This window comes from Pseudoalteromonas sp. K222D (assembly GCF_017653575.1).
Classification (GTDB): domain Bacteria; phylum Pseudomonadota; class Gammaproteobacteria; order Enterobacterales; family Alteromonadaceae; genus Pseudoalteromonas; species Pseudoalteromonas nigrifaciens.
Genome location: NZ_JAGGDL010000006.1, coordinates 1 through 57671, shown reverse-complemented (window position 1 = coordinate 57671; position 57671 = coordinate 1). Strand labels below are relative to the sequence as shown.

Below are 57671 nucleotides of genomic sequence, written 5' to 3'. Positions count from 1 at the left end.
TATTTTATTTAGCTCGGCGCTAGGAGAGGAGCAAACAACGCAAGCCTTATTACTTTTTTTTGGTTATCGCGACCGAGTAGAGGATGTGGTTAATAATTGGCGTCAATCTCGAAACCAAGCCGACTACGATTATGCACTTAGTATGGCCGATAGGTTGTATCGTTATGCCAATATGATTGGCTACAGTTATGTAAAAAATAATAAAAATGGCAATCAAGGAAAACCCTATTTTAGCTCACGCCAAGCAGCGCTGAGTAATGTTATGGCAAACTACCTGGCGTTAAATGCAACACAAAAAGCCAAGTCAGTACTGGCCGATATATTTGCTTTATATGGGGTTGTTAATATAGACGTAGATTATCCGCGTACAGCTAATCAATATGCAAACGTAACCAGCATGGAATACCCGTATGGCTTAATTAACACCGCAGCATACTTTGTGCAGCTTTATCCGGCACTTGATGTTGAAAGCAAGTTTTTAAGCGCCTTTGAAAAAGACAGTAGTCATTACCAGTTAGCTAAAAATAAGGCAGCAGATGCACAACTGCTAGCACACGTACGTAATTCGGCCGATATAGATAGTAGCTTACAATTAATTTTAGCAACACGTGATGCTAATAATTTACGCCCACTGTTTACTCAGCTAGTTGCATTTAATGCGAGTAAACTAGGTGCCTCGGGAATTTATATTGAGTTAGGGAATTATGACGCGGCAGCTAAGTTTATTGCCACAGGCATTGAGTTACTTAGCTCTGAAGCATATTTAGCACAGAATATTAAAAACCACGTATTTGTTACTGGTGCTACAGGGTGTCAGCTTGCGTTAGAGCAACTACTCACCATTATAAATATTACACATGACGAAAAGTACCAAACTCAAGCGGCTAACACACTACAAACATGCCGCGAAATAGCATTAACAAAATACAGCCAAGTAGATGGTATTAACGTATTTAAAGAGGATGTTGTTGATGCCAATATCGATCTTATTCCTTATCACCAAGCTTTAGGTCAAACCGCCGAAGCCGCGCCATTAGTTAATAAAGTGCAGCAGTATATTGCAACTTACACTGAGCAAGCGCTAATACAAAAAATTACGGATATTGGTAAGTTGGGCAGTGCGCTTGGCTTAAATGGTCAGTTTGCTTTAGCAAACCAGTATTATGCGCAATATATACAGCTGGTAATACAGGGTGAAGAAAAGGTCGCTCTCGCTGAGCGTTTTGCTCTTAGTGAGAAATTTTTTGATGGCTCTAGCAAATCAAAAATTAACTTTAAGCAGTACTTAAATCAGCTGTTGTATGTAGCGGGCACAAAAGCAGAATATGCCTCATTAATTACTGCAGCTAAAAGTATGTGGGCAGAGCTTATTGATTGGAATTTGGCGCGCTTAGAAAATGCTTCATTGCAGTTACAAGTGCGTTATTTGCCTGTGTTTGCAGATCAATACGCCCAGCTTACTATGTTTAAAAGTGCTTATAAATTAACAGAAAAAGAAGTTTTAGGTGTAGTAGAAAAAGACGCTATAGCAACAAATGTTATAGGCAGTTTGAGCCGTTTTGACGCCTTTATAGGCTCAGAGGTTGCCAGTGTTGACACTGATAACGATGGCAAGGCGAACTTTTTTACCGCCCATGCAAGCGCACAAATGATTGCTAATTCAGGGGTAGAATTAGACTTAGATAGCGACAACGACGGTGTCAACGATGACAGTGATGCGTTTCCATTAAATCCGAATCGATATTAAATGCAATATTTAACATTTATAGCGCTAGCTTGTACTTCGCTCACGCATGTTGCAGCTGCAGCGCAAAGCACAGTGCTAGATGAGGCAAGTGCAGCAGAGAGAACACCGGCTAAAGTAATTGCTATAAGTCACTATCAACAATGTAAAAAAAATACTGATACTTGCAGCGAAAATATCGAAATTATAGAGGTAACAGGGCAGCGGCCAAACCCTATTTCGGTAAGTAGCCAAGGGGTGTATACCCTTGACAGAAAAATGCTGCGAGACTATCGCTTTGGTAATGGTAACTTAAACGATGTTTTAGGTGTTTTACCTGGTGTGCAGTATGGTGAAACTGCTTATGCTGCGGATCAGGTTAGTAATATTAAGCCATCGGAAGTGTCGCTTGCAGGTACACAAGGTAATGCTACAGGGTATTTAATTGATGGATTATCTAATAACTCAAACCTTAATAATGACAGCGCCAATTTTGACAAAAACTTAGCGCAAGATGTAAGTGGCCACACTCAAGCTGTTTTTTTAAATTTAGATTTAATTGACCATTTAGAAGTATACGACAGTAACATACCAGCAAAATACGGTAATTTTACTGGTGGACTAGTTAAAGCCGAAACCCGAAAAGCGGGCGATAAACTGCAATTTGGCATTAATTATCGGCAAACGAGTGACGATTGGGTTGAGTATCATAAGCTTTATGCCCCCGACTTCAGTGGCGATAACGAACTTAACAGTGCTATTTTTAATAAGCGTGATTTAAGTACCTACATTGCTACCCCACTAACCGATAAGCTGGGGTTTATTGGCCAGTTTCAATATACGCAATCACAAGAGAGCCTACAGCAATTAGGGCAAACACGACTACAGCAGCAAACCAATTATAACGGTTTAGTAAAACTAGATTATGCAGCAACCGCTAACGATGACTTCTCATTTAGCTTTTTATTTGCTCCTTATAAAGGTGATTACTTTGATGTAAATGCTAAAAACAGTGATTACAACATTGAAGGGGGAGGCAATAACGCATCACTTACTTGGCAAGCAGATAGGAGTTGGGCTTATATTAAAACCCAGCTTGGTTATAGCGATAGTCGCAACAGTAAAAACACCAGTTCGATACGTTATGCTTGGCTAAATATACCGGGTAAAGATTGGGGTAATATTGATGGCTCTATTACCAGTTTAGAAGGCGGCTTTGGCGATATAGAAAAGCGACAACAAACGGTCAGTTTAAAACAAGATTTCGAGCTTGCCAGTAAAACATGGCTGGGCGCTTATAGTAATTTATCGTTTGGTTATGAGTTAGCTCAGCAAAACTCAGTATTTGACCGCCTAGAAGATGCAATTGTATATAATGGCGCTATTGTGTCGCCGCAAATAGATTGTGCAGGTTATGCACTTGACTGTATTGAAACGCGTTTATATCAATCAGTGGCAGATATAGAAGCAAAACTTGGACACGCACTTGATTTATCAAATCCCGATGATTTTTTAATTTATCAAAATAACTTCGCTACAACAGGGCAGTATTTTCAATATCGCCAAATTACACCTAAATCAACAGCTAGTGTAAAGCTTAATCAATTGTCGGCTTATGTAGAAAATGAATTTGAATGGCAAAATTACAGTTTAAATTTAGGAGTGCGTTACGATTATAACGATTTTCTTAAAAACCATAATTTTGCCCCACGACTACGTGGCAGCGTATCGGTATTTAATGATCAAGGTAAAATAGTGCTCGGTGCTAATCGGTATTATGCAGACGACTCAATTAGTTATAAGCTAAACCAAGCCATGCAGCCTAGCTATACCGAAGTGCGGGCTATTTATCAGCAACAGCCACAGCAATGGCAAGCGCAGTTAAGCAACCGCGGCTATCGTTATGTTTACTCTGATTTAAAAACGCCGTTTAGTGATGAGCTGTCGGCTGCTTATCGTCATCAATTACTAGGCGGAACGCTGGAGTTAAAATGGCTGTATCGAGAGCAGCAAGATGCGGTTAACCGTGTAAAAGGCACTAACGATGTAGGCGAAGCCACTTTATTTGGTGCTAACTCGGGCAGTAGCCGGTATCAGCGTTATACCTTGTCTTGGATGGCAACTTACAATAATCAACATGTTGAATTTAATGTATCGCATGCAACTAATACCACCAGTCGCGAGCAATTTGATGGTGAACCGCGCTCTTTTAATGGCGATGGGGATGCTTTTTTAGATTTTTCGTATGATGATAATGAGTTGGTTTTTTTACGCTCTGATCATTACGATATTGCCGGAAGTACTAATAAAGCTAATTATTATTTAGTAACTCGACATGATATGGAGTTAGAAAAACAAGACTTTAACCGCCCTGTTATTGCCAATTTAAGTTGGGGTGGGCAGTGGGATAATTGGACGCTATCGGCCTACGCGCGTTACAACGGTGGGCAAGATGCTATTTACGCCACGGGCAAAACGCAATCTATTAAAGAAGCCAGTAATATTTGTGATGGATGTGCGCCAAATCGCCGTGAGTACCCTGTGTACCGTATTGAAAAACGCCCTGCATTTTGGCTGTTAAATACCAGTGTTAAATACACTGTGGCGGTAGCTAATAACTACCAAATAACTTTGAGCTTTGAGGCGGAAAACATCTTAAATAAACGTACCTATCAAATTAGCCCGTATAATACAGGCATTGAGTTAGGACGTCGGTTTTGGCTAGGGGCCAATATTAATTACTAACAGATTGAACTGTAAAGTATTTTTATTTCTCTAGTCAGGTGCAATTAACGGTGAAAGTAGCTACTAGAGATAGACTTATTATCCAGAGATCTGGTTATTTACTGTTATAGCTGTGGTTTAGCCCCGTAACTTGACACACATTTACTTAAAACACGATAAAAACTTATGCGCTTATTATTTATTAATATCTTATTTTTTGTTGCTACTTGGTTTAACTTAGCCAATGCAGATTCAATCGATTTTACTCAGTTACGTGAGCAATATTTAAAGCCGCAAGAACAGTGGCCTAAGCCCAATTTAGATGCAGATATTACCCATGCTGAAATTACACTTTTACCAGAGGTAACATTTCCTAAAAACAATCCATTTAGTGCCGCAAAAATGCGTTTAGGCGAGCAGTTATTTAACGACCCTAAACTATCTCGCTCTGGGCAAGTGGCTTGTGCGAGTTGTCACGATCGAGATTTAGGTTGGGCTGATGGCCGCAAACTTTCTTTTGGACACGATAGGTTAAATGGCAAGCGTAACGCACCAAGTATAGAAAATGCAGCATTTTGGCAGTCTTTATTTTGGGATGGACGCGCGCAAACTTTAGAGCAGCAGTCGTTAATGCCCGTTGAAGATCCCGTTGAAATGAACTTTACTATTGCAGAGCTAGAAGCGCGGATCAATCAAGATCAAGCTTATCAAAAAAAGTTTAACCAGGTATTTGGGCAAAGCGAAATAACCGCTACACGCATTGCCCAAGCTCTTGCTACCTACCAACGCACTATAGTGTCGCGCAATTCGGCCTTTGATTACTTTGTAAAGGCTGGTGAAACTCAAGATAAAAAATTAAAGCAACAGCTACAACAAAAACTCAGTGATCAAGCGTTGTGGGGGCTGCACTTATTTAGAACTAAAGCACGGTGTATTAATTGCCATTCTGGAGCGCTTTTTTCAGACAATAAATTTCATAATTTGGGGTTAACTTACTATAAACGAAAGCGTGAAGATCTTGGTCGTTATAATGTGACCAAAAACCCTGACGATATAGGCAAATTTAAAACTCCCAGCTTAAGAAATGTGATGAATAGTAAGCCGTGGATGCATAATGGTGTGTTTCCTTCTATTGCGGGTGTTTTAAATATTTATAATGCTGGTGGCTTTGTTTTTAATAAAGATCCTAACGATCCTTTGTCACCACAAACATCTAAAATACTGCAGCCTTTATCGTTAACGAGCAAAGAAAAAAAAGCTCTTGAGGCATTTTTACACTCTATTACTAGCGCTCCGGCTGCGGGTCCGCACAAAACGTTTATAGTACAAGAGCTAAATGAGGTATAACGTTTTAAGTTATTTAGAGAAGTTTATAAACATTATTTCTTAGCTATAAATGCAATACTAAACTTTTACTATTACCTTGTGCTTCTTGGGATCTTAGACAACACTTTAGCTAGTAATTTAACTAGCGAGTGCGTTATGCAAAAGGGTAAGCTTAAGTTTATTAACCGCTTTAAGGCTCATCTTGTTGTGTTGCTAAATTTAATTATATTAGCGGCAACTCGCTGGGTTGCTCATTTAGCAACCCGAGTAGCGTCATTGAAATCAAAGTTTAATGTAAAGCATAAAGTAGAGGCAGAAACAGCGCCTACTAATACTTTAGGTAATGATCGCCTTTTAAGTGAGAGTAGTACGGCAGCAGCTTATAATATATTTGCCCTGATCGAGTGTCATTGTCATTTTGATCCCAGTACTGATCTAGAAGCTAGTTTTAAAATTCTACTTGCAAAAAACTTACCTGCGTTAAACTATATTTCAGTTAAATTATTAAGTGCGGGTAACTTAGCGGTAACCATAAAGCATATTCCAATCATTAAGTTAGAGCTGTACATTGAGTGCTTAAATTTTTGTGCACTAACAATATGTAAAAAGCATCAAAAACACTTAACGGCAAAAAATGTAAAAATAGGCCTGTGTAATTACAGAGCAAGTGCTAATCAAACACTGGTTTATCAACAAGCAAAATCTGCGTTAACTTTATCGCAGCAAAGCCCATTACAGCATTGTCATCGCTTGGGAATAAGCCATAGCCGAGTAAATATATTTTCGAATAACCAAATAATAAAAAGCATTAAAAAAAATAAGTTTGTAATTTATTTTCAGCCTTTATTTGAGCTCGATAGTGGGCGTATTTTGCAACATGAAGTGTTGATTAGAGTACGCGGTGGCGCTAATGAGTTGCTGCTAGCTAATGCTGGCATTAATCAGCTAGATAATGATCAAGACGCATTTTTATTTGATCAAGCAATTATCATCAAAGTTAAAAAGCTATTACTAGCAGATACTTCAGCCGCAATTATTAGCATTAGCTTACATCCTAAAAATTGGTTTAACAAAGCGTTTTGGCAATGGCTAATAACGCAAGTAAGCGATTTTAAAATAGAGCATAAACTACAATTTGAAATAAATGCAGCAGACTTTTTTAAATATCAAATACGTTTACAAGGCGTATTAAAAATAATAACTAAGCTAAATTATCAGATTATTATTGATGGTATTAAAAGTAGTGACCATATTATTCAACTGGTTAATTATCCACAAGTTTTAGGAGTTAAATTAGCCTACGATTTAGTGCACTCAATAGAGGCAAGCACGCATCAACAAAGTTGTGTAAAAAACATTGTAAATGCGTGCCAGTTATTAAATATAGCGGTATTTGCTAGTGACGTAGAAACCAAACAAGAGCTACAAATGCTTACTATTTTAGGGGTAGATGCCGCGCAGGGGTTTTATTTTACGCAGTTGTTGCCTGATTTTACACAAACCGTATTTCATTAATTTTAAATAAGTCCTCTGTATTTTAAACCATCTAATCCTTGTAACCCACCCGTATGAACCGCAATAATTTTACTGCCTGGCGCAAAGTAGTCCTGCGCAATTAATTGCCACAAAGCATGCATCATTTTACCAGTATAAATAGGCTCCAATGGCAGTTGGTGCTCAGTTTTCATGTATTGGCAAAACTGCCAAAGTTCGGCAGAAAACTTACCATAACCACCACCATGAAAATCACATAATAATTGCCAATTAGTTTGTGAAGCGGCTTTAGGGCTAAGCGCTTTAATTTCATCGCGTAAATAGTCAGCTTGTTTTAGTACCGCAATTCCCAGTACCGTTGTATTAACTGAACTGCCTTCAATAAGCCCCGCTAAGGTGCCACCGCTTCCTGTGGGGCAAACTAAGTAGTCGTGCTTAGGTAAGCTCAGGGCAAGCTCTTTACAACCCTCAAGCGCCAGTTTATTTGTCCCACCTTCAGGTAAAATATAGGCATTAGGGAAACGCGATTGTAACTGCGCTAAATAATCGCTTTGGTTACGTTGTTTGTACTCTATACGTGTGATTGGGTGTAGCTGCATACCACATTGCTGTGCGAACAAAAGTGTAGGATTGTTAGGGTCTAGTTCTGGGCCGCGAATAATCCCGTGCGTTTTTATATTAAAAAACTTGCCAGCCGCCGCACACGCATGAATATGATTAGAAAAAGCACCACCAAAAGTGAGTAATTCAGTTTTTTTAAGCGCCTGCATCTGGGCTAAATTGTATTTAAGCTTTCGCCATTTATTTCCACTTATGAGGGGGTGGAGTAGATCATCGCGCTTAACGCCTAAAAATATATTTTTGCGCTTTAATAAATCACTATCTATTTGTTGTATTTGGTTGTTTTCATTTATTTTAAGTTTATTTAACATTATTTGTGATAATCACTTGGCAAAGTAATGAAAATGTACGACAGTTAGTACATCGACTAATAATAATAGTAGCTATATGAAAAGAAAACTGTTTTCACTGTTTTCCTTGTTCAAGCGTAGTTTAGATAAAAATACAGTTGTGGGTGTAGCAACATATGCTAATACCGTTAATGCAGTCTGTTTAAAAAAACAGTATGGACACTGGAAAATACACAAATATCACAGTGTAGAGATCACTGAAAAACATGACTATACTGCTGCAATTACGCTATGTACGCAACAGGTTAGTAGTGATGTGTGCGCAGTGAACTTAGTTATTCCTCATTCTCTTTATCAAATTGTACAAATAGAAAAACCCGCACTAAGTGATGAAGAGATCATTCAATCGCTACCGTGGACAACGAAAGATCTAGTCGATATTGATCCTGAAAATATTGTTGCTGATTTTATTGATTATCCAATTACATTGCCGATGCAAAGTAAAAAAATGAACGTGTTTATTACCAGTAAGCTGCAGTTATTGCCGTTTATAGATAGTTTTAAGCAGGTAAAGCCTCTTTTACGCACTATGACATCAGAGGAAATGACTCTTGTAACTCTACTCGGCACGAGTAAAGACGCCCACATGCTCATTGTGCAGCATGCCAGCTTTGAGCCACGTATTTTAATTATTCGCGATGGGCAGCTATTACTTACTCGGCGTTTAAATGGCTTACTGGGTATGTCAGATAAAGATCAAAGCCAAGAGTTGGTAGAGGCATTTGGACTTGAAATTCAGCGTTCTATGGACTTTTTTGAGAGCCAGTTGAAGCAGCCACCTATTCGCAGTATTCAGCTACAGTGTGACGATTTGACGTCACTAACACTTAGAGCAGAGTTGGCTGAGTTTTTACAAGTTAAAGTGATTGATTTTAAACCAACCCTAGACCTAGCACAGCAATTAGAAACGCAATATTACTACGCATTGGGTGCGGCTTATCAATTAACTGAGCCGGAGTCTGTGATATGAAAACCCGGATTAACTTTTATCAAAAGTCCTTACGTGTAAGGCGTGATCCAGTATTACTGCAAAATATGCTAATACTGTGGGGTGGCGCGTTAATTATTATTGCTATTGTGTGGTCACTTTATGCCTACAAAGAACATGCAAACCATATACTTTTACAGCAAAGTAAAGTGCAGCTTAAGCAAGCTAAAACTCAGCTAGAAGTGGTAAAACAGCAACTTGCCGATAAACAAAATAAAACATTATTAATAAGTGAATTAAAAACACTACAGCAAGAAATACAGCATAAACAACAAGTGTTTAGCTACTTAGCGCAAACATCAGCACAATCTAAAACCGATTATGCCGAAGTAATGCGAGATTTAGCGCAATATCATGAATCGAATATTTGGCTTACCGAAATTCAGTTTATAGGCCAAAAAGTTACTTTGCATGGGCAAACCTTACAGTCTAAGTATTTACCCATTTGGTTTAGTAATTTAAAGCAATCCACTTTTTTTGCTGATAAAGAGTTCTCAGTGCTGGAGCTAGCTACTGAAGATGGGGTTAGCGAGTTTAACGTTGCCACCGACCTGAGCGGTAAGGGAGTTAAGCCATGAGCCAAAATAAAGAGAGCAAAAAAACAAGTTGGCCTACTTGGGTTAAGTATCAAGCGCAGTTTGCGGCATTGCAAAAACGTGAGAAGTACTTAACGCAGTTTGTTGGTTTGTTAATCATTATTTACTTAGGTTTGTTATTTTTTATTTTTCCACAGCAAGATGCAGTTAGTCGAATTGAGTCGCAGCAGCATTCAATATTGCAAGAGTTACAGCAAGCAAACGACCAACTTTCTATGTTAGAGCAGGCGCTTAGCCATAACTATACCCAAGTTTTACAACAGCAAATAGCGCAAGCAAAACAACAGCAGCAGCTCATTAATAAACAGCTTAATACCTTTAGCCAAGGGTTTATTGCTGCTAAAAAAGTGCCCGCGGTATTAAAAGACTTATTAATTAACAGCACCGAAGTGCAAGTTGTGAGTTTTAAAGTAAAGCCAGCTAAAGCAATTGATGTAGAAAAACTAGGGGAAAATGATACACAAACGCTATTTTTTGAACATCAAATGGTGCTTACCTTACACGGTAGTTACTTTAATTTAATGCAATATTTAGCTGCGTTAAAAAGTAATCAAAACAAATTATTAATTCAAGAGTTTAGCTATAAGGTACAGACGTATCCGCAAGCTGAGTTAACTTTGCAAATTGCTACGGTGAGCGCGAATGAAAAATTTATTGCGTTATAGTTTTTATATTTTAATGGTGTGCCTTGTCACACCTAGTGCCGCAGCGCAGCTACTGGATCCAACTAAGCCCGCAATGTTTATCAGTAATGGCGTAGTGGTTGCACAAAAAACGGAGTTTAAGCTGCAATCTATTATTAAAAATAGTACGGCATATAAAGCGATTATTTCAGGGCATCTATATAAAGCAGGCGATGCTATAGAGGGGTTTCGAGTGCTAAGTATCAACTCAAAACATGTTGTGTTAGCTAATGATGATAAGCAAATAAAATTAGAATTATATGACTATAAAATTAAAAAATAATTTATCTAGCCCATGGTTGGTGCTTTTATTATTACCGACGTTTTTAACTGCTTGCCATAGCTTTAAGCCGGGTAAAGAGCTTAAATCGCATATTGGACAAGAGTTTGCGGCCGATTCAGCTCAAGCTAAAACTATTGCGCCACTAGAGATGCCCAATGAATTAGCACAAAGCTTATTATCATCAATTAATAACGAGCAAAGTCTGAGTGATGACTTGGCTATAAAGCGTTTTGATGTGGCCGCTAATGACGTTGAGATGGGAGCATTTTTTGCAGGGCTAACCGACGGTACGCCTTTTAGCGTAGCAGTTCATCCTCAAGTAAGTGGCACTATTAGCCTTAATTTAAAAGGGGTTACATTTGATGAGGTGATTGCGGTTATTAAACGCATGTACCCGTTAGATATTGTAAACGAAGGGCGCATTGTGCAAGTGCTGCCCGCGATCATGCGCACCGAAACTATTCCTGTTAACTATTTAATGATGCAGCGCCATGGGCAGTCAACCGTGAGTGTCGTGGCCGGTGGTGTGAGCCAATTAGCACAAAATAGCGGTAGCTCCAGTGGTGGTTCAAGTAACAGTGGGCAACAAAATAATGAGTTTGGTGGTGGCAGTCAAAATTTAGATTTAAACGGTTCACGTATTCAAACAATTAATAAAAACGATTTTTGGCAAGAGCTAGAAGTAGCGCTTAAGTCGCTCATTGGTGCTAACGATGGCCGCTATGTTATCACCAGTCCTCAAGCCAGTTTAGTTACCGTAAATGCTTTGCCAAGTGAAATTAGCCAGCTAAAAGAATTTTTACGCCAAAGCCAAGAAAACCTGCAACGCCAAGTAATTCTTGAGGCAAAAATTATAGAAATAACGCTAAAAGATGAGTACCAGCAAGGGGTTAACTGGGAGCGTATATCAAGCGGTTTAGGCAGCAGTATATCCTTTGCAACTACTGCAGGTAATTTTGGTAATAACCTTTCAGCATCGCTTGGCGGGGTATCGTCGTTAACTATTGAACGCGGCGATTTTAACGGCGTGATTAATTTATTGGAAACCCAAGGCGACGTACAAATGTTGTCAAATCCTAGGGTTACAGCCACTAATAATCAAAAAGCAGTGATAAAAGTAGGTCAGGACGAGTATTTTGTTACTAATGTGTCGAGCACCACAGTAACCGGAACCTCAACCACCACTTCGCCTGAAATTGACTTAACGCCGTTTTTTTCGGGGATTGCTTTAGATGTTACGCCACAAATAGATAAGTATGGCTCGGTTATTTTGCATGTCCATCCGTCGGTAACCGAAACCCAAGAGCAGCTAAAGGTAATTACCTTAGATGACCAACGCTTTGAGTTGCCGCTTGCGCAAAGCAATATTAGAGAGTCAGACACTGTTATTCGCGCTCAAAGCGGTGAAATAGTGGTTATTGGTGGCTTAATGCAAACCTCAACGCAGGACGAAGAAACCAAAACACCTATTCTTGGCGATATTCCCATATTTGGTAATTTATTTAAAAACATACGTAAACGCCAAGAGAAAAAAGAACTTATTATTTTGATCCGCCCAACAGTGGTTATGCCCGACACTTGGAAAAAGCAGCAAGCCGAAAGCCGTCAGCTTTTAGACACTTGGTATAAGAACTAATTATGTATTTAAGCTTTTTTAACCTAAGTGAAATGCCTTTCACCTTAACCCCTAACACCGAGTTCTTTTGTGCGCTTGCGCCGCATCATGAGGCAATGCAAGTGCTTACAACTGCAATAGCAATGGGTGAGGGGTTTATTAAAGTGACCGGTGAGGTTGGTACAGGTAAAACCTTACTGTGTAGGAAGTTACTTAATCATATTGAGCATGACTACACAGTTGCTTATTTACCTAACTCATATTTAAGCCCAGAAGAGTTACGCTGGGCGCTGGCTATAGAGCTGGGAATGGACGTAGACAAAGCGTTAGATCAGCAAGCGCTAAGCCAGCTTATAAACCATCACTTATTGAGCTTACAAAGCGACAACAAGCGGGTGGTTTTACTAATAGACGAAGCGCAATGTTTGAGCTGGGAGACCTTAGAAGCGTTACGACTATTTACCAATTTAGAAACCGAAAGTGAAAAATTGATTCAGGTGGTGCTTTTTGGACAACCCGAGCTTGATGAAAAACTAGCCAATAATAAGGTAAGGCAATTACGCCAACGAATTAGCTTTTCGTATGCGTTAAGACCAATGACAGCAGCAGAGGTTATTTATTATATAAACCACCGGCTACAAGTGGCGGGTTTTAATCAGCCCCCTTTATTTAATAATCGGATGGGGTTAAAAATTGCACGTGCGAGTAGAGGCATTCCACGTTTGGTTAATATTTTATGCCACAAAGCGTTATTGCAAGCTTATGGAGAGGGCTTAAATGCAATAACTACGCGCCATATTCAGCTGGCAATAAAAGATACCGAAGATTGTGCTAAATACAGAGTGGGTTATTACTGGAGCTATAGTGCTATTACGATAAGTGTTATCGCTATTGCTGCAATTTGGGTATGGAGGCAGTGGCTATGAGCGTTATTAATAATATGCTAAAAAATATTGAACAGCGCGAGGCCAAGCAAGTTACCCAGCAGCACGCGGTTGGTGTAAATGTTACCCCAGTGTACGACCTACAAAATTTAGTATTTAAAGCGCTGGTGATTGCCACTGTAATAAGCATAGTTATTGCTGCTTATTTACTTTTACCGGCAGCGGCGAGCAATAAGCCAGCACAGGATGAATTATCGGTTACGCTAACCTCGGCATTACCACCAGAAGAAGTAAAAGCAGGGGCAACGGCTAAAAAAAGTGTAGCTAACACGATTATTGTGACTGACGAAATAGCAAAAAATAGTAATGTGCAGCCAGAAATTGCGACTGTTTTAAATACCCAACCTGGCGTTAAAGTAGCGAATGTTGTTGGCAAAGCAGCCCCGCAAAATATTGATGAGGCTGAGCAGTTATTAGTAAATAAATTAATAAATGATGCCGCCGCTGTTAATAACTCTCAGCCACAAGCGTTAAGTGAAAGTAAGGACGTAACTGCAGCTAATAAAAATGTACCCGCTGTGGCGGCTGTTGTGAGTAGTTTGCCAAATATTGAGCCAAGCCTTGAGCCAAACCTTAAAGTATCTAAAGCTAAGCCAGCTAACGTAATGATTAAAAGCTCATCTAAAACTAAATCTCAGCAAGTATTAATTGCTGAGCAATTGCTTGCGGCTAAGCAAGCAATACAGTTTGGTTTGTATAGTGAAGCAATAAGCGACCTGAATAATATTTTAGCGCAATCAAAGCAGCATATAGAAGCGAGAAACTTACTCGCGGCAACTTATTTTAAGCAGCAAGATATAAGCTCAGCGCAACAGGTTTTACAAGCGGGTATAAGTCAAAATCCTGATGTATTGCAATGGCGTATTATGCTTAGCAAAATTCTAATCATGCAGCAGCAGTACGACGATGTATTAAAACTACTCAGTGATGATTTTGAAACACAAGCAAACTTTGAATTTTGGGTGCTACAAGGTACGGCTGCACAAAGTGCCAACCAGCATAATAAAGCCCTTAATAGCTTTAAGCAGTTAACTAAATTACAGCCCAGTCAAGCTAAGTGGTGGCTAGCGTTAGCAACCTCTAAAGATGCATTAGGCGAGTACCCCGATGCTAAGCATTTATATAAAGTAGCACTTGATTTAGGGGGGTTAAATACAGCCATGACCCAGCATGCATTACAGCGTTTAGTAGCGCTGAAGGAGGCCGTATGAGACCTAGTTTAAAAATGCGTTTAGGGGATTTACTTGTTCATGAGCATATGATCACCGAAGCACAGTTAAGTGAAGCCTTAAATGTTCAAGCGGCTACGGGTCGTAAACTGGGCTCTACCCTAATCACACTTGAATTTATTAGTGAACCACAATTACTACGCTTTTTAGCGCAGCAGCTTAAAGTTCCTTTTTTAGATATTTCGCAGCGTAGAATATCACCGGATGTATCTAAGCTTTTATCAGAAGTGTACGCACGGCGCTACCGAGCGTTAGTTATTGAAGACAACGGCGACTCAGTTTTAGTTGGGATGAGCGATCCTGCTGACCTAAGAGGGTTAGATCAACTTGCTCCTATACTCGCCCCAAAGCGAATAGAATTAGCGGTTGTGCAAGAAAGCCAAATAATGGCGGCATTTGACAACGTATACCGTCGTACAGAAGAGATCACTAGTTTTGCAGAGCAATTACACGAAGAATACCAAGATGTAGAAGAATTCGATCTTAATTCACTCGGTGACGAAACATCCGATGCTACCGTGGTTAAGTTGCTGCAATCTATTTTTGAAGATGCGGTGCAAGTACGTGCCTCAGATATTCATATTGAGCCCGATGAAGGCTTATTACGTATTCGCCAGCGGGTTGATGGCGTACTGCAAGAGCATACCTTAAATCAGGTGAAAATAGCCTCAGCTTTAGTACTGCGTTTAAAGTTAATGTCGGGGTTAGATATTTCAGAAAAGCGCCTGCCACAAGACGGCCGCTTTAATATTAAAGTGCGTAGCCACAGTATAGATGTACGACTCTCGACCATGCCGATTCAACATGGCGAATCTGTAGTGATGCGCTTGCTCGATCAATCAGCCGGGTTATTATCGTTAGATGAAACCGGTATGCCGGCACATATTTTAAAACGGGTGCGCAGTATTATTAAACGCCCCCATGGCATGGTATTGGTAACAGGGCCAACTGGCTCGGGTAAAACCACCACTTTGTATGGAGCGTTAAGCGAGCTTAATCAACAAGAAAGTAAAATTATTACCGTAGAGGATCCGGTTGAATACCGAATTGGGCGTATAAACCAAGTACAGATAAATAATAAAATAGGCTTAAGTTTTGCGAGTATTTTACGTACCGCATTACGACAAGATCCCGACATTATTATGGTCGGCGAAATGCGTGACCAAGAAACCGTTGATATAGGCTTAAGAGCTGCATTAACCGGTCACTTAGTGTTATCTACATTACATACTAACGATGCCATTACTAGTGCAATGCGCCTTATAGATATGGGAGCTCCTGCCTATTTAGTCGCAAGCTCGTTGCGTGCCATTATTGCTCAGCGCCTTGTTAGGCGTGTATGCAGCGATTGTAAATCGCCGTATCAACCAGATCATCAAGAAAGCAGTTGGTTAAAGTACCTTGGCGAAAATACAACAGATACACAGTTTTATAAAGGACAAGGCTGTACTGCGTGTAATCATAGTGGTTATAAGGGGCGAGTAGGCATTTTTGAACTACTGGAAATGGATGATGCAATGATGGATGCCTTGCGTATAAATGACACGCAAGGCTTTGCTAAAGCGGCTAAAAATAGCGCTAACTTTATTCCGCTTTCTGCTATGGCACTTAATTATGCAAAACAAGGTATCACTTCTTTAGATGAAGTATTTAAGGTTGCAGAATACATCCCCGAAATAGTCGGAGGTGATGATGCAGCTATATAGCTATAAAGCAAAAGATGCCAAAGGAGTGTTAGTTAAAGGTCAGCTTGAAGCGAGTAGCCAGGCAGGCGTTGCTGATAACTTAATGAAGCGTCAATTTATTCCTATTTCAATTGCGCTGGTTGAAACTAAAAATAACATTAAAGTTTTTGACAATTTATTTAATGAAAAAATAGGCCTAGAAGACATGATTATGTTTTCTCGGCAAATGTATTCATTGTTAAAAGCGGGTATTCCTATTATTAGAGCCATGGTTGGTTTGGCGGATACCACCCAAAATAAAGCCTTTAAACAGGTGTTAATGGAAGTAACCAAGCAGCTAGAGCAAGGCCGTGACCTATCAAGCGCAATGTCGATGCACAATAAAGTATTTAGTCGTTTAACTATTTCTATGGTGATGGTTGGCGAAGGTGCTGGGCGTTTAGAAGATGCGTTTTATCAACTTGCTATTTATTTTGAAAAAGAACAAGAAACCCGCAAGCGTATAAAAGCGGCAATGCGTTATCCCACGTTTGTAATTTGTGCGTTGGTGGGAGCCATGATCATTTTAAATATTTTTGTTATTCCGACCTTTGCCAGCATGTTCGCTAAATTTAATGCTGATCTGCCTTTAATGACGCAAATATTAATAGCAACAAGCAACTTTCTTGTGAATTACTGGTGGTTATTAATTTTAATGCTGGTGGGCGCAATAATTGGCTTTAAGCGTTATTTAAATACCGTAACAGGGCGTTATAAGTGGGATAAATATAAGCTAAAAATTCCCTTTGTTGGCGATATTCTACAGCGTACTTTATTAGCACGTTATAGCCAATGTTTGTCAATGGTGCTGCGCTCTGGTGTGCCTATGACCACCGGATTATCGCTCACCGCGCACGCTGTAGATAATAGTTATATGGAAAAAGCCATTATTACCATGCGCCAAGATATAGAAAAAGGCGACAGTTTACTCAGGGTTTCAAGAGCCAGTGAGTTATTTTCTCAACTTGTACTGCAAATGGTTGCTGTGGGCGAAGAAACAGGTCGAGTTGATGAGTTACTCCAAGAAGCCGCAGATTATTATGAGCGTGAAGTTGATTATGACTTACGCAGCTTAACCGCCAAAATAGAGCCTATATTAACGGTGTTTGTGGCAATTATGGTGCTTATTTTAGCTTTAGGTATTTTTATGCCGATGTGGAATATGATGTCAGCGATTAAAGGTAATTAAAGTGAAGACAATAATTACTTGCTCAAAAGGCTTTAGTTTATTTGAGTTGATAATTGTTGTTGTGTTACTGGCTGTAATTTTAAGTTTTGCTATACCTAGGTATATAGATATTAAAAATCAGGCACATAGTGCAAATGTTGATGCAGTAGCTACAAGCTTTATGTCAGCGGTAGGTTTGGTGCGCGGGCAATGGGAATTGAATGGGCGACCCAAGGGGTTATTAAATAAAACGTTTGTTAATTATGGAGGAGTAATTGTTGGTGTCGATGGATTGATGGGGACACCAACAAGTGATGAAACTGAAAAATGGGATACTCGGGCACATGCTATTAATGCAATTAAATGTCGCCAGGTGTTAAATGTAATTTTACAAAATGCACCCAGCAGCACACTAAATACTGAGGAGTTAAGTTTAAAAGAGGTTAGTTTTTTAGTTAGATATAACGCAGCTAATACGCAATGTATCTATTATTCAACGCACACTCTTAGCCCTCAAAACATACCTACAAATGGTGCAATAGCATCAGCAACAGTGGGTTTTTCGTACTTACCTAAAACAGGCAAAGTACATATATTTAAAAATTAAGTAATTATTAAAAAAGAGGCTTACTTATGAAAACACAATCATTAAAAAATCAACCTTTGAATAAGCAAGCAGGTTTTACGCTTGTTGAGTTAATTATTGTTATTGTTATTTTAGGAATTTTAGCAGTAGTAGCAGCACCGCGCTTTTTAAACCTGCAAGGTGATGCGAACGCATCTACGCTAGAAGGACTACAGGGATCAATTCGCAGTGGCATGAATATAGTTAACGGTAAGTCGATTATTGCCAGTGAGCAAAAAGAAGCGACAGCAACTGTTGCAGTAGATACTGGAGATGTAGCAACTGTATACGGTTACCCTGCAGCGACACAGGCAGCGTTTGAAGCATTTTTAGATGTAAAATTTGCGGCTGATAACACTGCCGATTTTAATCTTGATGATTCAGCAGGGGATGGCACATTAATTATTTATCCAAATAGTTATGTAAAAACTGACGACTGTCGTATTGATTATAAACAAGCAACAGCTGCAGTTACAACAACAGCACCAATTAAAACCGTTGTTACAGCGCCTGTAGTTACTTTAGTGACAGATGGCTGTTAATTACATAAATGATCAGCAGTGGTAAGCAACAGCGCGGGTTTACCCTCGTTGAATTAATTATTACTTTAATTATTTTGGGAATACTGTCGGTAACGGCAGTTCCCAAATTTTTAGGTAGTTCAACCGAGGATGCGTACTCGTATCGAGACCGCACATTAAATGCACTGCGAACAGTGCAGTTACGTGCCATGCAAAATACGGCGACCACAAGCTGTCATAAGCTTTACATTACAAGTAGGTTAATTGCAGGACCAACCCCTGATACCTGCTCAGGAGGGGCCGATATAAACAACAGTGATCACCTAGTAATACAAATTAATAGCCAAAGAAGTGATATTACCTTTAACGCATTAGACAGTAACGGTAATGTGTTTACCCAAGTTAACTTTGATCCCCTTGGCAGGGTTGATCAAAACTGCACAACGCAATGTCGAATAGATATAGGATTAGCCGCGGTATGTATTAGCGGTGAAGGGCTTATTTATGCCTGCCCTTAAACATAGGGGCTTTACCTTAATAGAGTTAATTGTTGGTATTGTGATGTTTGCAATCGCGCTGAGTATTATTGCTGCACTTATTGCCCCTCAAGCTCAAAAAAGTGCTGAGCCTATTGTGGCATTACGTGCTTCGGAGTTTGGGCAATCACTCATGAACGAAATTCAAAGTAAATCGTTTGATGAGTATAGTGAGCGAAGCGCTCCTTTTAGGCGTTGCGGCGAAATATCTTTAGGCGCAAAGGCTTGTACCGCAGCGGCAGACTTAGGCCCAGATAATTCAGAAACACGTACCAGTTATAACGATGTTGACGACTATATAGCACTTTCGGGGCAACCAATAACCAATAGTTTAGGTGTTTTATTACCGCAATATAGTGGCTTTAGTTTGGTTGTTAAAGTGCAGTACGACAGTGATTTTAATGATGCCACTAGTAATGATGGCACCACTTTTAAGCGCATTACTATAGAGGTTACTTCACCTCTGGGTGAGGTATACGGCTTTAGTGCTTATAAAGGGAATTATTAATGCATAGCATAACGCGACAATACGCATTTACCTTAATTGAGCTATTACTGGTAATGGTAATTTTAGGTATTTTAGCCGTTAGTGCATTTTCGTTTATTGGCGCAGGTGTAAGTATTTACGCTCAAGGCGTGGAGCGTCAAGAAGCAGTAGCGCAAGCGCGGTTTTTAATAACACGCATTAGTAAAGAGCTACGCCATGCAGCACCTAATTCACTTAGGTTAAGCTGTGATAACGACAGTAAAGGGGCGTGTAATACTCATCAGTGCCTTGAATTTACCCCTTTTTTATCAGCTACTCATTATACTAATTATTTACCGACTACAGCCCCGTTTAATATTACCGCAGTTGATTTTGAGCTTAATAACTTAACTAAACCGCAAGCGGGTAACTGGGCAGCAGTTTATCCATTAAATAGCGATGATATATATAACGAAAACAATCATAAACGCTTACAAGTTTTAGCATTTAATAACACGGCAGGAAATGCTATTGATCAGTGGCAATTTAGTAAAGCATTTGCAGCAGAATCACCCAGTAAGCGATTATATTTATTAGCTGAACCAGTTAGTTTTTGCGTAGAAGGGCGGTTTTTATATCGCTATACAAATTATGCTTTTAATAGCGCCCAGTCAGATGCGCCTAGCTTACAAGTAACCCCCGGTGTTAAGCGAGATTTATTGGGGATTTATATTGCAAATAACCTAGCAAGCAACTTGTTTTTTACCATAGAGCCGGTGGCCTTACAGCGAAATGCTGTACTTAATGTTAATGCACAAATGCGCTTTAACGAAGCCGAAGTAATGAACTTTAACCATGAGGTGCATGTGCCAAATGTACCTTAATAATTATCAGCAAATTACCCGCTCACCCACAAAGCAACAAGGTAACTTAATTGTTGTGTGTTTAGTGATTATTGTTGCCTTATTAGCACTTGGCTTAGCATTAGTTAAAGTGCTGAGCGGGGCCGCGCAGCAAAATACTATAGAGTATTATGGCGCGCGAGCATATATGGCTGCGCAAAGTGGTTTAGAAAGTGGTTTAACCGAATTATTTCCGCTTAATAGCGCTGCACAAAATTGTGCCTCAGTTACTACAAGCCGAACCTTTAAAACAAATTATTTATCGTTTTGTGATGTATCTATTAGCTGTACAGAGTACCTGGATTTACCCGATAGCAGTGCGCGCTCGGGAACGGTTAATATTTATTATTTACAAAGTAGTGCTACTTGTGCGCCAATTGATTGCTCATTGGGGGATGCATGTAGAAAAGATTACTGGCAAACGCAACGCACATTAAGTGTAGAGGCTAAAACGTTACCATGATAAAAAACACTTTCGTACTGATATGCTTAGCAGCATTTTTATTTAGTAATAACAGCAATGCTGCAGCACCTAAAATTGAAGGGCGTTTTATTGAATTACAAAATACCTACACATCACCGGTATGGACAAAGGTTAATTTCCAGCAGCAATATATAACTCCTCCAGCTGTTTTTATGCTTTCAACTAACCAAGGTGGTAATCCAGCAATTATTCGAGTTAAAAATATCACCACTACCGGGTTTGAAGCGCTTCCTTTGGAGCCCTCCGGTGAGGATGGTGCGCATATTAATATGGGCGCACATTATTTAGCGGTGGAATACGGGGTTCATGAGTTCCCCGATGGCACCATTATGGAAGTAGGGAGCACCGATTTACAGCTAGAGGTACAATATGGTGCCAAATCTGGTTTTTCTCCATTTACTCCAAAGGGCTATAAGCCGCTTACTTTTTCCCATTCGTTTACCCAGCGGCCAAATTTATTTCATTCACTACAAACGCTTAATAGCTTAGATAGTAACCCTCCAGCACAAGCTTTGGTGCCCTTTTTAACTATTGCGGTAGAAACAGCCTCGTTATCTACCAGCGGAGTAAATATTGCGCTAGAAGCTTCTGAAACGGCATTCGGTATAATTAAAAGCGAAAAAGTAGCATATTTAGCGGTAGAGCCAGGGGCTAATCGCTCATTCACAGATGATAATGACGTGGAAGTTATTTGGGAGAGCTTTTTTACTGGTTTTGCTGTAGATGGTTGGAACGATGGATGTAATTATTTTAATTTTATTAATCGTTATTCGCAATCGCCTTTAGTTGTTGCAAGTAAAAACTCGCGTGTAGGGGACGATGGTGGCTGGTTGCGAAGTTGCAACTTAAGAGCTAACCGAGTCGGGTTGGTGGTCGATGAAGACCGAGATGGCGATAATGAGCGCTCTCACCCTAAAGAAGAAGTATCTATTTTAGCCATGACTAGTTCGTTTGTTTCTAGCGGCGAAATTTTAAGTTGTGACACCTTATTTCCAGGCGCGCTATCTACTTATAATGATGGTTTGGTGCAGTTAGTCCAAGGCGTTAAAGTAACAGACAATAACGCGCAATTTATTACGACTACTAATTTAACGTCTTTGGCACTAACTGATCCTGCGTTATGTAACGCTCAAGCTTGTTTAGCAAGTGGCAATAACTCTTTAACACCTAGCCAGGCAGCTCAAGTACCTACAGTGGCTAACGATGGCAGCTCTGTGGCACCAGTACCAGCCTCTTTAGCAGGAGATTATTTTTATGATGAGTTGCAGCTTGCTATGTTGGAAACAGAATACAGAGTAACGGCTCCTACGCGTATTTTTTTAAAAAACACGAGTTCGTTACTCTCAACCTCATTTTTAAATATAGGTAAAACCAATATAGTAGTAGATTCGGGAGCGTATCTTGCTATTTATGTTGATGGTGCAATTGCGATTGCCGCCAATGCCAATATAGCTGCTTATATTGTTGCTACCGGCGAGGTAAGAATAGCGCAAAATGTAACATACGAAGGCTCTATTACCTCAGGCACACAAATTATTACCGAGGGTAGCTCTACTTTCGATGCCATACCAGTACCAGATAATATTCCAGGCTTTTGTGGTATTTATAAACCTATATTGCTAGATCATTATCGAATATCAATGAGTGATAACCAAGGACTGACTTGCCAAGCTAAAGATATGGCTTTAACCGCCTGCGCAAATGATACTTGCGATGTTTTGTTTGATCAGCCATCAAGCTTAAATTTATCGCCAGATAATAGTGGTAAGCAGAGCTGGGTAACCGGTGAGAACATCAGCTTTACTGGTACTACTAATATACAGTTTGCAAAACGTACCACTGGCAGTGCCACAATTGGTTATAACACAGCAGATCCATCTGCGCCGTTACGTTGTTATATTGGCGGTAAAAATGTTGGTTTAAGTGGCTGTAAAGTGGTGTTTTCGGACGCGGGTTTTATTTTTAAAAATGAAAGCGATAACAATACAACAATTCCTACCCAACTATCAGGTAAACCTTCAAATACAGGATTTAATGCAAAAGCATTAGCAATTCAAGCTGTAAAAACGAATACCGCCACGGGGGCATGTGAAGCAGCGTTTCCTGTGGGGGCAGAAGTTGCTTTAGATTTAGCCTATACCTGTAGCGCAGGAGTAAGTTGCTCTGATCCGGTGCAGCTTAGCAATAATAATAAAGTATACGCGATTGAACAAAGTTATAAATCAGTGCCATTACAGTTTGATGATGAGTCTAAAGCGCAAATAGTAATAAATTACCCCGATGCAGCACAGCTTAGCCTTAATGCTAAAACTAATTTAATACTGGATCCGATTACTAACTTGTCGGTTAATTTAACCGGTAGCTCTAACGAGTATGTAGTAAAACCTTTTGGCTTGGCTATGAGCTTACCCAATGATGGGTTTGCAACAGATGCCGCGGGTAGCTTGTTTAAATTAACCGGAGAGACATTTGATTTAAAAATGAATGCGGTGCAATGGCGTGCAGGTCAAGACAACAACAACGATGGCTACCCCGATAACTACAGTGAGATTACTAACAACCCTATTGCTAAACATTTTATTAATGAGCAACCTTTAGTAACAGCGCAATTAAAGCTGCCCATAGCAGGTACTTCTGGAACACTTGCAGTCGTCAACACTGTTGCATTTAAAGATACAGGTAGTTTAAGTGAGTCAATTTCACAATATAGTTATGACCAAGTAGGGATTATTGATTTAATTGCTGGGCTAAACGATGGCGATTACTTTAGTGCGGGTGATGTTAAAGGCGAGCTTTATAATGTAGGCCGTTTTGCGCCATCGCAATTTAAAATAATAGGAGTGCAAGCTGCGGCCCAGTGTACTGATTATGGGAGTAATTTAACCTACCTCGAACAGCCATTTGAACTTGGCTTTACAGTGCAAGCACAAAACCAAAATAATCAGCTAATGAGTAATTACAGGGCTGGGTTTGATAAGTCGGTAGTGCAAGTTAGTGCTGAAAATAATGAAGCGGGTAATTACGTGCCAGCAAGTAGCTTTGCCAGTCGCCTAGTTAATTTAGGTGAAAACAATTGGGGCGATACCAATGACGGGCAATGGCAGATGAATCAAAGCAATGTTACCTTAAAAAGGCTAGGAGTTGATCAACCCGATGGCCCATTTGCTATGGTTAATTTAATGGCCACACTTACAAATATTGAGCGCGCTACATTAATTGATGCAAACGACAGCCCTAATACACAGGTAACCTGTAGCACTAATTGCAACAGCGTACGACTAAACAGTGTGCCTATTGAGTTTAGGTTTGGCCGCTTAGTGTTAGGTAATAATGCAGGCTCAGATTTAGATCGATTACTCATCCCCATGGAGTCTCAATATTGGGATGGCAATGGGTTTGTAGTAAACAGCAATGACAACTGTAGTGTATTTCAACACCCTAAATTAAGCCAAGTATTGCCAGCTAGCCCAGTATTAACATATGAGTATGGTAATGGTGCAGCAGGGAAGTTAGAGGCGGGAGGATATCCAGTAAATAACGGTATTTATGCAAAGCCTAATGGCTCAGGAACATTCACTTTAGAATATAATACCTATGACTGGCTAAAATGGGATTGGCAAGGTGACCAATCTCAGCTGAATCCTTATGCTATTTTACAATTTGGCCACTTTCGAGGGAATGATCGGGTTATTTACTGGCGTGAAACACGTGAATAGTTGTAAACTTAGATAATAATTGAACAAAGCTTGTGTTTTGTGCTTCAAGTACATAGCATAAGGCTTTATTTTAGAAAAATAATAACGACCAAATAATTGCCGCTTTTTGGGACTGAATATATGCGAATTACTCCTTTATCTCTGTTAATTTCAGCTAGTTTGTTGGCTAGTAGTGCATTTGCACAAGACACAGCAACAGTAACTGGAATTGAATCTGAGATTAGTACAAAACAGATCGACTATGACAAATCTACAACAATACTTGATAAACATTTAAAAGAAGAAAGCCAACTGCAAACCCAGTTGCAACTTTTGCGTTCACGTTCAACCGAGTTAGATAAAGAAAAAAACCAAGCACTCGACGCGATGAATGAAATGTACCGTCGTTTAATTGATGAACCTAGTATTAATATAACCGCAGCTCAGGCGCGTTATCAAAAGGCTGTGGCCGATCACAAGCAAAATAAAGATGATATTTCTATGCAGTTGGCGGCAATTGCATCCCACCGTAAAGATATAGAGCAAATTCGTGTTGCTAAACACACGCTTTTAAACACTTTAGAGAGCTTAAAAGAGCAGTTAACTACCGCCAGAGTAGAGCGTTTACGTAACGAATTTACCCGCGAAGGCACGTTAGAGGTTAATCACACAATTAATTGTAAGCGTACCGAAACACTTGCAGCGTGTGAGCAACGCGGACAGCAAATGGGGTTACAAAAAGCGACTAAGCGTTTTGTTGACCAAATATTTGCTAACTTAACTGAAGAGCGTTTAGTTGAACCCAAACGTAATTTGGCCGGTGCTCAGGTACAAATTTTAAGTAGTCATGTGGTAAAAAGTGCATTTAGTGGCCAAGGCAATTATAACGTTAATTTAAGCGTTACTATGCGTGGTGAAGTTAACAGTAGCCGTTTATGTAACTTATTAAGCATTGATAACCGCTACTGCTCTGAGTACGGCACGCCCATGGCGGCAACATATCAGCCTACTTACAGTACAACTTTTTCAGATAGTCAGTTAACATTCAGTAAGCACGCGGATAATGGCAACGTTTCGGCGGCTCGTTTAAACGAGCAACCAGTGCGTGATTATGCAGTAAAGCCTATGGTAACAAACAGCTCGGTTATTGCTAATAACGATAAAAACCAAGCAGTAGAATTAACGCTACGCTCAAACGTATACGACGACGAAGTGTTTATTGATGGGGTTAGCTTTGGCTCAACCCGCTTAGTAACCCGCTTACCGCGAGGTGTGCACAATATTGAAGTGCGCAAGCTTGGTTATAAGCCTTATCAGGTACGTGTTGATTTAAATAAAGCACAAACCGTGCATGCCAATTTAGTAAAAAAGTCAGAGTCGATTGCTGCACCGACATACACGCGTGAGCAACCTGAGCAAACAACTCGTAAAGTGAGTGACAACATCAGCGTATTAAACGCTAATGTAAAAACTTCAGTAGTTGTTATTCCGGCAGGTAAATTTAAAATGGGCGATATTAATGGCAATGGTTTAGCCAATGAGCGCCCAGTTGTTGAAAAAGTAATTGCCAACTCTTTTGCTATGCAAAGCAAAGAAGTGACAGTAGGTGAGTATGAGCAGTTTGCTGCTAATACAGGCTACAAAACCCAAGCCGAGCAAGGTAAAGGCTGCGCCTATTATTTAAATGGCGAACCCGTATGGGAAGCTAATTTAAATTGGCGTAATCCTGGGTTTGAGCAAACAAGTGATTTTCCGGCTGTTTGTTTAACTTATAGCGACGCTAAAGCGTATGCTGATTGGTTGTCAGGGCAAACAGGTCAACAGTTTCGTTTACCTAATGAGGTTGAGTGGGAATACGCTGCACGCGCAGGTAGTCAAACAGAATACCCTTGGGGTAACGATATTGGTAAAAATTTAGCGAATTGTGGCTGGTGTGGTAGTCAATGGTCAAACAAGAGTGCTGCACCGGTAGGATCATTTTCTCCTAATGCATTTGGTTTATACGATACCGTAGGCAATGTATGGGAATGGACTAACAAAAACTCGGGTGAGTCGGATGTTGCGGTTAGAGGTGGAGCGTGGAATTTTGCGCCTAGCCTTGCACGTGCCTCAACGCGATTAATATTAGCGCCCGACTTTAGAGCTAACTACATAGGTTTTCGCTTAGTTCGCGAACGATAAATAGGAAGCTTTGCTTCCTTTTTTAACTAAATTACAAAGGCAGCTGTGCTTAATATCGCTCATTATATTAGCGTATTAAAGTGAAAGCAGCTTAAATAAGAACGTATTTCAAAGGTCATCCAGCCTCATGTTTAAAAAACTCCGTGGTATTTTTTCAAACGATCTATCGATCGACTTGGGTACAGCCAATACCCTCATTTATGTAAAAGAAGAAGGCATAGTACTTAACGAACCATCAGTGGTTGCTATTCGTCAAGAGCGTGCTGGTGGGCCTAAAAGCGTTGCTTCAGTAGGTACTGAAGCAAAGCAGATGTTAGGCCGTACGCCTGGTAACATTAAAGCTATTCGACCAATGAAAGACGGCGTAATTGCCGATTTTTATGTTACCGAAAAAATGTTACAGCATTTTATTAAGCAAGTGCATAACAATAACTTTATGCGTCCAAGTCCACGTGTACTTATATGTGTGCCTTGTGGGGCAACCCAAGTAGAAAAACGTGCAATACGTGAATCTGCAATGGGAGCGGGTGCTCGCGAAGTGTATTTAATTGAAGAGCCAATGGCTGCGGCAATTGGTGCAGGTTTACCGGTATCAGAAGCCACAGGTTCTATGGTTGTTGATATTGGTGGCGGTACTACCGAAGTGGCTATTATTTCGTTAAACGGCGTAGTTTACTCCTCGTCGGTACGTATTGGTGGCGATAAGTTTGACGAGGCAATTATTAATTATGTGCGTCGTAACTTTGGTAGCCTAATAGGCGAAGCTACTGCTGAAAATATTAAGCATCAAATTGGTTCTGCTTTTAAAACCGATGAACCAATCGAAATTGAAGTGCGTGGCCGTAATTTAGCCGAAGGCGTACCGCGCTCATTTATATTAAACTCGCACGAAATTCTTGAAGCGCTACAAGAGCCATTAATGGGAATTGTTAGTGCTGTAATGGTTGCCCTTGAGCAATCACCGCCAGAGCTAGCGTCAGATATTTCAGCGCACGGTATGGTGTTAACCGGTGGTGGTGCATTACTAAAAGATTTAGATCGTTTATTAATGGAAGAGACTGGTATTCCAGTTGTGGTTGCTGATGATCCGCTTACATGTGTTGCCCGTGGTGGTGGTAAAGCGCTTGAAATGATAGACGTGCACGGCGGTGATGTATTTAGTTACGACTAATGAAATCAATGTTCGCACAAACCGTTTCCTTGCAACTGCGACTCTTTGTCGCAGTGCTTTTGAGTGTCATACTGATTATTGGCGATAAGTACACCGAAGGTGGAACAAACGTTCGTACTAGTTTAAATACACTGGTTAGCCCATTAATTTATGTGGCTAATTTACCCTACGAAGTATTTAGCTTTGGTGCAAAAAGCTTACATACCCGCGATCAATTACTTACCGAAAATGAAGCGCTGAAAAAAAAGCAAATGCTGCAAAGCGAGCAGCTACAGCAGTACCAGTTTTTGAGCAGAGAGAATCAAAAATTGCGCGCCTTATTAGGCTCATCGGCTAAACCGTCAAATCGTAAAATTATTGCGCAAGTACTGTCAGTTCATTCAAACCCGTATAGCCATCAAGTTGTTATAAATCGAGGAACCACCAATGGACTTAGCGAAAGCCAAGCCGTAATTGATGATATGGGTGTAGTAGGGCAGCTTACCAAAGTAGGCTCAACCACCTCACGCGTGTTATTAATGACCGACACTACCCACGCTACGCCGGTACGTATTTTACGTAACGATGTGCGTACAGTGGTTGAAGGCATAGGTAAAATTAATGTTGTTAAACTCTCTCATGTACCGCATAGCCTAGATGTACGACTTGGCGATGTATTAGTGACCTCAGGTCTTGGAGGCATCTTTCCGGAGGGCTACCCAGTTGCCGTAGTTACTGAAATAAATCGCGATGAAGGCCAGCCGTTTGCACAAGTTTATGCAGAACCCATAGCGCAGCTAGATCGTATTAGATTATTAGTAGTGCTGTGGCGAAATCAACAGGAGCAGGTTAGCGATGATTAATCGTTATTCGTTGTTAATTGCACTGAGCATTTTTTTTGCGTTAGTAATGGCTTTGATGCCGTTACCGTTTTCGTTTGAACCCTTTCGTCCTGACTGGGTGCTATTGGTATTAATGTATTGGTCACTTGCTGTGCCACATCGTTTAAATATAGGCACCGCATGGATTGTAGGCTTATTAATAGATTTAGCTTCTGGTTCGCCGCTAGGGGTTAATTCACTTACTTATTCAATCTGTATTTTTGTTACCGCCAGTAATTTTCAAAAAATCCGTAACTTTTCGCTATGGCAACAAAGCTTATTAATTGGCTTATTTTTAACTCTCTATCACTTAATGCAGTTTTGGCTAAATCACTTTTTATTGGGTGTGTACTTTAGCCCGCAATACTTATGGCCTGTGCTTACAGGTATGTTGAGTTGGGTATGGGTGTTTTTATTACTGCGTAAATACCGTAGACATTTTAGGATCAGATAATGACCAACGCCGTATACTTGGCATCTGCCTCGCCTCGCCGTAAAGAGCTTTTAACGCAACTAGGAATCGAATTTACACAGTTTAGTGTTGATGCCGACGAGAGCCAACTCCCCAATGAACTACCTTATGATTATGTAGAGCGCTTAGCGCGTTTAAAGGCGCAGTCGGGTGTAGCACTTGGTTATACCGATCGCCCAGTGCTAGGCAGCGATACCGTAGTGGTTATTGACAATCAATCGCTAGGTAAGCCTTGTGATGAAAATGACTTTACCCATACATTAAAGCGCTTGTCGGGCAATACTCACCAGGTATTAACCGCGGTTGCTTTTGCAACAACAGATAAGGTGCTTAGCTGCGTAGTAAGTACTAATGTTACTTTTAAAACCCTCAGCGATGATGAAATACATACCTACTGGCAAAGTGGCGAGCCACAAGATAAAGCAGGAGGATATGGTATTCAAGGCTTAGGCGGTCGATTTGTTACTCATATTTCGGGTAGCTATTTTGCTGTAGTAGGCTTACCTTTATACGAGACCGAACAATTATTACAAACATTCTTAAGAGGCTAGCATGAGTATAGAATTACTAATTAATGTCACGCCAAGTGAAAGCCGTGTTGCCCTAATAGAAAACGGTGTTCTACAAGAAATACAATTAGAGCGAATTGGCAATTTAGGGATTGTTGGTAATATTTACTTAGGAAAAATTAGCCGTGTTTTACCCGGCATGCAAGCCGCCTTTGTTGATATAGGCCTTGAAAAAGCTGCATTCTTACACGCCTCAGATATTGTAAATAGCGCCTCTATTGTTGAAGGTGTTGACGATACCCCGATAAAAAAAGTACAAGATATTCGTGAGCTAGTGCGCCAAGGGCAATATATTATGGTGCAAGTGGTAAAAGATCCACTGGGCACTAAAGGCGCACGTTTAACTACCGACATTACCATACCTTCTCGCTATTTAGTGTTTATGCCCGACGCCACCCACGTTGGCGTAAGCCAGCGCATAGAAACAGAAGAAGAGCGTGGCAGATTAAAAAAAATCGTTGCTGAATACAGCGATGAAAACGGCAGCTTTATTGTGCGAACCGCCGCAGAAGGCGCAAGCGAAGCCGAATTAAGGCACGATGCTGCATTTTTACAAAAATTGTGGCAAAAAGTGGTGTCACGCCGTAAAAAAACCAGTAAAGCCAGTATCTTACATGAAGACTTAACCCTTGCTTTTAGAACGCTACGTGACTATGTGGGCGAAGACATGGAACGCATTAGGGTTGACTCTAAACTAACCTACCAAGAGCTTAAATTATTTACCGAAGAGTTTGTGCCAATTTTGTCGCAAGTGCTTGAATATTATCCGGGTGAGCGCCCCATTTTTGATTTGTTTGATGTTGAAAACGAAATACAAAAAGCGCTGCATCGTAAAGTAACCCTTAAATCGGGTGGCTATTTAATTATCGATCAAACCGAAGCGATGACCACGGTTGATGTTAATACTGGTGCATTTGTTGGTCATCGTAATTTAGAAGAAACCATTTTTAATACCAATGTTGAAGCAACTTCTGCTATTGCGCGCCAGCTTAGGCTGCGTAATTTAGGCGGTATTATTATTATCGATTTTATCGATATGGTAAGTGAAGATCATAAACGCCGCGTAATGCATTCGCTCGAATCGGCGTTAGCAAAAGATCGTGCTAAAGCTAATATTAATGGCTTGTCGGCATTAGGTTTAGTAGAAATGACCCGTAAGCGCACCCGCGAAAGCTTAGAGCATATATTATGTGATGTTTGTCCTGCGTGTTCTGGTCGTGGTTCACAAAAAACAGTAGAAACAGTGTGCTACGAATTACTGCGCGAAATAGTGAGGGTTAATCGTGCTTACGATGCTGATAAGTTTGTGGTTTATGCCGCGCCCGCGGTATGTGAAGCATTACTTAACGATGAATACCATAACTTAGCCGAGTTAGAACTATTTATTGGCAAGCAGGTCAATATTCAAGTTGAGAGTTTATACAGCCAAGAGCAGTTTGATGTGGTAATGATGTAATGAAAGCAAAAGCGGTCTGTTTTTTTTGTTTTAGAAAATTATGGCAAACGTGTGCCATAATTTTAGTGTTACTGGCCGTGACTGTTTCTATTTTAAAATATACCCTACCTTATGCAAACGACTACAAAGACAATATAGAAAACTACCTACATACTAAGTTTGATATTAGTTTGTCAATCGGTTCTATTTCAGCTAGTTGGCAAGGCAGCGGGCCTGCTTTAGTGCTCGAAAACCTATCGTTTAAAGACAACCAAACTGCACCTATTGCACTCACTATAGCTAAAACCAGTTTAGAGCTTAACTTGTGGGAAAGCTTAAAAACGCTGCAATTAAAGTCAAACTACTTTGTAATAAATGGCTTTCATACCAGTATTAAAGTAGCTAATTTATTTGCCAAAAATGAAGGCGAAGTGTCGTTTGAGCAAAAAGAGCTAATAGAAGAGCTATTTTTGGGTGACACAGGCCACTTCGCAATAGAAAACTCCAGCATTAACTTTATTTTAGAAGACGGTACTGAGCGTAAGTTACTGTTGGAGAATATTGTTTGGCAAAATCAAAATAAGCAACATTTAGGTAGCGGTAGCTTAGCATTACCGGGTATTTCGGTGGGAAGTTTTGATGCGCGAATTGCACTCAAAGGCGATACTATTGAAAAAATGGCAGGCGACATGTATGTGCAAGCTAATGAGGTAGATGTATCTAACTGGTTAGCGCAATATATTAATACCGAAAAACAGCAACTGCACAGCAACATAAACTTACAAGCTTGGTTAGAGCTTAATCAAGGTTTAGTGAGTGATGTTAAAGTACAGTGGTTACCTAGTTTTGCACGTTGGGAGTTGGCTGGAGAAAAACAACAGCTGAGCCTAAGCGAAGGGGGATTTCATTTATTTCCTGAACAAAAAAGCTGGCGGTTGAAAAGCACGGGATTAGCGTTTAATAGTAATGATAAAAGCTGGCCGAGTTTAGAGTTTGAGGCACTGCTGGGTAAGCAAAATAAAATTTGGTTACAGCAAGTTGATATAGCGCTACTTAGCGATTTAGCCGAGCTGACTAACTTTAATAACCTAACGCCATTTTTACAGCGCCAACCTAGTGGGCAAATAAAGCAAGCTTACTTAGACTATACCAATAATGAGCAATGGCAGCTGTGGTTTGAAGCCGATAATATTGGCTGGCAAGAGCAGCACGCAATACCTGCCGCACAAGAACTGCGAGTTAGTGCTCTGGTTAATCAGCAATACGGGCGAATTACCCTGTTTGGTGAAAATAACAGCCTAATTACCGGTGATAGTTTTAGCCAAAATATAGATTATGAGCAATTAAATATAGAGCTCAATTTAGCCAAGCGCAGTAATGCTTGGCACATTAGTAGTGACAATATTTGGTTTAATAATGATGAAGTAACCTTTGCTGCAGAAATGCAGCTTAGCTTAGGCGACGAACCGCGTTTAGATTTATACGCCGAAGCATTTGCACCCGACGCGAGTATTGCTGGGCATTATTTTCCTTTAAAAGCGATGAGCCCTGAATTAGTTAGCTATTTAAATGGCGCTATAAAAGGCGGTGAAGTGTCAAAAGCACAAGTGCTTTTTGCAGGCCCGCTAACAGGTTTTCCATTTAGTGACGGCTCTGGGCAGTTTGATGTGTTAGCACAAATAGATAACGCCACTTATCAGTTTGATCCCGACTGGCCTGCAGTTACTAACGCCAGCGCCCAGTTACATTTTGCCAACGAGCGCATGGATATTTATAGCCAGCAAGGCAAGTTAGTAAATTTAGCTGTGGGTAGTAGTGTACGCGTTAGCATTAGCGATTTAATGCATGCAGATGAGCTAGTAGTTAAAATAGATAAGCAAGCCGAGCTTGAAAAAATGCACGACTTTTTTGCGGCCACGCCACTTGCCAGCCCGCTTGCTGAAATTTTTAAAATTGTGCAAGGTAAAGGCGAAGCTAGTGCAGGTATAGAGCTGTTAATTGGTTCTAAATTTGCTAATGGTGCAAGTGTGAGCGGCAAAGTAAATTTAATAGACTTACCTGTTTATATTGCGACTCCAGGCATTGAACTGGATAACTTAAACGGCGAGCTGCATTTTAAAAACAATGAAATAACCCTCACTAATGCCACTGCAACATGGTTGGGCATGCCACTCAATATTAACTATGACAGCAAAAGTATTGAGCAAGATTATCGCGCCAATATAAACATAAAAGCACAGCTAGATGCCGAGACTCTTATTGCGAGCGGCCAAGGGTTATTAAAAAACTACCTTAGCGGGAAAAGTGCAGCAGATATTGGTTTAGTGCTTAACTTTACCGAACAAGGGTTTGATTATCGTGCGCAAGTAACCTCGTCATTAATTGGTTTAAGCAGTACTTTACCGGGTGACTATGCTAAAAGCAGCGAGCAACCATGGCCACTCAATGCAGTTATTCAAGGCGATAATATATCTAACTTAATTACCGCTAATATAAAGCAGTTATTTTATTTTAACGCCATTTTAGATAACGCCAACACCCACTTTAACAATGCTCATTTTGTTATCGGTAAAAATGATTTAGGGCTTAATAAAAAAGATTTAGCGGTTAGTATTAATTTACCACAAACCGATTTGCTTCCGTGGCTAGAGTTAATTGAGCAAATTATAAATGTATCTAAGCAAGGCTCAGAGCAAGCATCAGCTAGTGTTATGCCACCACTGCATGAAGTACTTGCTAATATAGAAAAACTTAATATTAGTGACGTGCAATTTAATGACTTTGAAATGCGCTTAGCACCTACCCAAAACGATTTATACCTAAAGTTAAATGCTAAAGAGTTGCGTGCAGGGGTGCTAATTCCTATCTCGCAAGCCAGCCAGCCGATTCGAATTAATAGCGATTATTTAAGGGTTAACTTTATTGAACCTGCAAACGTTAAGCCAGTTGCAAGCACAGAAACAGCCGATGACGTAAGCTGGCTTACTCAGCTACCCGCAATAGAATTTGAATGTGGCGACTGTAAGGTGAGTCAGTATCAGTTAGGTAAAGTAAGCGCGTCTTTATTGGGGGATGGTAAGCGGCTTGTTATTTCTGAGTTAGTGGTTGATAAGAACGATCATATTTTACGCACCCATGGGCAGTGGCAAAATGGCCAAACGCAACTCAGCGGTGAGCTTAAAAGTGAGGATATAGGCGCATTATTTAATGAGTTTGACTTAACCACTGCAATTAAAGATTCAAACGCAACCATTAACTATAATCTTGCATGGCAAGCAGCCCCGTATAACCTTGATGTAGCAAGTCTGTCGGGCAATATTGATTGGCGTTTAGGCGAAGGACATTTAACTGAGGTTAGTGATGGTGGCGCGCGGGTGTTCTCGTTACTGAGCCTAGATTCACTAGTGCGTAAATTAAAACTCGATTTTAGAGATGTGTTTTCCAAAGGTTTTTTTTATAACAGCATGCAAGGCACAATGCAGCTTGATAAAGGCATTGCCTACACTCAAGATACTAAAATGGATGGTGTACCAGCCGACTTAACCATTAAAGGTTATGCTAATTTAAATACCCTAGAAATAGACTACGACCTAGCGGTTGCGCCGCAAGTAACCTCCAGCATACCTATAATAGTAGCTTGGATGGTTAACCCCGTTACCGGCCTTGCTGCGCTTGCTATAGATAAAGTGATTCACTCGGCGCGCGTTATTTCCGAAATAAACTTTAAAGTAACCGGTAAAATGAATGACCCGCAAGTACAAGAACTTGACCGTAAAAGTCGTGAAGTAACGCTACCACAAGCGGCGCAAAATCAGCCTCAAGCAGCAACAAAGCTTAAACTAAAAGACGCTGAGGTGAGCGTTACCCAATGAGAAATAGCTAATGAGTGCTACCTTATGAGTGAAGCAATTCCGACAATTATTGCTCTGCAAATGTGCTCTGGGGTTGATCCTGAGCAAAACATACAAACGCTAGTTAATCAGTTACAACAATTACCCACTACAAGGCCACTATTAGTGTGCTTGCCTGAAGCCTTTTTAGTGTTTAGTAAATCGGGTAACGATACCTTAAAAGTGGCTAAGCATGCAGAGCGTTATAAGCAGCAGTTAAGCGAGCTGTGCCAATTGCATAATATTTGGTTAAGCGCTGGTACTATGCCAGAACCTTATAACGACAATAAATATTACGCCGCGTCGCACTTATTTAATGCCCAAGGTGAGCTCGTTGCCAGCTACAATAAAATGCATTTATTTGATGTAACAGTTGACGATTCAACAGCCAGCTATCGAGAATCAGACTTTACTCAAGCAGGAAATGAAGTTGTTGTTGTCGACTCTCCCTTTGGTAAAATAGGCTTAACAGTATGTTATGATCTGCGTTTTAGTACTTTATATACTCAACTTGTACGCCAAGGCGCAGAAATTATATTAGTCCCTAGCGCCTTTACGGTAGTGACCGGACAAGCCCATTGGCAACCTTTATTGGCGGCTCGTGCAATAGAAACACAATGTTATGTGATTGCTGCAGCGCAATATGGAGCACATGAAAATGGCCGCCAAACCTATGGCCACAGTATAGTTCTGTCTCCTTGGGGAGATACATTAAGTGAGTTGCCCACGGGCACAGGTTTTATAAGCGCCACGTTAGATTTAAAGCAATTACACAAAATTCGACGAGATATGCCAGTGCAATCTCATCAACGATTTAGAGAGCATTTATTATGAATACGGTTGAACAGCATTTATTACACGACAGCCAGCTAAATCGAGAAGAACTCGAAAAAACGCTCGCCTACATTCATCAACATAAGGTGGATTACGCTGATTTATACTTTCAATCAAGTCACCATGAATCATGGGTACTTGAAGACGGCTTAGTAAAAGAAGGTTCATACAATGTTGAACGAGGCGTAGGTGTACGCGCAGTAAGCGGCGAAAAAACCGGTTTTTCGTACTCAGATGCAATCACCCTTGAAGCACTTAATAAAGCCGCAACTGCAGCGCGTAGTATTGCCGAGGCCGGTGAAAATAAATCAATTCAAGTATTTAGCGATGTAACTGCAAAGCAGCAGTTTGCCCCGCATCAGCCAATTTCAAGTATGAGCGATACTGATAAAGTAAATTTGTTACGAGAGCTTGAAAACTATATTCGTGAACTAGCACCCGACGCAGAGCAAGTAATAAGTTCAATGTCGGCCGTGTACGAAGAAGTACTTATTGCCGCTAGCGACGGTACTTTTGCCACCGATATTCGCCCACTTATTCGTTTAAATTGTTCAGTACTACTTGAGAAAAATGGTCGTCGTGAACGCGGTGGAGCCGGTGGTGGTGCGCGTTTAGATTATGGTTATTTTAAAGAGTTAGTAGAGGGTAAACCACGTTGGATGGAGTTTGCAGAAGAGGCAGTACGCCAAGCAAAGGTAAACCTAGAAGCCATTGATGCGCCAGCCGGAACCATGGAAGTGGTGCTAGGAAATGGCTGGCCAGGTGTATTATTACACGAAGCCGTAGGCCACGGCCTAGAGGGCGACTTTAACCGTAAAGGCGCATCGGCGTTTAGCGGAAAAGTAGGGCAAAAAGTAGCGTCTGAGCTATGTACTGTGGTTGATGATGGCACTATGGCTGATCGTCGTGGCTCACTTAACGTAGACGACGAAGGCACACCTGCGGCCTATAACGTACTTATCGAAAACGGTATTTTAAAAGGCTACATGCAAGATAAAATGAACGCGCGCCTAATGGGCGTTAGCCCAACGGGTAACGCACGCCGTGAATCGTACGCACATTTACCTATGCCACGCATGACCAATACTTACATGTTAGGCGGTGAGCACAGCCAAGCAGATATTATCAGTAGTGTTAAAAAAGGCGTGTTTGCGCCTAATTTTGGTGGCGGACAAGTTGATATAACGTCAGGTAAATTTGTATTTAGCGCATCAGAAGCCTATTTAATCGAAAACGGTAAAATTACCCAACCAATTAAAGGCGCAACCTTAATAGGTAACGGCCCAGAAGTAATGCAGCAAATATCTATGGTAGGTAACGACCTTGCGCTTGATAAAGGCGTTGGCGTGTGCGGTAAAGACGGCCAAAGCGTCCCTGTTGGGGTGGGTCAACCTAGTTTGAAAATAGACAAGTTAACAGTAGGTGGAACAGCTTAAGTACTGCTATTTGATTTAATAAAAGATAAAAGCAGCGCAGTGTTTGGACATAAGCAAAGGATGTTGGCTTGCGATCACTAAGTGTGTGCTTTAAATAAGCTGGTATATAAACCTAAACATGGTTTGTATTTTGAGCTGAACCCTATTCACGGCTGCGCTTATCGTAGCCGTGTTTTTAATTACATGGTAGAATTTGCGCAATTTTTTGCAGCAAACAAAGTAGCACAGCAATGATCTTAGATGATATTCGCGTTGTTTTAGTTAACACATCACACTCAGGTAATATTGGCTCGGCGGCTCGCGCCATGAAAACCATGGGCTTATCAAAGCTTTATTTAGTCGACCCAGCGTGTGAAATCGACAGCCATGCCAGTGCATTAGCCGCTGGAGCAAGTGATGTTTTAGGTAATGCTGTGATTGTTGATACTGTTGCTGATGCAATTGCCGATTGCGCGTTAACTATTGGCACGAGTGCGCGCTCTCGCACACTATCTTGGCCTATGGTTGAACCACGTGAATGTGGTGAAAAGCTAGTAAGCGAAGCAGTTAATGGCCCGGTTGCTTTGGTGTTTGGTCGTGAAAATAGCGGCTTGAGCAACGATGAATTACAGCTTTGCAATTATCATGTATGTATTCCGGCAAATCCAGAGTACAGCTCGCTTAATTTAGCTATGGCAGTGCAAACATTATGCTACGAAACGCGAATGGCGTTTTTAAATCAGCAACCTAAAATAGCCGAAGAAGATGACACCGTTTACCCTAGCTCAAAACAAACTGAGTTATTTTACGGGCATCTTGAAGAGACACTGTTTAATACTGGGTTTATCATTAAGCAGCACCCAGGCATGGTTATGACCAAGTTACGTCGTATGTTTAATCGTGCTCGCCCTGAAGATGCTGAAATGAACATTTTACGTGGTATTTTAACCTCTATAAATAAGTCGATACCTAAATAATAATGGTTATAGCAATTAGTTATAACAAGCTACGATTAAATAACGCGCTAATACTTGACTAAATTACTCAGGTAATTACAATAGGACGTAATACTTGAGTAAAACACTCAGGTATTACGTGTTTAGCTAAGAACTGGTTTTAAGTTTTAATACTTGACTAATTTACTCTGGTAATTAAAATTTGCACTCTTTTGTGCGGAGGGCGTTATGAAGTTAACATCAAAAGGCAGGTATGCCGTTACAGCTATGCTGGATGTTGCACTGCACACAGGTGTAGGTCCTGTTGCCCTTGCTGATATTTCACAGCGACAAGAAATTTCTTTGTCTTACCTTGAACAGTTGTTTGCCCGTTTACGTAAAAACGGTTTGGTAAGCTCTGTTCGCGGCCCTGGCGGTGGTTATTTATTGGGGCGTAAAGCGGACGCTATTTCTGTTGGTGATGTGATAAATGCAGTAGATGAGTCAGTTGATGCAACACGTTGCCAAAAAAGTGATATAGGTTGCCAAAGTGGTATGCGCTGTTTAACTCACAATTTGTGGTCAGAATTAAGCGCACGAATAGAAGAATTTTTAGATAATATTACCCTTGCTGAATTGGTAGAGAAATCTGATGTGAAAGAAATCGCATTACGCCAAGATAACAGTGTTAATGATGCAATTAAGCAGTTGGAAAATATTCAAGTAAGCTGTCAACTTTAAGGTTGACCTGCAGCGGAGAGAGAAATGAAGTTACCGATTTATTTAGATTACGCAGCAACCACGCCTGTTGACGAACGTGTTGCCAAAGAAATGATGCAATGCCTGACAATGGACGGTAATTTTGGAAATCCTGCGTCACGTTCACATAGGTTTGGTTGGCAAGCTGAAGAAGTGGTCGATCAAGCGCGTACCGATGTTGCTGATTTAATTAATGCAGACCCACGTGAAATTGTTTTCACTTCGGGTGCAACTGAATCAAATAACCTAGCAATAAAAGGCGCAGCACAGTTTTACAAAAAGAAAGGTAAGCATATTATTACCGCTAAAACTGAGCACAAAGCTGTAATCGACACGTGTCGTGAGCTTGAGCGTCAAGGTTTTGAAGTAACCTATATGGACGTTGAAGAAAACGGCCTACTTGATTTACAAAAACTTGCCGACACTATGCGTGACGACACCGTACTTGTAAGCATCATGCATGTTAATAACGAGCTAGGTGTAATTCAAGATATCGCTACTATTGGCGAAATGTGTCGCGAACGCAAAATTATGTTCCACGTAGATGCAGCGCAAAGCGCAGGTAAAGTATTAATTGACGTACAACAGGTTAAAGTTGATTTTATGTCATTCTCAGGCCACAAAGTATATGGTCCTAAAGGTGTTGGTGCACTTTACGTTCGTCGTAAACCGCGCGCTCGCCTAGAAGCACAAATGCACGGTGGCGGCCACGAACGTGGTATGCGCTCTGGCACACTTGCTACGCATCAGTTAGTGGGTATGGGTACAGCGTTTAGAGTTGCTAAGCAAGATTTCGAAAAAGACCATGCACATATAAGCGCCCTACGTAAGCGCTTAATTGACGGTATTATGAGTGATATGGAAGAAGTGTACTTTAACGGTACACAAGACCAATCAGTACCAGGCATTGTAAATATCAGCTTTAACTTTGTTGAAGGTGAGTCGTTACTAATGGCAGTAAAAGACATTGCAGTATCGTCAGGTTCAGCCTGTACGTCAGCAAGCTTAGAGCCTTCTTATGTTTTACGTGCACTTGGCCGTAACGACGAATTAGCACATAGCTCAATTCGTTTTAGTATTGGTCGTTTTACCACCGAAGAAGAGATTGATTACACCGTTGAATTAATGAAAAACTCTATCGGTCGCCTACGTGAAATGTCTCCACTTTGGGAGATGCATCAAGAAGGTATTGATTTAGATTCAGTTGAATGGGCTCACCACTAATAATAGTGCGAGTACATACCTAGCAGGTAGTGAGGATAGAATTATGGCTTACAGTGATAAAGTAATCGACCACGTAGAAAACCCACGTAACGTAGGTGTTTTAGACAAAAATGATCCGTCAGTGGCAACGGGTATGGTAGGCGCACCAGCATGTGGTGACGTAATGAAGTTACAAATTAAAGTATCTGCCGATGGTATTATCGAAGATGCAAAATTTAAAACGTATGGTTGTGGTAGTGCAATTGCTTCATCTTCACTGGTAACAGAGTGGGTTAAAGGCAAAACACTAGAGCAAGCAGCGACTATTAAAAATACTGATATAAGTGCAGAGCTAGAGTTACCACCAGTGAAAATTCACTGTTCAATTTTAGCCGAAGATGCAATTCAAGCAGCAATTGCAAATTATAAAAGTAAACAAGCGAAGTAAGAGAGTTCCATGGCAGTGACATTGACAGATGCGGCAGCAAACCGCGTACAATCATTTTTAGCAAATCGCGGTAAAGGTTTAGGCCTGCGCGTTGGCATTAAAACGACGGGCTGTTCAGGTCTTGCCTATGTACTTGAGTTTGTTGACGAGCTAAACGACGACGACGAAACATTTGTAGCAAAAGGCGTTACCTTAATTGTTGATGCTAAAAGCTTAGTTTACATTGACGGCACGCAGCTCGATTACACTAAAGAAGGCTTGAATGAAGGGTTTAAATTTACTAACCCTAATCAAGCTGACGAGTGTGGTTGTGGCGAAAGCTTTACCGTTTAAATTTAAACGTGTTTTGAATACCTAAGTTACTTGGGTATAAAACAAGCCCTGCCAATAAACGTAGGGCTTTGTTATTTTTGAAATTAATTTCTGAATATTATTGGTTGAAGTTATGCGCTATTTTGAGTTATTTGCAATACCAGTTGACTACAATATTGATTTAGTAATAGTTAACAAGCACTACTTAGAGCTACAGCGTGCAGTGCACCCCGATCGCCATGCCAACGCCAGCAGTCGCGATAAATTAATGGCCGTGCAAAGCGCCGCAGAAATTAACGACGCACTACAAATATTAAAGCACCCAGTAAAGCGTGCCGAATATATGTTAAGTGAGTTGGGTGTCGATATTCGTGCTGAGCAACAAACCTTGCAAGATCCGGCATTTTTAATGCAGCAAATGGAACTTCGCGAAGAGTTAGAAGAGCTAACGTCAGCGAGCGATCCTGACACTGCAATCGCTAATTTTGAAAAGCAAATCAAGCAACTTAACGAACAATACAGTGCACAACTTGCACAGCAATTAGCAAGTAACGACGAGCAGCAATACCAAGCTGCTGCAGATAATGTTCGTAAACTAAAATTTGTTTATAAACTACGTGACGAACTAGAGCGTATTGAAGACAGTTTATTTGATGACTAATCACCTAACTTGCTAATTTATAAAGCAAGGTAAAGCGAGTTTAAAAAATATTATGGCATTATTGCAAATTGCTGAGCCGGGGCAGAGCGCGGCACCACATGAACATAAACTAGCCATAGGTATTGACCTAGGTACAACTAACTCATTGGTAGCCACGGTACAAAGTGGCGAAGCACGCACCTTAACAGATGACTTAGGTGAAGCAATGCTTCCTTCGGTAGTGCGCTATCAGGCGGGTGGGATCACTGTAGGCAGCGAAGCTGTAAAATCAGCAACGCAAGATCCCGTTAATACGCTAATTTCAGTTAAGCGCTTTTTAGGTAAAACCCAAGCAGAAATAGAACAAAGCTATGGGCAACTACCGTATCAATTTTGCCAGCACGATGGTGCACTTGCCATAGAAACAGCTGCTGGAAAAATCAGCCCAGTTAAAGCATCTAGCCATATTTTAGCTGCATTAAAAGCCCGTGCAGAACAAAGCTTTGGTAATCAAGAAATATTAGGTGCAGTTATTACTGTACCGGCATACTTTGATGACGCTCAGCGCCAAAGTACAAAAGATGCCGCTGAACTTGCAGGTATTAACGTACTGCGATTATTAAACGAGCCAACGGCAGCCGCTGTTGCTTATGGTTTAGACTCGGGTCAAGAAGGTATTATTGCTGTTTACGATTTAGGCGGTGGCACCTTCGATATATCAATTTTGCGCTTGCACCAAGGTGTATTTGAAGTATTAGCTACCGGTGGCGACTCAAGCCTAGGCGGCGATGACTTTGACTCACTGATTGTGGATTACTTAAAGCAGCAAACGGGTGTAACCACTTTATCTCCAGCGGTACTGCGCTTATTTATTAATAAAGCTAAAGCCTGTAAAGAAGCATTAAGCCAATACTCAACTGTTAATGTTGGGCTTGAGTTTGATGATGAGAAACACATGGTTGAAGTGACCCGCGAAAAACTTGACGAGCTTGCGATACCACTCGTTAAAAAAACGCTTCGTTCTTGTCGCCGTGCTGTAAAAGATGCTGGTATTGAGAACGAAGAAGTGCTGCAAGTAATTATGGTGGGTGGCTCTACTCGCATGCCATTAGTACGCAGCCAAGTTAGTGAGTTTTTTAATAAAGAAGCACTAACGTCAATTGATCCCGATCGCGTTGTAGCGCTAGGCGCTGCGTTGCAAGCAGACGTGTTAATAGGTAATAAACCTGATTCAGATATGTTGTTACTCGACGTATTACCACTATCGCTAGGTCTTGAAACTATGGGTGGCTTGGTGGAAAAAATTATTCCACGTAATACCACTATTCCAGTAGCACGTGCCCAAGAGTTTACTACTTTTAAAGATGGCCAAACAGCCATGTCGTTGCACGTACTACAAGGTGAGCGCGAATTGGTAGACGATTGTCGCTCTCTTGCTAAGTTTAGTTTAAAAGGTATTCCGCCAATGACTGCGGGTGCTGCACATATTCGGGTTACGTTTAAAGTAGACGCCGATGGTTTACTTAGCGTATCGGCAATGGAAAAATCGACAGGCGTACAAGCAGATATTCAAGTTAAACCGTCATTTGGTTTATCAGACGACCAAGTATCTAATATGCTAAAAGAGTCAATGAGCAACGCTAAAGGCGATATGCAAGCGCGTATGCTCAAAGAGCAACAAGTAGAAGCACTACGTGTAATTGAAGCACTAGAGGCATCACTTGCGAGTGACAGTGGTTTACTTGACGAAGCGCAACTAGCATATTTACGAGCTGAAATTGCAGAGTTGGTAAAAGTGCGTGAGAATGCGCAGCAACCAAACGAGATTAAAACCGCGATTGAAAAAATGGATAACGCCAGCAGCGATTTTGCCGCACGCAGAATGGATGCATCAATTAAAAAAGTTCTTACTGGGCAGTCAGTAGACAATATTTAAGAGAGATTAGAATGCCACAAATTATTTTTCTTCCCCATCCAGAATTGTGTCCAGATGGCGCTGCAATTGAAGCACCTAGTGGTCAAACGGTTCTTGATGTTGCCCTTAAAAATGGCATTAGCATTGCTCACGCATGTGAAAAGTCATGTGCGTGTACCACGTGCCACTTAGTGATCCGCGAAGGCTTTGATTCGCTAGAAGAAAGCGACGAGTTAGAAGACGATATGCTTGATAAAGCATGGGGCTTAGAGCCAGAGTCGCGCTTAGGTTGCCAAGCTATTATTAGAGATGAAGACCTAGTGGTTGAAATACCTAAGTATAACGTTAATATAGTTAATGAAGAGCACTAGCTTTTAACGATTAATATAATAAAAGCCGCTGTTTAATACAGCGGCTTTTTTGTTTGTACACCGCAGGGTAGGCGGGAGTTTACCTCGCGCAGATTTATATAAAAAGTTAGCCTTGGCTCTATGTCACGCATTAAAAGCTAACACCTTAAACGTAATTTGGAGGTTTATTTTGAGTAATCTTATTTTTTCTGACTCGTTTATTAATGGTGAATTTTATAAAACAGACACACACTTTAGTGTTGATGATCCTGCTACCGAAAAAAGCATTGTTGATGTAAGCGATATTGATGAGCAGGGTGTAAATAATGCAATAGTTGCTGCTCAAAGCGCATTTGTTAAATTAAAAGCAACCAATGCTACGCAGCGAAGCGAAACCTTGATGCGCTGGTATGAGCTAGTTATAAAACACAAGCAAACGCTTGCAGAGTTAATGACCAAAGAGCAAGGTAAACCACTTAAAGAAGCATTGGGCGAAATTGATTACGGCGCAGGCTTTATAAAATGGTTTGCCGAGGAAGCTAAGCGCAGCTATGGCGATGTTATACCTGCTACCGACAATAGCCATAGATTAACCAGCTTTAAGCAGGCTGTAGGAGTTGTTGCAGGGATCACGCCATGGAATTTTCCTGTTGCTATGATTACGCGTAAAGTTGCCCCCGCCTATGCAGCCGGTTGTAGTTTTATATTAAAACCTTCAGAGCACACCCCATTATGCGCTATTGCACTTGCTTATTTAGCCGATCAAGCAGGGTTCGAAAAAGGGGCATTTAACGTCTTAGTATCGCAAAATGCTAAAAAAGTAGGAAAAATACTAACCGACTCTGAGATAGTGCGTAAGTTTACTTTTACCGGATCAACGGGGGTAGGCAAGCAGTTATTAGCGCAATGCGCAGGTACTATTAAGCGCACTTCTATGGAGCTTGGAGGAAACGCACCTTTCATTATTTTTGATAATGCAGACCTCGATACAGCTATTGAGGGGTTAATGGCTGCTAAGTTTAGAAATAGTGGGCAAGCTTGTGTTGCTGCAAACCGTATCTTTATTCAGCGTAATATTATTGATGCGGTACTAAATAAACTAACCCCTAAGGTGGCTGCTTTAAAAGTCGGTAATGGCTTTACAGCAGATGTTGATATCGGCCCGCTTATTTACCCTAAGGCAAAAGAAAAAGTACAGCAGCTAGTACAAGACGCACTAGATAAAGGGGCAGTATTGATTGGTGATAACAGTGATTTAGGTGGCAGCTTTCAAAACCCGTTGATTGTAAATAACGTCACTACCGACATGGATATTTACCATGAAGAAGTATTTGGCCCAGTATTAACAATTATTCCTTTTGATGATGAAAGCGAAGTACTTACTCTAGCAAACGACGTACCTTACGGCTTAGCCGCTTATTTTTACAGCCAAAATATTAAACAGGTTTACCGCATTAGCGAAGGTCTTGAGTTTGGCATGATTGGTGTAAACGAAGGCGTTATTTCTAACCCTGTAGCGCCATTTGGTGGTGTTAAGCAATCGGGCCTTGGCCGTGAAGGGGGACACCAAGGGTTAAATGAGTACCTAGAAGAAAAATACGTGTGTATTAAAATTTAAACCGTTTATATGCTCTTGGCGGCTTGCAGTAAAACAACTTCAAGGCGCTGTACAAATACATTGAGCAATTTATTTTAGGCAAAGAAAAGCGCGCTCTATCTCTAGGCGCGCTTGCGGAATCTTCTAATTTTCTGCATCCTGCAATTGAACTTAATCAACTCCAAATTCTTACAAATCCTTGTTATTACAATATTACTTTTTAGTTCTATGTAATGTAGGCGCTCCTGCCTGTATCCTTTATTTCCTCAACATCCTGTAAAACAACGTAAATCCTTTGTTGCTATCCTTTACGCATCATCCTGATGCTATCCTTTAAGACATTCCATTGTGCTGCTCTCCTAGAGCCTGTCCTAAAATCCGTTTTGTATTAGTAACCTAAATCATTGGTTGGTCGAGTAAGTTGTCCGTTTCCATTTACTCGTTAAGCATCACTGCTTGGTTGTTAAGTTAATTATAGGCGGTACGATATTTTAAAGAAGTATAGGTTGCTAATTAATTGCTATAGTCGTAATAGTTAAAATAATTTACTTTAATTAAAACAATTGGTTACTTTGTTTGTTATGGTTTTTCATGTTGTGTTTTCATCATTGGCTGTCACGTTTGTAGGATATGTCTTACGTTGGTTTTCTATTTTAGCGATTTTAACAGGATCAGATTATATAAAGTGTGCACTTTTGGGTAAGGCACGGTAGAATTATTGATAATAGTTATTATTCAGGTGGGAAATATGAAAAAAGTATTCGCAATTGTAGTTGGTTTGGCTGTGTCGGCACCCGTTTTTGCAACTGAGTCCGTTAATATTTATTCTTTTCGACAGCCTTTTTTAATAAAACCAATTTTAGATGACTTTACCAAACAAACTGGTATTAAAACAAATGTAGTGTTTGCTAATAAAGGCTTAATAGAGCGCGTTAAGCGCGAAGGTAAACACAGCAAAGCCGATTTAGTATTAACGTCTAATTTTAGCGCCTTAATCCAACTTGAAGATTTAGATTTAACGCAAACTATTAGTAGCGAAGCAATTAATAACAATGTGCCTGCGGCATTTCGTGATGGCGACGGCCAGTGGGTGGCACTTACTAAGCGAGTACGTAATGTTTACTCGTCAAAAGAGCGTGTGGGCGCGCTACCTGAGCTGACTTATGAAGATTTGGCAGATCCAAAATATAAAGGGCAAATATGTACTCGCTCTGGTAAACATCCGTATAATTTGGGTTTAGTTGCATCAATGATTGCACACCATGGTGAAGCAGATACCAAAGTATGGCTTGAGGGGGTTAAAGCAAATTTAGCGCGTAAACCACAAGGTAACGATAGAGCGCAAGTAAAAGCAGTGAAAGAAGGCTTGTGCGATCTTGCATTTGGCAATAGTTACTATTTAGGTAAAATGCTGCAAGATGAAACCCAAAAAGAATGGGCACAAGCGGTAAATATTAACTTTCCGAACCAAATCAATCGCGGCTCGCATATAAATGTGTCGGGTGCAGTTATTACAAAATACGCTAAAAACCCTGAAAATGCCTTGAAACTCCTAGAGTATATGACCGACAATAAAGCGCAAAACATGTACGCTTCAATTAATATGGAATACCCGGTTAAGCCAGGCGTAGAATTATCAAGTTTAGTTGCATCTTGGGGAAGCTTTAAAGAAGATAGCTTACCACTTGATGAAATTAGTAAATATCGTCCGTTAGCGTTAAGGCTAATTGATGAGGTGAAATTCGATCTTTAAATGACTTATAAATTTCAGCTGTCTAAATGGCAGCTTTTTGCATGGTCGACAGGATTATTACTGTCGACCCCATTGTTTTTTCTGCTATTTGAATCTCTACAAGGTAACTCAGAGGTGTTTTCGCATCTTTGGGATACAGTGCTGTGGGATTACATTTCTAATACCGTATTACTTATTTTAGGTGTGTGTGTACTAAGCTGTGCTATTGCCTTACCACTTGGCTGGCTAACCGCTTATTGCCAGTTCCCGGGTAAAAAACAGTTTGAATGGGCGTTAATGCTGCCACTGGCTATGCCTACCTATATTATTGCCTATGTTTATACCGACTTGCTTGATTACGCAGGCCCAGTACAAAATACTCTCAGAGACTGGTTTGGGTGGCAATCGCCGGATGATTACTGGTTTTTTGATATACGCACTTTGCCCGGCGCTATTGTAATGCTTGCACTGGTGCTTTATCCCTATTTATATTTAATTTTTAAAACAGCCTTGCGTGAGCAGTCTTTTAAGTTAGTACAGGCTAGCCAGTTAATGGGGCTGTCGTCGTGGCAGAGCTTTTTTAGGGTGAGCTTAGTGTTATCGCGCGGCGCAATTGTAGCTGCGCTAGCGCTAATTAGTATGGAAACCATGGCTGACTTTGCCACAGTAAGCTACTTTGCTGTAAGCACCTTAACCACTGCCGTATACGATACTTGGTTTGGTTATTACTCGTTAACCGCTGCAGCTAAAATATCGGGCGTGATGTTATTACTATTGTTTTTAGCCTTAATGGCGGAGCGCTTTAGTCGCCGTAATCAAGCGGTGTTTGAGCGTCAGTCGGGTATAAATAGTGAAGCGCTTTATATATTAAAAGGCAAGTCGGCTTGGCTGGCAACGCTATTTTGCAGTGTGATTTTAATTGTTGCCTTTGTTATACCTATCGCTGTGTTAATAAAGTACGCCATTGTTTATTTTGATCAAGCATGGAGTAGTGAGTTTTTTAGCTATGCGTGGCAAAGTTTAAAGGTAGCTATAGTAGTAAGCGTAGTAACGCTGTTACTTAGTGTATTAGTGGTGTTTTATCAACGTATAGCCAAGCAAAATTATCCACTTATTCCGGGGCGATTAGCTAGCACCGGCTACGCTTTACCAGGAACAGTACTGGCTATTGCGGTGCTATTACCGCTTACGCTGTTAGAAAATACGGTAAACCGTGTGCTTGAGCCATACGACTTAAATATAGGCTTGTTACTCACTGGCAGTGTATTTACCATTATTTTTGCTTATGTAGTGCGTTTTTACGCAGTAGCACATGGCGCGATTGAGTCGAGCTTTTTACGCATTAGCCCCTCTCTCGATATGGCAAGCCAATCTATGGGCAAAAGCCAAGGCCATACGTTACGTTTGGTGCATTTACCCCTACTTAGACGCGGGTTGCTTACTGCGGCTTTGCTGGTGTTTATTGAATGCATGAAAGAGCTACCTACTGCTTTGTTACTTAGGCCGTTTAATTTTGAAAGCTTAGCTACGCATGTGTTTCAGTATGTGAGTGATGAGCAATTAGAGCTGGCTTCTATATCGGCATTATTTATTGTGCTGGTTGGATTTATCCCTTTGTATTTTATTAACCGTTCTATGGAGCAACGTAGTTAAATGAGTAGTTTGATTTTACAAGGCGTGAGCTATCAATATAACGGTACTAAGGTTATTCACGAGCTAAATTTAACCATAGGTAAAAACGAAATAGTGTGTTTGTTAGGTGCCAGTGGTTGTGGTAAAACCACCACCTTAAAAGCAATTGCAGGACTAATAGAAACGCAACAAGGAAGCGTGTTTATCGATGGCAAGCTGGTGAGTAACGCCAATACATTTATCTCGCCAGAGCATCGTAATATTGGCATGATGTTTCAAGATTATGCGTTATTCCCGCATTTAACCGTGGCACATAATATTGCTTTTGGCTTAAGTAAAATGAGTAAAGAGCAAAAGCAACAGCGCGTTGATGAAATGCTTAAGCTGGTGCATTTAGTTGGCTGCGCCGACAGGTATCCGCATCAGTTATCGGGTGGGCAACAACAGCGCGTGGCGATTGCGCGTGCACTTGCTTACAAACCAAGTTTACTATTACTTGATGAGCCGTTTTCGAATATAGACACTCAAGTACGCTTTGAATTAATTGCCGATATTCGCCGCATAATTAAAACTCAACAAGTGTCGGCAGTATTTGTTACCCACTCAAAGGAAGAGGCTTTTGCATTTGCAGACACGCTGGCTATTATGCACCAGGGTAAAATAGCTCAGCAGGGCACTCCAGAACAGCTTTTTGCTAAACCAAGCTCAAAGGAGGTTGCAGAGTTTCTGGGTCAGGGCATATACTTAAGCGCAGAAGTGTTAACAGCAACTGAATATAAAACCGCTTTTGGCCTAGTTGAGTCGGTTATTGCGCACCAGCATCAGGCTAATATAGGAAAAATATATGTGCGTCCTCATCAAATAGAGCTAATGAGCGACAATAAAAAAGATAGCCATAGTGAACGCGCCACCATATTAAGCAGTCGTTTTATTGGTTCGGCTTATGTTTACACTGTAGTTATTGCACAACAAGAAATAGAAGTTGCAGCGCAATATGGCCAGTCATTTGTTCAAAATGAGCAGGTTATAATAAAAATAAACCCCCACACGGTGAATTTTTTCGAATCATAAATTAATTTGTTATTCGCTGTGTTTATCTATTTATAAGCTAAGGAATAACAATGGCACAAGCGCAATCAGGGATTTGTGCTGAAGCAAACTTACACGGTTTGCATTTATTTTTTAATGTGTTTGATGGCCAAGATGAGTCATTACGTACAAAGCTCAAGCAAGTAAGCGCTATTGAGGAAGAGTTTAGCGATCAGTTTTCTGAATCTATGCTTTCTTGTATGGTGGCTATTGGTGCACAGTATTGGCCGCATATTTTGCCAGAGTATATCCCCAGTGAACTACAAAGCTTTCCTAATATAAATCATAATGAACACGCAATGAGCGTGCAGCCGTGTGATTTGTTTGTGCAAATACGTTCAGACCGCGAAGACGTCAATCATTTATTTGCACTGCAAATTTTAAAGTTATTTGCACCAGACGTAGAGCTGGTGGAACAAATTCGTAATTTTAGATTTTTAGATGGTCGCGATTTCAATGGTTTTATTTATGGTGGCAAAATGCCGCATGGCCGACAAAAGCGGGCAACGGCGTTAATAAATAAACCAGGTAGCTTTGAGGATCAAGGCAGTTATATTCATGTGCAACGTTATAAGCACGATCTAAGCGTATGGCAGCATCTATCGCTAGATGAGCAAGAGCAAATAATAGGTCGCACTCGCTTAGACAACACTCTTATAGCCCCAGCGCTTGAAACCAGCCATGCACAACGCAGTGAATTAAAAGATGAGCAAGGCCAGCCAATATTACTTAATCAAGGCATGCCTTATGGCGATGTTTACGAGCAAGGAATGCTGTCAATTACTTGCTCGGCCAGTGGAACCGCATTTGAACAGGTATTAAAAAGTCGTTTAGGTGAGGGGGAGTGCTATGATCATTGGCTTGATTTTACTCAAGCCGATATGGGGTCTGCGTTTTTTGCACCGTCAGTTGGGTTTTTAAAACAGTTATAACGCATGTTTTAAATACTAAACCGTATCAAATAAAATACGTACCCGCTCTAGGGTTAAGTCTATTTCAGATATTTTAGCTGGGGCAATAAAAATAGTGTCGTCGCCAGCTATAGTACCTAACACGCCATCGGCTTTACCTAATGAGTCAAGTAAACGCGCAATAAGCTGAGCCGCGCCTGGACTGGTACGGATAATAATCATCATTTCGTTATGCATTATATCAATAACAAGCTGGCGCAACGGGCTTTTTGCTGTGGGTACGCCCATTTCTGCTGGCAAGCAATACACCATTTCTTGTTTGGCATTGCGCGTTCGTACCGCGCCAAACTTACTAAGCATGCGCGACACTTTACTTTGGCTTATATTGTCAAAACCTTGCTCTTTTAACGAATCTACTATATCGCCTTGAGAACCAAAGTTTTCTTCTTTTAAAAGCGCTTTAAATGCTTTTACTAACGCTTCCTGTTTGTCTTGTGGTTGCATAGTTTTTATTTGCTTTTTATTATCCATGCCGCAAATTCTACACAAAAACGAATAATTATGCAGCAGTTGTTTATTTAACTTGCCAGTTTACTGTATTCAGGCCAAATGTTTTTACAACTATGGTCTAAAATATTACGAAAATAGGCAGGATAAATTTGTTTTTAGTCGCTAATTTCTTTATCTTAGAGCCATAAATATTTCCTACCTCAAATCACGGAGAATTCCAATGAAAGTTGCTGTATTAGGTGCTGCAGGCGGTATCGGTCAAGCGTTGTCTTTATTATTAAAAACAGGCTTACCAGCTGGTTCTGAATTATCACTATATGATGTTGCACCAGTAGTTCCAGGTGTTGCGGTTGATCTATCTCATATCCCTACAGCGGTTAAAGTAGCTGGCTTTGGCGCTGATGCGTTAAATGAAGCGCTTAAAGATGCTGATATCGTACTTATTCCTGCTGGCATGCCACGTAAGCCAGGTATGGATCGTGCAGATTTATTTAATGTAAATGCTGGCATCATCAAAACGTTAGCAGAAGGCATAGTTGCAAGTTGTCCTAAAGCGTTAGTAGGTATTATTACTAACCCAGTAAACGGCACTGTACCAATTGTTGCTGAAGTATTTAAAAAAGCTGGTACTTACGACGCTAAACGCGTATTCGGTATTACTACGCTTGACGTTATTCGTTCAGAAGCATTTGTTGCTGAACTTAAAGGCGTAGACGTAGCAACTGTTAAAGTTCCTGTAATTGGTGGCCACTCAGGTACTACTATTTTACCTCTACTTTCTCAAGTTGAAGGCGTGAGCTTTACAGATGAAGAAGTTGCAGCACTTACTCCACGTATCCAAAATGCGGGTACTGAAGTTGTAAATGCTAAAGCGGGTGGCGGTTCAGCTACTTTATCAATGGGTGCAGCAGCAGCTCGTTTTTGTATGTCTTTAGTTAAAGGCCTACAAGGTGAAGACGTTGTAGATTACGCGTACGTTGCTGTTGAAAATGGCGATGCGGAGTACTTTGCACACCCAGTACGTTTAGGTAAAAACGGCGTAGAAGAAATTCTTTCTTACGGCGAACTAAGCGCATTTGAAACAAAAGCAAAAAATGACATGCTTGAAACACTGAAAAAAGACATCAAAGAAGGTGTTGATTTCATGGCGTAATAGCCAAAATAAAGTGACAAAAAAGCCTGCGTTTGCAGGCTTTTTATTGCTCGGAATTTAGCTAACCTGCACCCAGGTTAGCTACACATAAAGGCAGTAAAGTTAGTGATCGCGATCAACTGCAATACGGGCAAGGCTCACAAGTGCTTGTTTATATTCAGACTCAGCTAAAAAGTCTAAGCAAGCAATGGCTTTGTCGGCTTCAAGTTCGGCCTTTTGCATCGTAAATTCAAGCGCATTGGTTTGTTTAAGTGCCGCTAAAATTTCTTCAAGATGATCCATGCCATTACTGTGCTCTATAGCGTCACGGATCAGCTGTGTTTGCTGCTCATTACCATGTTGCATTGCATAAATAAGCGGCAGAGTTGGTTTACCTTCGGCTAAATCATCACCAATATTTTTACCTAATTGATCTGCATCTGCGTTGTAATCAAGTACGTCATCAACGAGCTGAAACGCAGTACCTAAATGCATGCCGTATAGGTTAAGCGCATCAAGCGTGGCTTGGTTTTGCTCAGTAATAATGGCCGCAAGGCCTGTCGCGGCTTCAAATAGCTTAGCGGTTTTAGAGTAAATAACCTGCATATAACTCGCTTCAGTGGTGTCGGGGTCATTACAGTTCATTAACTGTAATACTTCACCTTCAGCAATAATGTTAGTTGCATCTGCAAGCACTTGCATTACCTGCATTTTACCAAGGCCAACCATAAGCTGAAATGAACGAGTGTAAATAAAGTCGCCCACTAATACGCTGGCAGCATTACCAAACTCAGCATTTGCTGTAGGCGTGCCTCGGCGTAAGTTAGATTCATCAACAACATCATCATGTAATAGTGTTGCGGTATGAATAAACTCAACAATAGTTGCAAGTGTAATATGATCTTTACCCTGATAACCCAATGCTCTGGCCGCTAGTATTGCCAACATTGGGCGCACGCGCTTGCCGCCACTGTTTACAATATACAAGCCAAGTTGGTTAACTAACGCCACATCTGAGCGCATTTGCGCATGTATAAGTTGATTGACGTCATTCATATCGTTTTCGATTAACGCCTGGATAGCTTTTATATCCATTGATCTCCGAGCCAATTTTTATGTGTGAACGGCGCAGATTGTACAACAAAAAAAGCACTAGCTCGATATTTTGTGACGATTCCCTGAAAAAACACGGTTAACATCGCTAATTAGCACTTAAATACGAGAGATAGCTGATTAATTAGCGTACAAAGTGTGCTGTAATTTATGTTTATTTATTATCCGTTGTAGTGTGTGTTTAGCTAAGGCAAATTATTTTCACTAATCGTGAAAAAGCGCTTGGCAAAAGGGCTATTTAATATAAAATAGGGGAAATATTGAATTGCTCTCAATGCAGCTACTTTTTATTCATTTTAATTACAAAATAGGCTTGCTAGTTATTACGCCGTAGCGTAAACTTCGCGCCCTATCGAAGAATATTTTAGTTGCGTCGATTTGAGGGCGCACAGACGGAGTTAATTATGTACGCGGTTTTCCAAAGTGGTGGTAAACAGCATCGTGTGACTGAAGGTCAAACGATTCGTCTTGAAAAATTAGACGTTGAAACTGGTGCAGCAGTAGAATTTGATTCAGTACTTTTAGTTGCTGATGGTGAGAAAATCGAGATTGGTGTACCGTTCGTAAACGGTGGTAAGATAACAGCTGAGGTTGTTTCACATGGTCGCGGTGAGAAGATTAAGGTTGTTAAATTTAGACGCCGTAAGCATTCTCGTAAGCAAATGGGCCATCGTCAATGGTTCACAGAAGTTAAAATCACTGGCATTAGCGCTTAATTAGAGGTACTTAGAAATGGCACATAAAAAAGCAGCTGGTAGTACTCGTAACGGTCGCGATTCAGAAAGCAAACGCCTAGGTGTTAAGCGTTTTGGTGGCGAATCAGTTCTAGCGGGTAGCATCATTGTTCGTCAGCGTGGAACTCGTTTCCACCCTGGTACAAACGTAGGTATCGGTAAAGACCACACTATCTTCGCAAAAGCAGATGGTAAAGTTCAGTTTGAACAAAAAGGTCCTTTAAACCGTAAATACGTAACTATCGTAACTGAGTAATCAGTAAGATAGTTAAAAAACCCCGCCTTTGCGGGGTTTTTTGTTTTCATTATTTTACAATATATACCCAAGCCTGCAATTATACCTATGGGTTTAAGTAGCGGGCTCTTTAACGAAGTTATAGAGCGATCTAATTCGTAAAATGGTTCAAATATTTATGCCAATTGGTATTAAGTTGGCTTGGGTATATAATAGTGTTATTAACAAGCCAATCCCTAAAGTGAGTAATCATGAAGTTTGTAGATGAAGTAGAAATTCGCGTAGAAGCTGGAGACGGTGGCGCCGGTATCGTGTCTTTCCGTCGTGAAAAATATATCCCAGAAGGTGGGCCTGACGGTGGTGACGGTGGTGACGGTGGTAGTGTTTATCTACAAGCGGATGAAAACTTAAATACCTTAATTGATTACCAATTTGAACGCTTCCATAGAGCAGATCGCGGTACTAATGGCCGCAGCCGTAACTGTACTGGTAAAAAGTCTGACGATTTAATTATTATGGTGCCTGTAGGTACACGTATTATGGACGTTGATACGCAAGAGGGATTAGGGGATTTAACCCAACATGGCCAAAAGATTTTGGTTGCAAAAGGCGGTTTCCATGGCTTAGGAAATGCGCGTTTTAAATCAAGTACAAACCGTGCTCCGCGTCAAAAAACCTTAGGGACAGAAGGCGAAGTACGCAACCTTAAACTAGAGTTATTGTTACTAGCAGATGTAGGCTTATTAGGTTTGCCAAATGCAGGTAAGTCTACCTTTATCCGTAGTGTATCGGCAGCAAAACCAAAAGTAGCAGATTACCCATTTACGACGCTTATTCCAAATTTAGGTGTGGTACGTCCTGAAGCTAATAAATCATTTGTTATCGCTGATATACCAGGCTTAATTGAAGGCGCATCGGATGGTGCTGGTTTAGGTATTCAATTTTTGAAACACCTAGAGCGCTGTAGAATATTACTGCATATTATTGATGTAATGCCAGTTGATGGCTCAAATCCAGTTGATAATGCATTTGCGATTGTTAATGAGTTACATCAGTACAGTCCTAAATTAGCAGAAAAACCGCGCTGGTTGGTATTTAATAAAATAGATTTATTACCAGCTGACGAAGCAAAAGCTTTATGTGAAAAAATTGCACAAGAGCTAGGCGAAACTGAAAATATTTACAGTATTTCTGCTATTAATAAATCAAATACTCAACCACTAATTCATGACGTAATGACATTGCTTGAAAGCATGCCAAAAGAGAAATTCGTTGAAACTACAGACGAAGAGGTTGAGTTTAAGTGGGATACCTATCATCAAAAAGCCGCTAAAAAGAGCGACGATGATGATGATTGGGATGAGTGGAATGAAGATGATTACGACGTAGAAGTTGTGTACGAGCGTTAATTATAATTAATTACATATAAAAGGAGCTTATGCTCCTTTTTCTTTGTTTAATAATAAATACTGGATAATTAGTGTGATAATTTCAATGATTGCTGCAATGGCAAATAACCGTGTAATTGGCCTTAATAATACAATGCCTTGGCATTTACCTGGAGACTTACAGCATTTTAAAAAAGTAACCACAGGTAAACCTGTGATTATGGGGCGCAAAACATTTGAGTCTATTGGACGGCCTTTACCTGGGCGTCGTAATATTATTATTACCCGTAATAACCAGTATCAAGCAACTGGAATAGAAATTGTTACAACGCCAGAGGCCGCGTTAAATTTAGTTGCTGATGTGGAAGAGGTGATGATCATTGGTGGTGGAAATATTTATCAACAATTTTTAGAAAGTGCACAAAGACTTTATTTAACCTTTATAGACTTAGATGTTGAAGGTGACACTCAGTTTCCTGATTACGAAAAAGTGGCAACCTGGCAGGTTAAAGATGAAATACAAATGGCTGCGGATGAAAAAAATCAATATAGTCATAAGTTTGTAACTTTATATAAAAACCCTTAACATTATTGCGAAATACTGAGCATATTGGTACAATATTAACTAATCCAATAGGAATAAAGTATTATAAAAAGGGTTTTCCATGATTAAGTTATCAAAGCTAGTTGTTATTACTGCGCTTGCAGCCGGTTCGTTTGTATATACTGCCCCTGCACAAGCAGATGATCAGTTAGCGATTTCTATCTGTGAGTATATTGCAGCGGATGATAAAAATCGTTTACGTAGTAAGCTTAAAAGCTCACGAGTGAAAGTTCGTAATATATACGACGCAGTATTTTGTAACGGCAATAATTTATTGCGTCATGCAGTGGCAAGTAATGCATTAGACAGCGGTGAATATATAGTAAAAAACTTATCTAAAAGCTCGCTAGAAGATGGTGCTGATATATCATGGGCTGAATCGAACGGTCATTCAGGATCGCCCTTAATTACTATAATTAAAGAGCGCGCAGGTCTTTAATTTTACAATAAATACGATTAAACCACGTTTTATACGTGGTTTTTTTATGCCTATATTTTTATAAATAATTTTAAATAACACAGCACTATTTTAGTATTGTAATCCCCCCCTTTTAACACAAACGCCAACCTTATTAAAAACATAACCCTTTTTACTTATTAACTTACTTATTGTGTTGAAATGAACTTATAGCCGACTCTATAGGTGCTGAAGTTAAAGGAATCTAGGAATAGCCACAAAAAATAACTCATTGTTTTTATTTGGGTTAACATTCTTGTTGTTGCTTTGACAGCTCATGAATTTAATACGATTAGTCGTATTTGCCATTAAACTGTCATAAATAGTCAATATTCTACGCGCATATGATTTTAGGGATTTATTTATGCGCGCCTTGCGTAATACCATGATGCCGATCGCTCAATACCATTCAAGCCGATCACTTTTTTGTCTGTCAGTAGACCTCAGTAAA

At 40.5% G+C, this 57671-nt stretch carries 51 protein-coding genes (1 of these 51 running past the window's edge); 48 read left to right on the top strand and 3 right to left on the bottom strand.

Annotated features, from left to right (window positions below; all coding sequences use genetic code 11):
- From J5X91_RS05160 to J5X91_RS05145, 4 genes are all read left to right on the top strand, one after another.
- Positions 1–1747: the 3' portion of an Ig-like domain-containing protein gene (locus J5X91_RS05160; protein ID WP_208834185.1), read on the top strand. The gene continues 1061 nt to the left of window position 1, outside the view; 1747 of the gene's 2808 nt are visible here — the last part of the coding sequence; its start codon lies beyond the left edge, outside the window; its stop codon occupies positions 1745–1747.
- Positions 1748–4468 carry a TonB-dependent receptor gene (locus J5X91_RS05155; RefSeq protein WP_208834184.1) on the top strand — a complete coding sequence of 907 codons (2721 nt, stop codon included), beginning with the start codon at positions 1748–1750 and terminating at the stop codon, positions 4466–4468.
- Between the two features lie 165 nt (positions 4469–4633).
- Positions 4634–5794 (top strand): cytochrome c peroxidase, encoded by a 1161-nt coding sequence (locus J5X91_RS05150; RefSeq protein ID WP_208834183.1) that lies wholly within the window; start codon positions 4634–4636, stop codon positions 5792–5794.
- Between the two features lie 186 nt (positions 5795–5980).
- Positions 5981–7288, top strand: coding sequence for an EAL domain-containing protein (locus J5X91_RS05145; RefSeq protein WP_208834182.1), 1308 nt, complete (start codon positions 5981–5983; stop codon positions 7286–7288).
- Between the two features lie 2 nt (positions 7289–7290).
- Here J5X91_RS05145 and J5X91_RS05140 read toward each other — a convergent pair whose 3' ends face one another.
- On the bottom strand, positions 7291–8199 hold the full coding sequence (locus tag J5X91_RS05140) for a pyridoxal-phosphate dependent enzyme (protein ID WP_182683876.1): 909 nt from the start codon (positions 8197–8199) through the stop codon (positions 7291–7293).
- A gap of 76 nt (positions 8200–8275) precedes the next feature.
- Between J5X91_RS05140 and J5X91_RS05135 the strand changes: the two genes are divergently transcribed.
- From J5X91_RS05135 to J5X91_RS04950, 38 genes are all read left to right on the top strand, one after another.
- Positions 8276–9208 (top strand): hypothetical protein, encoded by a 933-nt coding sequence (locus J5X91_RS05135; protein ID WP_011329344.1) that lies wholly within the window; start codon positions 8276–8278, stop codon positions 9206–9208.
- Positions 9205–9804, top strand: coding sequence for a PilN domain-containing protein (locus J5X91_RS05130; protein ID WP_011329343.1), 600 nt, complete (start codon positions 9205–9207; stop codon positions 9802–9804). Before J5X91_RS05135 ends, J5X91_RS05130 begins: the two co-directional genes overlap by 4 nt.
- The gene (locus tag J5X91_RS05125) at positions 9801–10487 is read left to right on the top strand and encodes an agglutinin biogenesis protein MshJ (RefSeq protein ID WP_208834181.1); all 687 of its coding nucleotides are present in this window, start codon (positions 9801–9803) and stop codon (positions 10485–10487) included. Before J5X91_RS05130 ends, J5X91_RS05125 begins: the two co-directional genes overlap by 4 nt.
- On the top strand, positions 10465–10788 hold the full coding sequence (locus J5X91_RS05120; protein WP_041454587.1) for an agglutinin biogenesis protein MshK: 324 nt from the start codon (positions 10465–10467) through the stop codon (positions 10786–10788). The genes J5X91_RS05125 and J5X91_RS05120 overlap by 23 nt, the downstream gene beginning before the upstream one ends.
- Positions 10766–12424 (top strand): pilus (MSHA type) biogenesis protein MshL, encoded by a 1659-nt coding sequence (gene mshL / locus J5X91_RS05115; protein ID WP_011329340.1) that lies wholly within the window; start codon positions 10766–10768, stop codon positions 12422–12424. The genes J5X91_RS05120 and mshL overlap by 23 nt, the downstream gene beginning before the upstream one ends.
- 2 nt (positions 12425–12426) lie before the next feature.
- A complete protein-coding gene (locus tag J5X91_RS05110) occupies positions 12427–13329 on the top strand; it encodes an AAA family ATPase (RefSeq protein ID WP_011329339.1) in 903 nt (300 codons plus the stop codon).
- The gene (locus J5X91_RS05105; protein ID WP_208834180.1) at positions 13326–14558 is read left to right on the top strand and encodes a tetratricopeptide repeat protein; all 1233 of its coding nucleotides are present in this window, start codon (positions 13326–13328) and stop codon (positions 14556–14558) included. Before J5X91_RS05110 ends, J5X91_RS05105 begins: the two co-directional genes overlap by 4 nt.
- A complete protein-coding gene (locus tag J5X91_RS05100; protein WP_011329337.1) occupies positions 14555–16282 on the top strand; it encodes a GspE/PulE family protein in 1728 nt (575 codons plus the stop codon). The genes J5X91_RS05105 and J5X91_RS05100 overlap by 4 nt, the downstream gene beginning before the upstream one ends.
- Complete coding sequence (locus J5X91_RS05095; protein ID WP_208834203.1) at positions 16269–17489, top strand: type II secretion system F family protein; 1221 nt, start codon at positions 16269–16271, stop codon at positions 17487–17489. Before J5X91_RS05100 ends, J5X91_RS05095 begins: the two co-directional genes overlap by 14 nt.
- 1 nt (position 17490) lies before the next feature.
- Entirely contained in the window at positions 17491–18075 is a 585-nt protein-coding gene (locus J5X91_RS05090; protein WP_208834179.1) for a prepilin-type N-terminal cleavage/methylation domain-containing protein, read from the top strand.
- A gap of 26 nt (positions 18076–18101) precedes the next feature.
- Positions 18102–18635, top strand: coding sequence for a prepilin-type N-terminal cleavage/methylation domain-containing protein (locus tag J5X91_RS05085; RefSeq protein WP_208834178.1), 534 nt, complete (start codon positions 18102–18104; stop codon positions 18633–18635).
- Between the two features lie 8 nt (positions 18636–18643).
- Entirely contained in the window at positions 18644–19132 is a 489-nt protein-coding gene (locus J5X91_RS05080) for a prepilin-type N-terminal cleavage/methylation domain-containing protein (protein ID WP_208834177.1), read from the top strand.
- A complete protein-coding gene (locus J5X91_RS05075; protein ID WP_208834176.1) occupies positions 19119–19658 on the top strand; it encodes a type II secretion system protein in 540 nt (179 codons plus the stop codon). Before J5X91_RS05080 ends, J5X91_RS05075 begins: the two co-directional genes overlap by 14 nt.
- Positions 19658–20500, top strand: a complete 843-nt coding sequence (locus tag J5X91_RS05070; protein WP_208834175.1) for a type II secretion system protein — start codon at positions 19658–19660, stop codon at positions 20498–20500. The genes J5X91_RS05075 and J5X91_RS05070 overlap by 1 nt, the downstream gene beginning before the upstream one ends.
- Positions 20490–20981, top strand: coding sequence for an agglutinin biogenesis protein MshP (locus J5X91_RS05065; protein ID WP_244363756.1), 492 nt, complete (start codon positions 20490–20492; stop codon positions 20979–20981). The genes J5X91_RS05070 and J5X91_RS05065 overlap by 11 nt, the downstream gene beginning before the upstream one ends.
- Positions 20978–24718 (top strand): H-type lectin domain-containing protein, encoded by a 3741-nt coding sequence (locus tag J5X91_RS05060; RefSeq protein ID WP_208834173.1) that lies wholly within the window; start codon positions 20978–20980, stop codon positions 24716–24718. Before J5X91_RS05065 ends, J5X91_RS05060 begins: the two co-directional genes overlap by 4 nt.
- 120 nt (positions 24719–24838) lie before the next feature.
- Complete coding sequence (locus J5X91_RS05055) at positions 24839–26878, top strand: formylglycine-generating enzyme family protein (protein WP_208834172.1); 2040 nt, start codon at positions 24839–24841, stop codon at positions 26876–26878.
- A gap of 127 nt (positions 26879–27005) precedes the next feature.
- The gene (locus tag J5X91_RS05050) at positions 27006–28049 is read left to right on the top strand and encodes a rod shape-determining protein (RefSeq protein ID WP_011329327.1); all 1044 of its coding nucleotides are present in this window, start codon (positions 27006–27008) and stop codon (positions 28047–28049) included.
- Positions 28049–28891, top strand: a complete 843-nt coding sequence (mreC, locus tag J5X91_RS05045) for a rod shape-determining protein MreC (RefSeq protein WP_208834171.1) — start codon at positions 28049–28051, stop codon at positions 28889–28891. The genes J5X91_RS05050 and mreC overlap by 1 nt, the downstream gene beginning before the upstream one ends.
- Positions 28884–29363: a rod shape-determining protein MreD gene (gene mreD, locus J5X91_RS05040; protein ID WP_089368784.1), complete on the top strand. Its 480-nt coding sequence runs from the start codon at positions 28884–28886 to the stop codon at positions 29361–29363. Before mreC ends, mreD begins: the two co-directional genes overlap by 8 nt.
- Positions 29363–29932 (top strand): Maf family protein, encoded by a 570-nt coding sequence (locus J5X91_RS05035; RefSeq protein ID WP_011329324.1) that lies wholly within the window; start codon positions 29363–29365, stop codon positions 29930–29932. Before mreD ends, J5X91_RS05035 begins: the two co-directional genes overlap by 1 nt.
- Before the next feature lies 1 nt (position 29933).
- A complete protein-coding gene (gene rng / locus J5X91_RS05030; RefSeq protein ID WP_011329323.1) occupies positions 29934–31406 on the top strand; it encodes a ribonuclease G in 1473 nt (490 codons plus the stop codon).
- Positions 31406–35257 carry a YhdP family protein gene (locus tag J5X91_RS05025; RefSeq protein ID WP_208834170.1) on the top strand — a complete coding sequence of 1284 codons (3852 nt, stop codon included), beginning with the start codon at positions 31406–31408 and terminating at the stop codon, positions 35255–35257. The genes rng and J5X91_RS05025 overlap by 1 nt, the downstream gene beginning before the upstream one ends.
- A gap of 24 nt (positions 35258–35281) precedes the next feature.
- Positions 35282–36109: a carbon-nitrogen hydrolase family protein gene (locus J5X91_RS05020; RefSeq protein ID WP_179806924.1), complete on the top strand. Its 828-nt coding sequence runs from the start codon at positions 35282–35284 to the stop codon at positions 36107–36109.
- A complete protein-coding gene (gene tldD / locus J5X91_RS05015) occupies positions 36106–37545 on the top strand; it encodes a metalloprotease TldD (protein WP_011329320.1) in 1440 nt (479 codons plus the stop codon). The genes J5X91_RS05020 and tldD overlap by 4 nt, the downstream gene beginning before the upstream one ends.
- Positions 37546–37775: 230 nt before the next feature.
- Positions 37776–38501, top strand: a complete 726-nt coding sequence (gene trmJ, locus J5X91_RS05010; protein ID WP_011329318.1) for a tRNA (cytosine(32)/uridine(32)-2'-O)-methyltransferase TrmJ — start codon at positions 37776–37778, stop codon at positions 38499–38501.
- Between the two features lie 207 nt (positions 38502–38708).
- Positions 38709–39200 (top strand): Fe-S cluster assembly transcriptional regulator IscR, encoded by a 492-nt coding sequence (gene iscR / locus J5X91_RS05005; RefSeq protein ID WP_011329317.1) that lies wholly within the window; start codon positions 38709–38711, stop codon positions 39198–39200.
- Positions 39201–39224: 24 nt separating this feature from the next.
- Positions 39225–40442 carry an IscS subfamily cysteine desulfurase gene (locus tag J5X91_RS05000; protein ID WP_208834169.1) on the top strand — a complete coding sequence of 406 codons (1218 nt, stop codon included), beginning with the start codon at positions 39225–39227 and terminating at the stop codon, positions 40440–40442.
- A gap of 43 nt (positions 40443–40485) precedes the next feature.
- A complete protein-coding gene (gene iscU / locus J5X91_RS04995; protein WP_011329315.1) occupies positions 40486–40869 on the top strand; it encodes a Fe-S cluster assembly scaffold IscU in 384 nt (127 codons plus the stop codon).
- Positions 40870–40878: 9 nt separating this feature from the next.
- On the top strand, positions 40879–41202 hold the full coding sequence (iscA, locus tag J5X91_RS04990; protein WP_011329314.1) for an iron-sulfur cluster assembly protein IscA: 324 nt from the start codon (positions 40879–40881) through the stop codon (positions 41200–41202).
- A gap of 112 nt (positions 41203–41314) precedes the next feature.
- Entirely contained in the window at positions 41315–41842 is a 528-nt protein-coding gene (gene hscB, locus J5X91_RS04985; protein ID WP_041454584.1) for a co-chaperone HscB, read from the top strand.
- 52 nt (positions 41843–41894) lie between these two features.
- On the top strand, positions 41895–43757 hold the full coding sequence (gene hscA, locus J5X91_RS04980; RefSeq protein WP_011329312.1) for a Fe-S protein assembly chaperone HscA: 1863 nt from the start codon (positions 41895–41897) through the stop codon (positions 43755–43757).
- 11 nt (positions 43758–43768) lie between these two features.
- The gene (gene fdx, locus J5X91_RS04975) at positions 43769–44107 is read left to right on the top strand and encodes an ISC system 2Fe-2S type ferredoxin (RefSeq protein ID WP_011329311.1); all 339 of its coding nucleotides are present in this window, start codon (positions 43769–43771) and stop codon (positions 44105–44107) included.
- Positions 44108–44276: 169 nt separating this feature from the next.
- Positions 44277–45704, top strand: a complete 1428-nt coding sequence (locus J5X91_RS04970; protein ID WP_208834168.1) for an NAD-dependent succinate-semialdehyde dehydrogenase — start codon at positions 44277–44279, stop codon at positions 45702–45704.
- Between the two features lie 727 nt (positions 45705–46431).
- Positions 46432–47436 (top strand): Fe(3+) ABC transporter substrate-binding protein, encoded by a 1005-nt coding sequence (locus tag J5X91_RS04965; RefSeq protein ID WP_011329308.1) that lies wholly within the window; start codon positions 46432–46434, stop codon positions 47434–47436.
- On the top strand, positions 47437–49068 hold the full coding sequence (locus tag J5X91_RS04960) for an iron ABC transporter permease (RefSeq protein WP_011329307.1): 1632 nt from the start codon (positions 47437–47439) through the stop codon (positions 49066–49068).
- The gene (locus tag J5X91_RS04955; RefSeq protein ID WP_208834167.1) at positions 49069–50118 is read left to right on the top strand and encodes an ABC transporter ATP-binding protein; all 1050 of its coding nucleotides are present in this window, start codon (positions 49069–49071) and stop codon (positions 50116–50118) included. It begins immediately after the preceding gene.
- A gap of 50 nt (positions 50119–50168) precedes the next feature.
- On the top strand, positions 50169–51068 hold the full coding sequence (locus J5X91_RS04950) for a Dyp-type peroxidase (protein ID WP_011329305.1): 900 nt from the start codon (positions 50169–50171) through the stop codon (positions 51066–51068).
- Between the two features lie 15 nt (positions 51069–51083).
- On the opposite strand, the gene argR is transcribed toward J5X91_RS04950, so the two are convergent.
- Positions 51084–51551: a transcriptional regulator ArgR gene (gene argR, locus J5X91_RS04945; RefSeq protein ID WP_041454781.1), complete on the bottom strand. Its 468-nt coding sequence runs from the start codon at positions 51549–51551 to the stop codon at positions 51084–51086.
- 226 nt (positions 51552–51777) lie between these two features.
- Between argR and mdh the strand changes: the two genes are divergently transcribed.
- A complete protein-coding gene (gene mdh, locus J5X91_RS04940; protein WP_011329303.1) occupies positions 51778–52710 on the top strand; it encodes a malate dehydrogenase in 933 nt (310 codons plus the stop codon).
- Positions 52711–52812: 102 nt separating this feature from the next.
- On the opposite strand, the gene ispB is transcribed toward mdh, so the two are convergent.
- Entirely contained in the window at positions 52813–53784 is a 972-nt protein-coding gene (ispB, locus tag J5X91_RS04935) for an octaprenyl diphosphate synthase (protein ID WP_011329302.1), read from the bottom strand.
- 422 nt (positions 53785–54206) lie between these two features.
- Here ispB and rplU point away from each other — a divergent pair, with 422 nt between their 5' ends.
- From rplU to J5X91_RS04910, 5 genes are all read left to right on the top strand, one after another.
- Positions 54207–54518, top strand: a complete 312-nt coding sequence (rplU, locus tag J5X91_RS04930) for a 50S ribosomal protein L21 (RefSeq protein WP_006794538.1) — start codon at positions 54207–54209, stop codon at positions 54516–54518.
- A gap of 16 nt (positions 54519–54534) precedes the next feature.
- A complete protein-coding gene (rpmA, locus tag J5X91_RS04925; protein ID WP_002957747.1) occupies positions 54535–54792 on the top strand; it encodes a 50S ribosomal protein L27 in 258 nt (85 codons plus the stop codon).
- Between the two features lie 230 nt (positions 54793–55022).
- Positions 55023–56180, top strand: coding sequence for an Obg family GTPase CgtA (gene cgtA, locus J5X91_RS04920; protein ID WP_011329301.1), 1158 nt, complete (start codon positions 55023–55025; stop codon positions 56178–56180).
- A gap of 73 nt (positions 56181–56253) precedes the next feature.
- Positions 56254–56745, top strand: a complete 492-nt coding sequence (gene folA / locus J5X91_RS04915) for a type 3 dihydrofolate reductase (RefSeq protein WP_208834166.1) — start codon at positions 56254–56256, stop codon at positions 56743–56745.
- Between the two features lie 79 nt (positions 56746–56824).
- Positions 56825–57202 (top strand): DUF3718 domain-containing protein, encoded by a 378-nt coding sequence (locus J5X91_RS04910; RefSeq protein ID WP_011329299.1) that lies wholly within the window; start codon positions 56825–56827, stop codon positions 57200–57202.
- Positions 57203–57671: the final 469 nt, after the last annotated feature.

Excerpts from the sequence above, each read along its gene's own strand:
- J5X91_RS05110 (WP_011329339.1), top strand. The coding sequence starts at position 12,427 with ATGTATTTAAGCTTTTTTAACCTAAGTGAAATGCCTTTCACCTTAACC.
- J5X91_RS05135 (WP_011329344.1), top strand. The coding sequence starts at position 8,276 with ATGAAAAGAAAACTGTTTTCACTGTTTTCCTTGTTCAAGCGTAGTTTA.
- J5X91_RS05050 (WP_011329327.1), top strand. The coding sequence starts at position 27,006 with ATGTTTAAAAAACTCCGTGGTATTTTTTCAAACGATCTATCGATCGAC.
- J5X91_RS04960 (WP_011329307.1), top strand. The coding sequence starts at position 47,437 with ATGACTTATAAATTTCAGCTGTCTAAATGGCAGCTTTTTGCATGGTCG.
- hscB (WP_041454584.1), top strand. The coding sequence starts at position 41,315 with ATGCGCTATTTTGAGTTATTTGCAATACCAGTTGACTACAATATTGAT.
- J5X91_RS05070 (WP_208834175.1), top strand. The coding sequence starts at position 19,658 with ATGCATAGCATAACGCGACAATACGCATTTACCTTAATTGAGCTATTA.
- mreD (WP_089368784.1), top strand. The coding sequence starts at position 28,884 with ATGATTAATCGTTATTCGTTGTTAATTGCACTGAGCATTTTTTTTGCG.
- J5X91_RS04910 (WP_011329299.1), top strand. The coding sequence starts at position 56,825 with ATGATTAAGTTATCAAAGCTAGTTGTTATTACTGCGCTTGCAGCCGGT.
- J5X91_RS05130 (WP_011329343.1), top strand. The coding sequence starts at position 9,205 with ATGAAAACCCGGATTAACTTTTATCAAAAGTCCTTACGTGTAAGGCGT.
- J5X91_RS05035 (WP_011329324.1), top strand. The coding sequence starts at position 29,363 with ATGACCAACGCCGTATACTTGGCATCTGCCTCGCCTCGCCGTAAAGAG.
- J5X91_RS04950 (WP_011329305.1), top strand. The coding sequence starts at position 50,169 with ATGGCACAAGCGCAATCAGGGATTTGTGCTGAAGCAAACTTACACGGT.
- J5X91_RS05120 (WP_041454587.1), top strand. The coding sequence starts at position 10,465 with ATGAAAAATTTATTGCGTTATAGTTTTTATATTTTAATGGTGTGCCTT.
- trmJ (WP_011329318.1), top strand. The coding sequence starts at position 37,776 with ATGATCTTAGATGATATTCGCGTTGTTTTAGTTAACACATCACACTCA.
- J5X91_RS05140 (WP_182683876.1), bottom strand. The coding sequence starts at position 8,199 with ATGTTAAATAAACTTAAAATAAATGAAAACAACCAAATACAACAAATA.
- J5X91_RS05095 (WP_208834203.1), top strand. The coding sequence starts at position 16,269 with ATGCAGCTATATAGCTATAAAGCAAAAGATGCCAAAGGAGTGTTAGTT.
- J5X91_RS05155 (WP_208834184.1), top strand. The coding sequence starts at position 1,748 with ATGCAATATTTAACATTTATAGCGCTAGCTTGTACTTCGCTCACGCAT.
- tldD (WP_011329320.1), top strand. The coding sequence starts at position 36,106 with ATGAATACGGTTGAACAGCATTTATTACACGACAGCCAGCTAAATCGA.
- iscU (WP_011329315.1), top strand. The coding sequence starts at position 40,486 with ATGGCTTACAGTGATAAAGTAATCGACCACGTAGAAAACCCACGTAAC.
- J5X91_RS04965 (WP_011329308.1), top strand. The coding sequence starts at position 46,432 with ATGAAAAAAGTATTCGCAATTGTAGTTGGTTTGGCTGTGTCGGCACCC.
- J5X91_RS05080 (WP_208834177.1), top strand. The coding sequence starts at position 18,644 with ATGATCAGCAGTGGTAAGCAACAGCGCGGGTTTACCCTCGTTGAATTA.
- rpmA (WP_002957747.1), top strand. The coding sequence starts at position 54,535 with ATGGCACATAAAAAAGCAGCTGGTAGTACTCGTAACGGTCGCGATTCA.
- J5X91_RS05100 (WP_011329337.1), top strand. The coding sequence starts at position 14,555 with ATGAGACCTAGTTTAAAAATGCGTTTAGGGGATTTACTTGTTCATGAG.
- J5X91_RS05075 (WP_208834176.1), top strand. The coding sequence starts at position 19,119 with ATGCCTGCCCTTAAACATAGGGGCTTTACCTTAATAGAGTTAATTGTT.
- J5X91_RS05055 (WP_208834172.1), top strand. The coding sequence starts at position 24,839 with ATGCGAATTACTCCTTTATCTCTGTTAATTTCAGCTAGTTTGTTGGCT.
- rplU (WP_006794538.1), top strand. The coding sequence starts at position 54,207 with ATGTACGCGGTTTTCCAAAGTGGTGGTAAACAGCATCGTGTGACTGAA.
- J5X91_RS05105 (WP_208834180.1), top strand. The coding sequence starts at position 13,326 with ATGAGCGTTATTAATAATATGCTAAAAAATATTGAACAGCGCGAGGCC.
- J5X91_RS05000 (WP_208834169.1), top strand. The coding sequence starts at position 39,225 with ATGAAGTTACCGATTTATTTAGATTACGCAGCAACCACGCCTGTTGAC.
- ispB (WP_011329302.1), bottom strand. The coding sequence starts at position 53,784 with ATGGATATAAAAGCTATCCAGGCGTTAATCGAAAACGATATGAATGAC.
- argR (WP_041454781.1), bottom strand. The coding sequence starts at position 51,551 with ATGCAACCACAAGACAAACAGGAAGCGTTAGTAAAAGCATTTAAAGCG.
- fdx (WP_011329311.1), top strand. The coding sequence starts at position 43,769 with ATGCCACAAATTATTTTTCTTCCCCATCCAGAATTGTGTCCAGATGGC.
- iscA (WP_011329314.1), top strand. The coding sequence starts at position 40,879 with ATGGCAGTGACATTGACAGATGCGGCAGCAAACCGCGTACAATCATTT.
- rng (WP_011329323.1), top strand. The coding sequence starts at position 29,934 with ATGAGTATAGAATTACTAATTAATGTCACGCCAAGTGAAAGCCGTGTT.
- mreC (WP_208834171.1), top strand. The coding sequence starts at position 28,049 with ATGAAATCAATGTTCGCACAAACCGTTTCCTTGCAACTGCGACTCTTT.
- J5X91_RS05065 (WP_244363756.1), top strand. The coding sequence starts at position 20,490 with ATGTACCTTAATAATTATCAGCAAATTACCCGCTCACCCACAAAGCAA.
- J5X91_RS05125 (WP_208834181.1), top strand. The coding sequence starts at position 9,801 with ATGAGCCAAAATAAAGAGAGCAAAAAAACAAGTTGGCCTACTTGGGTT.
- iscR (WP_011329317.1), top strand. The coding sequence starts at position 38,709 with ATGAAGTTAACATCAAAAGGCAGGTATGCCGTTACAGCTATGCTGGAT.
- J5X91_RS05060 (WP_208834173.1), top strand. The coding sequence starts at position 20,978 with ATGATAAAAAACACTTTCGTACTGATATGCTTAGCAGCATTTTTATTT.
- J5X91_RS05020 (WP_179806924.1), top strand. The coding sequence starts at position 35,282 with ATGAGTGAAGCAATTCCGACAATTATTGCTCTGCAAATGTGCTCTGGG.
- J5X91_RS04955 (WP_208834167.1), top strand. The coding sequence starts at position 49,069 with ATGAGTAGTTTGATTTTACAAGGCGTGAGCTATCAATATAACGGTACT.
- J5X91_RS05085 (WP_208834178.1), top strand. The coding sequence starts at position 18,102 with ATGAAAACACAATCATTAAAAAATCAACCTTTGAATAAGCAAGCAGGT.
- cgtA (WP_011329301.1), top strand. The coding sequence starts at position 55,023 with ATGAAGTTTGTAGATGAAGTAGAAATTCGCGTAGAAGCTGGAGACGGT.
- mdh (WP_011329303.1), top strand. The coding sequence starts at position 51,778 with ATGAAAGTTGCTGTATTAGGTGCTGCAGGCGGTATCGGTCAAGCGTTG.
- J5X91_RS05025 (WP_208834170.1), top strand. The coding sequence starts at position 31,406 with ATGAAAGCAAAAGCGGTCTGTTTTTTTTGTTTTAGAAAATTATGGCAA.
- hscA (WP_011329312.1), top strand. The coding sequence starts at position 41,895 with ATGGCATTATTGCAAATTGCTGAGCCGGGGCAGAGCGCGGCACCACAT.
- J5X91_RS05150 (WP_208834183.1), top strand. The coding sequence starts at position 4,634 with ATGCGCTTATTATTTATTAATATCTTATTTTTTGTTGCTACTTGGTTT.
- mshL (WP_011329340.1), top strand. The coding sequence starts at position 10,766 with ATGACTATAAAATTAAAAAATAATTTATCTAGCCCATGGTTGGTGCTT.